Origin of the sequence: Arthrobacter sp. H20, assembly GCF_000520515.1 — a bacterium.
Lineage (GTDB): Bacteria > Actinomycetota > Actinomycetes > Actinomycetales > Micrococcaceae > Arthrobacter_D.
The window spans coordinates 25510-66078 of the sequence record NZ_KI914721.1; the positions used below are offsets into that span (position 1 = coordinate 25510).

Annotated in this window: 38 protein-coding genes, 1 tRNA gene and 2 pseudogenes; 27 read left to right on the plus strand and 14 right to left on the minus strand. The window is 61.9% G+C overall.

Annotation, left to right across the window (positions count from 1 at the left end):
• Window positions 1-164 precede the first annotated feature (164 nt).
• The 3 genes from rsfS to Y703_RS0106415 all read left to right on the plus strand — a co-directional run bounded on the left by rsfS (window position 165) and on the right by Y703_RS0106415 (window position 1426).
• Window positions 165-566 (plus strand): ribosome silencing factor, encoded by a 402-nt coding sequence (rsfS, locus tag Y703_RS0106405; protein WP_026552045.1) that lies wholly within the window; start codon window positions 165-167, stop codon window positions 564-566.
• The gene (locus tag Y703_RS0106410) at window positions 563-1243 is read left to right on the plus strand and encodes a histidine phosphatase family protein (RefSeq protein ID WP_026552046.1); all 681 of its coding nucleotides are present in this window, start codon (window positions 563-565) and stop codon (window positions 1241-1243) included. Before rsfS ends, Y703_RS0106410 begins: the two co-directional genes overlap by 4 nt.
• Window positions 1244-1350: 107 nt before the next feature.
• Window positions 1351-1426 (plus strand) — tRNA-Ala (locus Y703_RS0106415).
• 708 nt (window positions 1427-2134) lie between these two features.
• Here Y703_RS0106415 and Y703_RS22935 read toward each other — a convergent pair.
• The 4 genes from Y703_RS22935 to Y703_RS21970 form a co-directional block, all read right to left on the minus strand.
• Window positions 2135-2311, minus strand: coding sequence for a DUF805 domain-containing protein (locus Y703_RS22935; RefSeq protein WP_253907956.1), 177 nt, complete (start codon window positions 2309-2311; stop codon window positions 2135-2137).
• 44 nt (window positions 2312-2355) lie between these two features.
• Complete coding sequence (locus tag Y703_RS22940) at window positions 2356-2619, minus strand: DUF805 domain-containing protein (RefSeq protein ID WP_253907957.1); 264 nt, start codon at window positions 2617-2619, stop codon at window positions 2356-2358.
• 56 nt (window positions 2620-2675) lie between these two features.
• Entirely contained in the window at window positions 2676-3698 is a 1023-nt protein-coding gene (locus tag Y703_RS0106430; protein WP_026552048.1) for a DUF808 domain-containing protein, read from the minus strand.
• Window positions 3699-4184: 486 nt separating this feature from the next.
• On the minus strand, window positions 4185-4481 hold the full coding sequence (locus Y703_RS21970) for a hypothetical protein (protein WP_155849427.1): 297 nt from the start codon (window positions 4479-4481) through the stop codon (window positions 4185-4187).
• A gap of 180 nt (window positions 4482-4661) precedes the next feature.
• Here Y703_RS21970 and Y703_RS0106440 point away from each other — a divergent pair, with 180 nt between their 5' ends.
• Window positions 4662-5195 carry a hypothetical protein gene (locus Y703_RS0106440; protein WP_026552050.1) on the plus strand — a complete coding sequence of 178 codons (534 nt, stop codon included), beginning with the start codon at window positions 4662-4664 and terminating at the stop codon, window positions 5193-5195.
• A 19-nt stretch (window positions 5196-5214) separates the two neighbouring features.
• On the opposite strand, the gene Y703_RS22945 is transcribed toward Y703_RS0106440, so the two are convergent.
• Window positions 5215-7035, minus strand: a complete 1821-nt coding sequence (locus Y703_RS22945; protein WP_051427357.1) for a S8 family peptidase — start codon at window positions 7033-7035, stop codon at window positions 5215-5217.
• A gap of 144 nt (window positions 7036-7179) precedes the next feature.
• A complete protein-coding gene (locus Y703_RS0106450) occupies window positions 7180-8157 on the minus strand; it encodes a LacI family DNA-binding transcriptional regulator (protein ID WP_216698870.1) in 978 nt (325 codons plus the stop codon).
• 325 nt (window positions 8158-8482) lie between these two features.
• Between Y703_RS0106450 and Y703_RS0106455 the strand changes: the two genes are divergently transcribed.
• The 10 genes and pseudogenes from Y703_RS0106455 (at window position 8483) to Y703_RS18380 (ending at window position 18248) form a co-directional block, all read left to right on the plus strand.
• Complete coding sequence (locus Y703_RS0106455) at window positions 8483-9754, plus strand: M20 family metallo-hydrolase (RefSeq protein ID WP_026552052.1); 1272 nt, start codon at window positions 8483-8485, stop codon at window positions 9752-9754.
• A gap of 48 nt (window positions 9755-9802) precedes the next feature.
• Window positions 9803-10559 (plus strand): annotated as a pseudogene (locus tag Y703_RS18370) (DUF5058 family protein).
• 31 nt (window positions 10560-10590) lie between these two features.
• Window positions 10591-11322, plus strand: a complete 732-nt coding sequence (locus Y703_RS0106465) for a hypothetical protein (RefSeq protein ID WP_026552053.1) — start codon at window positions 10591-10593, stop codon at window positions 11320-11322.
• A gap of 38 nt (window positions 11323-11360) precedes the next feature.
• Window positions 11361-12590, plus strand: coding sequence for an amidohydrolase (locus tag Y703_RS0106470; RefSeq protein ID WP_026552054.1), 1230 nt, complete (start codon window positions 11361-11363; stop codon window positions 12588-12590).
• Entirely contained in the window at window positions 12587-14068 is a 1482-nt protein-coding gene (locus Y703_RS18375) for an amidase (protein ID WP_051427358.1), read from the plus strand. The genes Y703_RS0106470 and Y703_RS18375 overlap by 4 nt, the downstream gene beginning before the upstream one ends.
• A gap of 51 nt (window positions 14069-14119) precedes the next feature.
• Entirely contained in the window at window positions 14120-15466 is a 1347-nt protein-coding gene (locus Y703_RS0106480) for a sensor histidine kinase (RefSeq protein ID WP_051427359.1), read from the plus strand.
• A gap of 16 nt (window positions 15467-15482) precedes the next feature.
• Window positions 15483-16172, plus strand: coding sequence for a response regulator transcription factor (locus Y703_RS0106485; protein WP_026552056.1), 690 nt, complete (start codon window positions 15483-15485; stop codon window positions 16170-16172).
• 81 nt (window positions 16173-16253) lie between these two features.
• A complete protein-coding gene (locus Y703_RS0106490) occupies window positions 16254-17135 on the plus strand; it encodes an ABC transporter ATP-binding protein (RefSeq protein ID WP_026552057.1) in 882 nt (293 codons plus the stop codon).
• Window positions 17132-17401, plus strand: a complete 270-nt coding sequence (locus Y703_RS22950) for a hypothetical protein (RefSeq protein ID WP_051427360.1) — start codon at window positions 17132-17134, stop codon at window positions 17399-17401. The genes Y703_RS0106490 and Y703_RS22950 overlap by 4 nt, the downstream gene beginning before the upstream one ends.
• A 55-nt stretch (window positions 17402-17456) precedes the next feature.
• Complete coding sequence (locus Y703_RS18380; protein WP_051427361.1) at window positions 17457-18248, plus strand: ABC transporter permease; 792 nt, start codon at window positions 17457-17459, stop codon at window positions 18246-18248.
• 12 nt (window positions 18249-18260) lie between these two features.
• On the opposite strand, the gene Y703_RS20755 is transcribed toward Y703_RS18380, so the two are convergent.
• The 4 genes from Y703_RS20755 to Y703_RS0106515 all read right to left on the minus strand — a co-directional run bounded on the left by Y703_RS20755 (window position 18261) and on the right by Y703_RS0106515 (window position 20811).
• Window positions 18261-18932, minus strand: coding sequence for a hypothetical protein (locus Y703_RS20755; protein ID WP_026552058.1), 672 nt, complete (start codon window positions 18930-18932; stop codon window positions 18261-18263).
• 131 nt (window positions 18933-19063) lie between these two features.
• Window positions 19064-19363, minus strand: coding sequence for a VOC family protein (locus Y703_RS18390; RefSeq protein WP_051427362.1), 300 nt, complete (start codon window positions 19361-19363; stop codon window positions 19064-19066).
• Window positions 19364-19445: 82 nt separating this feature from the next.
• Window positions 19446-20369 carry a 5'-3' exonuclease gene (locus Y703_RS0106510; protein ID WP_035764098.1) on the minus strand — a complete coding sequence of 308 codons (924 nt, stop codon included), beginning with the start codon at window positions 20367-20369 and terminating at the stop codon, window positions 19446-19448.
• A 58-nt stretch (window positions 20370-20427) separates the two neighbouring features.
• A complete protein-coding gene (locus tag Y703_RS0106515; protein WP_155849428.1) occupies window positions 20428-20811 on the minus strand; it encodes a hypothetical protein in 384 nt (127 codons plus the stop codon).
• Window positions 20812-20900: 89 nt separating this feature from the next.
• On the opposite strand from Y703_RS0106515, the gene Y703_RS21975 reads away from it, so the two are divergent.
• A complete protein-coding gene (locus Y703_RS21975) occupies window positions 20901-21074 on the plus strand; it encodes a hypothetical protein (RefSeq protein WP_155849429.1) in 174 nt (57 codons plus the stop codon).
• A gap of 2 nt (window positions 21075-21076) precedes the next feature.
• Here the strand turns inward: Y703_RS21975 and Y703_RS20760 are convergent, their stop codons facing one another.
• Both Y703_RS20760 and Y703_RS0106530 read right to left on the minus strand, forming a co-directional pair.
• Window positions 21077-22657, minus strand: a complete 1581-nt coding sequence (locus tag Y703_RS20760) for a GGDEF domain-containing protein (RefSeq protein ID WP_026552061.1) — start codon at window positions 22655-22657, stop codon at window positions 21077-21079.
• 111 nt (window positions 22658-22768) lie between these two features.
• Window positions 22769-23506: a M50 family metallopeptidase gene (locus Y703_RS0106530; RefSeq protein WP_026552062.1), complete on the minus strand. Its 738-nt coding sequence runs from the start codon at window positions 23504-23506 to the stop codon at window positions 22769-22771.
• A 63-nt stretch (window positions 23507-23569) separates the two neighbouring features.
• Between Y703_RS0106530 and Y703_RS0106535 the strand changes: the two genes are divergently transcribed.
• Complete coding sequence (locus Y703_RS0106535; protein WP_026552063.1) at window positions 23570-24676, plus strand: App1 family protein; 1107 nt, start codon at window positions 23570-23572, stop codon at window positions 24674-24676.
• On the opposite strand, the gene Y703_RS18400 is transcribed toward Y703_RS0106535, so the two are convergent.
• A complete protein-coding gene (locus Y703_RS18400) occupies window positions 24642-25751 on the minus strand; it encodes an FUSC family protein (protein ID WP_051427363.1) in 1110 nt (369 codons plus the stop codon). The two genes, Y703_RS0106535 and Y703_RS18400, sit on opposite strands and share 35 nt — an antisense overlap.
• Before the next feature lie 272 nt (window positions 25752-26023).
• Here Y703_RS18400 and Y703_RS0106545 point away from each other — a divergent pair, with 272 nt between their 5' ends.
• Together Y703_RS0106545 and metE are read left to right on the plus strand one after the other, a co-directional pair.
• Window positions 26024-26941 carry a methylenetetrahydrofolate reductase gene (locus Y703_RS0106545; RefSeq protein ID WP_026552064.1) on the plus strand — a complete coding sequence of 306 codons (918 nt, stop codon included), beginning with the start codon at window positions 26024-26026 and terminating at the stop codon, window positions 26939-26941.
• A 27-nt stretch (window positions 26942-26968) separates the two neighbouring features.
• Entirely contained in the window at window positions 26969-29299 is a 2331-nt protein-coding gene (metE, locus tag Y703_RS0106550; protein WP_026552065.1) for a 5-methyltetrahydropteroyltriglutamate--homocysteine S-methyltransferase, read from the plus strand.
• Between the two features lie 12 nt (window positions 29300-29311).
• Here metE and Y703_RS0106555 read toward each other — a convergent pair whose 3' ends face one another.
• A complete protein-coding gene (locus tag Y703_RS0106555; RefSeq protein WP_026552066.1) occupies window positions 29312-30235 on the minus strand; it encodes a LysR family transcriptional regulator in 924 nt (307 codons plus the stop codon).
• Window positions 30236-30433: 198 nt separating this feature from the next.
• Between Y703_RS0106555 and Y703_RS0106560 the strand changes: the two genes are divergently transcribed.
• From Y703_RS0106560 to Y703_RS22610, 9 genes and pseudogenes are all read left to right on the plus strand, one after another.
• The gene (locus tag Y703_RS0106560; RefSeq protein ID WP_026552067.1) at window positions 30434-31819 is read left to right on the plus strand and encodes an NAD(P)/FAD-dependent oxidoreductase; all 1386 of its coding nucleotides are present in this window, start codon (window positions 30434-30436) and stop codon (window positions 31817-31819) included.
• A complete protein-coding gene (locus Y703_RS0106565) occupies window positions 31816-32541 on the plus strand; it encodes a DUF1365 domain-containing protein (protein WP_026552068.1) in 726 nt (241 codons plus the stop codon). The genes Y703_RS0106560 and Y703_RS0106565 overlap by 4 nt, the downstream gene beginning before the upstream one ends.
• The gene (locus Y703_RS0106570; RefSeq protein WP_026552069.1) at window positions 32538-33815 is read left to right on the plus strand and encodes an SAM-dependent methyltransferase; all 1278 of its coding nucleotides are present in this window, start codon (window positions 32538-32540) and stop codon (window positions 33813-33815) included. Before Y703_RS0106565 ends, Y703_RS0106570 begins: the two co-directional genes overlap by 4 nt.
• A 38-nt stretch (window positions 33816-33853) precedes the next feature.
• Window positions 33854-35107, plus strand: coding sequence for an SAM-dependent methyltransferase (locus tag Y703_RS0106575; protein ID WP_026552070.1), 1254 nt, complete (start codon window positions 33854-33856; stop codon window positions 35105-35107).
• A gap of 455 nt (window positions 35108-35562) precedes the next feature.
• Complete coding sequence (gene nrdH / locus Y703_RS0106580; RefSeq protein WP_026552071.1) at window positions 35563-35817, plus strand: glutaredoxin-like protein NrdH; 255 nt, start codon at window positions 35563-35565, stop codon at window positions 35815-35817.
• Between the two features lie 70 nt (window positions 35818-35887).
• Window positions 35888-36361, plus strand: a complete 474-nt coding sequence (nrdI, locus tag Y703_RS0106585) for a class Ib ribonucleoside-diphosphate reductase assembly flavoprotein NrdI (RefSeq protein WP_035764106.1) — start codon at window positions 35888-35890, stop codon at window positions 36359-36361.
• The gene (gene nrdE, locus Y703_RS0106590; RefSeq protein WP_173400613.1) at window positions 36358-38520 is read left to right on the plus strand and encodes a class 1b ribonucleoside-diphosphate reductase subunit alpha; all 2163 of its coding nucleotides are present in this window, start codon (window positions 36358-36360) and stop codon (window positions 38518-38520) included. Before nrdI ends, nrdE begins: the two co-directional genes overlap by 4 nt.
• A gap of 95 nt (window positions 38521-38615) precedes the next feature.
• On the plus strand, window positions 38616-39590 hold the full coding sequence (gene nrdF / locus Y703_RS0106595) for a class 1b ribonucleoside-diphosphate reductase subunit beta (RefSeq protein ID WP_019482488.1): 975 nt from the start codon (window positions 38616-38618) through the stop codon (window positions 39588-39590).
• A gap of 278 nt (window positions 39591-39868) precedes the next feature.
• Window positions 39869-40569, plus strand: a pseudogene (locus Y703_RS22610) (site-specific integrase); the annotation flags it as partial.

Below are 40569 nucleotides of genomic sequence, written 5' to 3' on the forward strand. Positions count from 1 at the left end.
GGAGCCGCTCGATGCGATGACGGCGGGGCTGGCGCGAGTCAAGCGCCTGCAATTTTTGCAATATTCGATTGTCAGTCTGGGCGCCCTGGCGCTGATCACCGGAATCATGATGATTGCTGGTGTATTCAATTGAACATGATGGCTGACCACACACAAGGAGATAAGTGAGCGCTAACGAAACGTCCATCGCGATTGCCCGAGCGGCTGCACATGCAGCATCGGAGAAAATCGGTCAGGACATTGTGGCTATCGACGTCAGCGAACGGCTGGCCATAACCGATGTATTCCTGGTTGCTTCGGCATCCAGCGAACGGCAGGTCAATTCGATCGTGGACGGCATTGAGGAAGAGCTGTCCAAACAGGGGCTGAAGCCTGTGCGTCGCGAGGGACGCAGTGAAGGCCGGTGGGTTCTCCTGGATTACCTCGATGTGGTGATTCACGTCCAGCACGAAGAAGACCGCGTCTTCTACGCCCTGGAGCGGCTCTGGGGAGATTGCCCGGTCATTGACCTGCAGCTCGACGCTACGCCGGCGGCCCCAGCTGACGCGGCTTCAGCTGCCGAGTGAGGTTCGTCGCCGCCGAACGAGGTGGCGCACGGAGGATCATCTTCTGGCGGCATGGGCGCACTGATTGGAACGCGCGTGGCCTTTTCCAGGGCCAGGAAGATATCCCGCTCGATGAACTGGGACGGCAGCAGGCTCGTGAGGCTGCCGCCGAGCTGGCTCATCTGGCGCCGGCACGCGTGGTGTCCTCTGACCTGGCTCGGGCCGCCGATACCGCGGCTGAGCTGGCGTCCCTGACCGGTCTGACAGTCAAGCTGGATTCTCGGATCCGTGAAACGTATGCGGGGCACTGGCAGGGCTTGGCTTTCGCAGACATCGCCTCCCGGTTCCCTCTTGATCAGGCGGCCTGGCACGGTGGCGACCCGCAGGTCCTTGCTGGTGGGGGAGAGAGTCGAGTCGACGTTGGCCGTCGGATGGCTGAGGCTACGCTGGAAGCCGTCGCCACCCTTGGGGCTGGTGAGACACTGGTGGTGGCCAGCCACGGCGGCTCCATTCGTGCCGGGCTGGCCGTGCTGATGGGGTTGCCCCCTGAGCTGTGGTCATCCCTGTCCGGTGTCTCGAACTGCCACTGGTCCGTTCTGGAGGAGTTGGATCGCGGTCTCAACGATCGGCAAATGTGGCAATTGACTGAGCACAATGTGGGTCTGTCGTCGATGCCGTCCACCCCGCTGGAGGGCTAGCCACCGCCGGAAACCGGCAGGGATCCGGCCGATTTTGCAGGGGGCGGATTTTTGACTAAACTAAATAAGTTGCTCCGGCCAGTTCGGTGGGGTGGCACCAAGGAATTGGGGCTATGGCGCAGCTGGTAGCGCACCTGCATGGCATGCAGGGGGTCAGGGGTTCGAATCCCCTTAGCTCCACCAAAGATCCGCTGGAACAAAGGCTTGTAGCCCGGTTCTAGCGGATTTCTTTTTGCCCGAGGAGGCCCTTCCCCCGCTTTCCGCCCCCGTTATAAGGATGTAAACACGGGGCAACGCGGGAAGTCACATGGTGGTTTTCCGTTTATCCGCCCGATACCACGACACTGCGAATACTCTCATCGGCAACATAGACACTCGGCTTCCGTGAGCCCTGGGGGAAGGTTCGGAAAGGTTGCACTGGAATACCTTCAGCTGTTCCTGATCGCCGTCGCCCTGCTACGTCAGCCAGTCACGCCACCTTCACGACGACACCATTCATGAGGAAACCGGAGTCGGAAGTTCAGCGCCGAGGACGGTGATCGCAGCATGTCTGCAGCAGTCGGGGGAGCGGGGCGATCGTTGAGCACCAGCCGTGTTCCGGCGAGGTCAGGGTGGCGCTTCTCGAAAAACCGAATGACCCGCCGGATCCGCTTCTCTGGCACCCGACAGTAGCGGGAGATCTGTTCAGTGGTCATCCCACGCAGGTACATGAGCTTCCACTTCGCCACGGAAGTACAAGGACCAGCTGTAGTCCGCTCAAGCCGATCTGCACACGGCCATCGTGACCAGAATCGAAAAAACCTGCCACCGGAACCGCCGGCTCGGGAGACTGACGCCTGTCGAATTTGAGATACTAAACACCGGCCGCTCCATCGGCGGATTTTCTGTCGCCTAGTTTTCCGGCCGGGGATGCGGCTGGTCGAATCGTTGACCTTCAGGGTTGGGTCCAGGGAGCATCAGGAAGATCAAGACCGGAGGGCCGGCTACGGGCACCCAAATGACCAGCAGAAGCCACCCGCTCTCGTTCGCATCATGGAGCCGCCTGATGGTCAGAGCGATGCTGGGCACAATAGTGGCCGCTATCCAGAGGCCAAACAGTATGTAGCCGGTTGCTATTGCTGGCCAGCAGTGACCTCGCCGGTCGAGGGGGAGATACCTCCGCCAGCGGTCATCAGGAGATGCAACCCACTAATCACCGCAACCGATACAAGCACCCACCACCAGTACTCGCTCCGGCTGGCCCGGCCCGAGGTCGTGGCGTATTTTCCGAAGAAGCGCTGCACGGCCGCCTTCGGGGAAGCACCGTAGTGCGGAGCCCAGTCCCGTGGTTTTGTGGCGGTGGATAGGCCGGTTGGTGGGTCGGGGTGTGCACTCATTCGTTCCCCCCGGAGGTGCTTTCTTGAGCCCGAGCCTCGGGCGGTCGTAGCCGTCCCTAGGAGGCAGTCTCGGAATTGCGTTTGGCCGGGCGATGTCCGGCGATTGCGGCGCGGATATCACCCTCTTCGTGCCCACCCTCTTTCTTGCCGAACGGCAACACCTTGAGCAGTGGGTGCAGCACAGCCATCACAAGGAGACCCCAGACGAGTCCCAGGACTGTCGAGCATAGGGTGTTCACGAGCCAGGCCAGGAAACCGCCAACCACTGCGATCCCGACGAACGGCGCCTCGAGGAGGTGGACCAGGTCATAAGGCGCGTGCCAGCCAAGGTCATACACACCCTGCAGCATGATGTGCCCACCAACCCACAGCATGGCGATTGTACCGATGAAGGTGATGGCAGCCAGCACAGAGGGCATCCCTTTGACGAGTAGCTCGCCGAAGCGCTTGGAGGTTGCGGAGTCTTTGGTTGTCAGGTGCAGGCCAATGTCGTCCATCTTGACAATCAGAGCGACGGCACCGTACACAATCACAGTGATTGCAATCGCCACGAGGATCAGGATGATTGCCCTCACCCAGATCGATTCATCAGCCACCTCGTTCATCGAAATGACCATGATCTCGCAGGACAGGATGAAGTCGGTGGTGATGGCACCTTTGGTAACTTTGGCCTCGGCCTCGGGCCCCCGGTCCACAGCCGGTGCCTTTTCCACGTCGTGATGCCCGCGGAGCTTGTGCCAGACCTTCTCGGCACCCTCATAGCAAAGGTAGGTGCCGCCCAGCATGAGGATGAACGGAATAATCCACGGGATGAAGGCGCTGATGAGCAGCAACGCTGGCAAAATTATCAGCAGCTTGTTCCGGAGCGAGCCCCAGAAGATTCGCTTGATCATCGGCAGTTCGCGGGACGGGTCCGCCCCAGACATGTACTGCGGGGTGACGGCGGCGTCGTCGATCACCACGCCTGCCGCTTTGGCGCCCGCCTTGGCGGCACCGGCAGCAACATCGTCCACCGAGGCGGCCGCAATGCGGGCGAGGGCGGCGACGTCGTCCAGCAGGGCGACGAGACCGCCGCTCACAGAGCAAGTCCGAACCGTTTAAGGGCGGACGACCGGGCGCGAAGGCCTCGGGTGAGGCGAGTGATCAGCATGCTTCAAGTATATGGTCCCGGGCGGGCATTCGACGGGGATGGCGACGCCCACTGGGCTCCCGGTTCAGGCGACCGCCCAGGCAACCTGGTTACGCCCGAGGTTCTTCGCCTGGTACAGGGCTGTACCCGCGGGGCCAAGAAGCATTGATACACTGTCGCCAGGCTCAGACAACGCAGCCCCGACCGAACACGTGGCGTTCAAGTCCAGGGCTGCTGCCCGGAGACGTTCAAGAATGCCGGCGGCCTCGGTCGCTGAACAACCGGGTGATAGACCCAAACTCGTCGCCCCCGATTCTCCCCAGAGTGTCACCGGATCGCAGTACTGCCTGCAAAGCGACCTCGAGTTCCTCTATCAGCCGGCCTCCTGCCGCGTGGTTCTGAAGATCGTTCACGCTCTTGAAATGATCGACGTCGATCAGCCCGCAGCCAGCATCCACGATAGAACCGCCAGCGGGGTCCGGCGCCGTAGCTTGTAAACGGATAGACCGATCACGATGAGAAGAGCACCTAGTCCGACTAGGAGGCGATCATTTAATGTGCTCGGGTGGGGGAAGGCCAGGACAAGAAGCATCGCCACGCCGCCCACCAGATAGAACAGGGCCATGGCGGTGACAGCAACCTCCCGCGAGTAGGGGAAGGGCCGTGTTCGGCGCAGCCAGTTTAGGAAGCTCGCGAAACCAGTCGGAGGGTTGGTGCGTGTGGGTGCGGACATTGCTGAGACCTTGCTGTTCAGTAGCCCGACTGTCGGAGGACCGCGCAGAGCAGCAAGGGGGCTTATGGCCAACCTACAGCAGGTGGACTCGTTGGATTCATCCGATGCCGGGGATGCGGCTACTTCTTTCTGGAAGAGTCATTGATAAACCGTTATGTATACCCTGGCTATGCTCGTTCCATGGGGGATATTGAACGTGCCGCGCTGGGAAAGTGGGAGCGGATCGGTTATCTGGCCCAATTTGGCGCTGTCATACCGACGCAGATCGTTTCGCAGGTGTTGGAAAGTGCGGGGTTCGGATGGTGGGAAGGAATTGGTTTAGCTCTGCTGATCTGTCTGGCTCTCGGCTATCTGGTGTCGCGGCCGCTAATAGCGGAGCGTTCACAGCGTGTCGCTCTGGACCTTAGCCGCGGCATTTTCGACTGCGCCATCCGGTACCCAAACTCGCACCCTGGATCTCTCTGCGATCGGTGGAATTCCGGTGTAGCCAAAGCCGAAGCCAATGAGTTACTTTTCCAACCGCAGCTTATTCAAGGTGATCCGAATCCGACGTCAATGGCTGTCCCGAGGGATCTCGGCATCTTGAGCACTGGGCAGGTGATTGACCAGGAGGGGAAGCGTCCAGCGGAAGTCGTTTCCGGCTGGAAATTCTTGAAGTACACACACAACAGGGCGCAATGCAGATCGCAGCAACTCAAGCAGCACTTGACCTAGTCGTGGCCCAGGCAGCTGCCTAGTAGTCGTGGGAGAACCGGTACATGAAGGCGGCCATCGCGTCGCGGTTCACCGGGGCGAGGGCACGGTAGGTTTTCGTGTTCTTGGGTCCGGCCCAGCCGGTGCTGATCCCGGTGGATGCCAGCCACGCCATCTCCTGGTAAAACTTTTGGCTCGTGGATACATCGGCAAACGGCGATCTTGCCGGCGGAGTGAACGTGGGACTGCCCGCCATTCGATACATGAAGGCGGCCATCGCGTCGCGGTTCACTGAGGTGAGAGGGCGGTAGGTTTTCGTGTTCTTGGGGCCGGCCCAGCCAGTGCTGATTCCACTGGCCGCCATCCACGACATTTCCCGATGGAAAAGCATAGTCGCCGGAACGTCACTGAATGGTTGAGGGTCGTCGTCGGGCAGAGCAGGCGCCACGGCTTTCACCGCTGCGGCAGCGTCAACCAGCCCGGTTCCGCAACCCCCGGTGTAACACACCCCAGGGAACGGGCGGGCGGTCGCCTTGAGCTGAGTCTCGACCTGTGCCGGGGTGAGCGACGGATCAGCTGACAACATCAGGGCCGCGGCACCCGACACGTGTGGCGCCGCCATGGAAGTTCCCTGCATATAGCCGTAGTCTTCCGCACCCGGCAGGTACCTGCCGCCGTTCAGAGTGGAGAGAATGGCACCGGAGCGTCCAGTGGAAGCGTCGCCTCCGGGAGCGCTCACGTCGACCTCCGGACCGTAGTTCGAGTAATTCGCCTTACTACCTTCACGTCCGGTGGCTCCGACCACGACGACGTTTTTACAGTTCGCCGGTGAGGTGGACTGTGCGGGCGAATTGTCGTTCCCCGCGGCTACCACGACGACGGCGTTTCGGCTGTTCGCGTAGTCGATTGAGGCCTGGAATGTTGGTCCACAGGATCCGTCGCCGCCAAGGCTAAGGTTGATGACCCTCGCCGGGGTGGGGTTTGGCGGGAGGCCTGGCACGCTGCCGCCTGCTGCCCAGAGGGTGGCGGCAGCGACGTCACTGGTGTACCCGCCGCAGGCTCCCAACGCGCGGATCGCCTGAACCGTGGCGTTGAATGCAACCCCGGCAATTCCCTTGGAGTTGTTGGCAAGTGCGCCGATCGTCCCAGCCACATGGGTTCCGTGCCAGGAGGACGGATCGGAATTGCACCAGTCGCCCTCATCTGCCGGGTCCGGATCGCGTCCATCATTGTCACCGGCGATCTCCGGATTGGAGATGAAGTCATAGCCGGGAACAACGTTCCCCGCCAGATCGCTGTGTGCGGTGATTCCACTGTCGATGACCGCAACTGTGATGCCCTGCCCGGTGGACCACTGCCACGCCGTGTCAACGCGCATCCCGCCAGCGGGTTCGAAGAGGCTCCACTGGGCCCCATACAGCGAATCGTTCGGGACGATGGCTGTGGGTCGCATGAACACATCGACTTCGGCGTACTCAACATCAGCGCGGGATTCCAAAGCGGCGACGACGTCGTCGGACTGCTCCTCGGTCAGGTCAGCTGCCGCTTGCAGCACTGTTGCACCGTCCACTGTGGCGCCGACCTCCGTCACCGGGATTCCGAGGCTGCGCTCGGTGTTTTGATACGCCTTGCCCCGCTCTGCTGCGCTGCTGCGGGCTCGGTCGGTGAACTTCACGATAAAGCGCTCGGCTGGCTGATCGGCGGAGCCAGTCTCGGCTACCAGCACGTCTCCAGCTACCACCGGCTCGACGGGCTGCGGTCCTGCAAGAGCCGGCAACGCTGTCAGTGACCCGATGAGCAGAGCTGCAACAGTTGCTGAGGCAATGGTTCGCGTGACCCGGGGGCGGGGGATGAATGTCACTGGAATTCCCTTGAGACGGAGTCAGGTTGCCGCAGGCAGGAACGCCCGTTGACCACTCCGACAGTACTGGCTGCATCCGCACCGTTGGTGCGGGGAAAGATTTTGGCATCCCCCAAGCGGCACTATACAGCTGATCCAGGTGCCCTACTCCCATCCCTCCACCGTCGTCGCACGGGGGATCAACACCGGTTTCAGGAGCACCGATTCGGCCTCTTCACCGTTGATCCGCCGTTGGAGAGCTTCGAAACTCAGCCGACCCATCTCGGTGAGCGCCGACCGGACCGATGTCAAGGGCACAGGGAGGTTGGCGGCAAGGTCGACGTCGTTGTAGCCGACTATCGCGACGTCCTCGCGGAGTCGCTTGCCCGCCGCGCGGATCGCGCCCATGGCGCCGACTGCCGTGAGGTCGTCGACGGCGAAGATCGCCGAGGGTGGGATGGACAGATTCATGAGTTGGTCTCCTGCGATCCGGCCTGCTCGCGCACCGAAGCCGGAGTTCACTACGTAGTGGTCCTCGACCGGATAGCCGGCCGCGTCGAAGGCGGCGCGGAAGCCCTGGCTGCGCTGCAGGCCGGTGCTGGCCAACAGATCACCGGCAATCACTCCCACGCGTCTGTGCCCCAACGAGAGAAGGTGCTCGGCGGCAAGCCGTCCGCCGAGCTGATCGTCAGTGGTCACCGACAAATGACCCTCGAGTTTGCGCATCACCAATACATAGGGGACGCCGCGCTGCTGCAACTCGAAAGCAGCAGTGTCACCGATGTGGGAATCGCCAATGATCACCCCATCCAACCGGCGCGACAGCAACGCATCAAGCCGGGCACGGCGTCGCAGCGGATCATCGAGGGTATTCGAAACGACTGTCGTGTAGCCGGCGGTGCCCGCCGCGGCATCGATGCTTTCGTAGATGGTGGCAAGGACGAGGTCTGTCAGCCGAGGGACCAGAACGCCGATGAGTCGTGAGTTGCCCGTCCGCAGGGCTGCCGCCCCCACATCCCGGTGATAGCCGAGCATGGTGGCCAGTTCGCGGACGCGCCGCACAGTTTCCGTCCCCACCCCCACGGGATCCTCGCTGAGCGCCCGCGACACGGTTGAGACATGCACCTGGGCGTGCCGGGCCACGGTGGCGAGTGTGACTGGCTTTTGCCGTTCCCAGTCCAAGCGTTCAGCGATAGCGCTGCATCCTTCCCATTAGAAGCTCCGTCCTCCAGCCAATCGCTTGAACCCAAGCTTTAGCGCAGTCTATGGCCGCTACCCCCTTCGAGCGCAATGGTTTGCGTAAATATGGGTGGACTAGAAGTTAATTCACCCGAAACCTTGACGAAACGCGGCATCAGTAGTGTGATGTACACCATATTCAAGCAACCGTTATTACCTTGTCCACGAACGCAAACGATTGCGTGATGTGGCTTTAGCGCCAGTGCTAGGACCCTAATGGAAGGCCACCGTGCTTACCCCAAGCCAGACAACCGAAGCAGCCGAGCGGCTGGGATCCGGCATCGGCGAGATCTCCGACTACCGCGAAGCGTCGCGCCCCGGGTGGACGCGCGATGTGTTCAGCGAGGCGTACCGGGAGTCCCGGCAGTGGACCCTGCAGCGCATGAGCGATGCCGGGTTGGAGGTGCACACCGACGACGCAGGGAACATCGTTGGACGCCTCCCCGGGATGAACCCCAATGCGCCAGCGCTCGTCACCGGTTCCCATACGGACACGGTCGACGGGGGCGGCCGCTTCGATGGGATCGTCGGCGTGCTCGGCGGTATCGAAGCCGGACGGCAGCTCCGGGAGAGCGGCACCTCCCTCGGCCGCGATCTGCTGGTGGTCGACTTCTTCGGGGAAGAATCCAACCCCTACGGGCTGAGTTGCCTCGGCAGCCGCGCCGCCGCCGGGGAGCTCAGCACCGGGGACCTGGACCGGGCCGACTACCGCGGGGTCAGCCTGGGGGAGAGCTACTCACGCTTCGGTCTCGACCCCGCCGCCACTCTCGGCTCGCACTGGGCCCGCAGCATTCCGCTGCATGCGTTCCTCGAGCTCCACATTGAGCAGGGCCCCACCCTCGAACAGCGTGAACTGCCTCTCGGCATCGTCACCGGCATCGCAGGCATCCAGCGGCTCCTTGCTGTCTTCACCGGATCACCGGACCACGCAGGTACCCGTCCCATGACCGACCGTGCTGACGCTATGGTTGCTGCCGCTGAGGCGGTCCTCGCCGTCCGACGGGAAGGCTGCGGTGCGCCCAACCACGGCGTCGCCACCACTACGCGACTCGAATCCGAGTCCAGGTCACCCAACGTGGTGCCCTCGCTGGTGAGGATGACCAGTGAAGTCCGCAGCGTCGACGCCGACTGGCTCTCGGGAGCAAAGGGCCGGCTCGCCGAGGAGATCCGGGATCAGGCACGCCAGCACGGCGTCGACGTGGACTTCACCTGGTCAACCGACAACGAGGTGGTGCAGACGCACACCGGCGTCCACGACACCGCTGCGCGGGTTGCCGACACGCTTGGCATCCCGTGGATGCCGATCCCGAGCGGCGCCACTCACGACGCCGTCCACATGGCAACGCTCGCGCCGATGGGGATGATCTTCATCCCCTCCAAAGCCGGGAAAAGCCACTGTCCGGAGGAATGGACAGACTTCACCGATGTCGCCACCGGCGTCACCGCCCTCACCCAGACCCTCATCGCACTCGATCACACAGAACTCCCGCGCCATGTCTAAAGCCGACCCATATTCAATGACCAGTCACTCATTCCCCCTGGAGCAGCTATGAAAACCGCAGTCATGCCCGGAGGATCCACCGACATCCTCGCTATCGCCAACATTCCCATCCTGTGGGTCCTGGCCATCGGCGTTTTCGGAGCGATCATCCTTCAATCAGTGATCTACATGCGTGCAGCCCAAAAAGCGGGACCCTCCGCGGGTATCTCGCAGGCTGAACTGAAGACGTCCTTCCGGGCCGGCGCAGTAGCGGCTATCGGCCCGTCGCTAGCGGTGGTCCTCGTCAGCGTTGCACTGCTGACCCTGTTCGGCACGCCGGCGGTGCTGGTGCGGATCGGCCTGGTCGGTTCTGCGGCAACCGAGTCGGCGTCGGCCTCCCTCGCCGCAGCCACGATGGATGCCACCCTGGGTGGTCCCGACTACACGCAGGCGGTGTTCGTCGTCGCGTTCATGGCGATGAGCATGTCGGGCGCGATGTGGATGATCGCCACCCTCGCCCTCACCCCCTTGCTCAAGCGCGGAGACTCCAAACTTCGCCACGTCAACCCGGCGCTGATGGCAATCGTTCCGGCCGCAGCACTAATCGGTGCCTTCGCCTAGCCTGGGCATCGCCGAGCTAGGAAAAACCCCTGTACATATCATCACCGTGATCGTCTCTGCCCTGGTGATGGGCGTCTGCCTCTTCGTCGCCAAGGCACTCTCTGCCGCTTGGCTCCGGGAGTGGGGCCTCGGCATTGCCATCCTGGTGGGCCTCGCGGTCGCCTACTTCGCCCACACCGCCGGCCTCGCTCCCGCAGCGGCCTGAGCAGCATCCCTCACCCGAAAGGATTCATGCCATGACCTTCACAGCCACTGCTGAACAGACCGCCGTCGTCGACCAGTTTGATCGCACTACCTCCCGCTGGGGACGCATCACCATGATCATCGCGCTGGTATTCTCCCTCTCCGCCCCCATTTACCTAGTTCTCTTCACCGATCTGGGCATCACTTCAGGGATGATCTGGACGGCTTTCTTCGCCGTCGCGGCCGCCTTCTTTGTGCTCTGGTTCGTCGAACCCATCACCTATTACCCGGTACTCGGTCCGGCAGCCATGTATCAGGCGTTCATGATCGGCAATATCGCCAACAAGCTGCTTCCCTCCGCTCTGGTGGCCCAGGCCGCCGTGGGGGCAAAAGCGGGAACCAAGCGCGGCGAGTTCTCAGCGCTGATGGCTATCTGTGGAGCCGCTATGGTCCACGTGTTCTCGATGGTCCTCTTCGTGGGGGTGCTCGGCACCTGGCTGGTGAGCATCATTCCCACCGATATCGTCGACGTGGCCCGCCTGTACATCTTCCCCAGCATTATCGGTGCCGTTTTAGTGCAGCTCGTTGTCACCATGAAGCAGCCCCGGGTGACGATCATCGCCGTTGTGGTCGCCGTCGTCGTCCTTTTTGTCCTGGTGCCAGCGGTGCCAACCCTCGCCAAGCCGGCCACCGGCATTGTGGTGCTGCTGACCGCTGTGCTTGCCTGGTTCCTGCGGTCCAAGAGCTCCAACGCCCCCGCACCCCAGGAACACCCCGGAATCTGATCCGCCGTCTTCACCATCACCTTAACGATAGGAATCCCATGACTACCGAGACCACCTCGCTCGAGCTGTCCGCAGATCACCGCACCGCAATGCACGAGCTGTACCGGCACTTGCACGCCAACCCTGAACTGTCCATGCAGGAAACCAAGACCGCTGACTTCATCCTGCGGGAGCTTACCGATCTCGGGATCGAGGCGTACCTCTGCGGCGGGACCGGCGTCGTCGGCGTGCTGCGCAACGGGGAGGGCCCAGTGGTCGGCTTCCGCGCCGATACTGATGGCCTCCCCATGCAGGAGGACACCGGGTTGGAGTTCGCCAGCCAGGCACGGGGCACGCTCGCCGACGGCACCGACGTACCAGTGATGCACGGCTGCGGTCACGACACCCACATCACTGCCGCCCTCACCGCCGCCCGGCTGCTCAGTGAAGGCACCGAAACCTGGGCTGGCACAGTGGTCTTCATCTTCCAGCCGGGAGAGGAAACGGCAGCAGGAGCCAAGGCGATGATCGAGGACGGCATCTGGGACAAGGCTCCCAGGCCTGAAGTAATTTATGGCCAGCATGTGTGGCCCGGGCGTGCGGGTACGGTGAACATCAGCCGTGGGACGGCGATGGCCATGGCTGACTCCTGGAAAATCACTGTGCAGGGACTACAGGCGCACGGCTCCCAGCCGGACCAGTCGATCGATCCCATTGTGCTCGGCGCCCATATGGTGGTGCGAATCCAGACGATTGTGTCCCGTGAGGTACACCCGATGAAATCGGCGGTCGTCACCATCGGTACATTCCATGCGGGTTTGAAAGAGAACATCATCCCCGATACCGCCGAGTTCTCAGTCAACGTTCGCACGTTCGACCCCGAGGTGCGTGAGCGGGTGCTCGATTCCCTCCGCCGCATCATCAAAGCGGAGGCAGACGCATCCGGAGCCCCTGCCGCGTTGATCGAGGAGATCTCCAGTTTTCCCCAGTGCTATAACGATCCCGACACTACCGATGCCTTGATCAGGGAGTTCCAGCTGACGCTCGGAAAGGACTCAGTCAACGAGGTGCCGCCAGTCATGGGGAGCGAGGACTTCGGCCTCTTTGCGACGGCCATTGGTGTTCCTTCCGTGTACTGGATGTTCGGCGCCTACAGTCAGGAACGGCTCGACGCCGAGACGCCCCTTCCGGGCAACCACTCGCCAGGTTTTGCACCGGACATGGAACCAACCCTCACCACGGGTGTTCGCGCAGCCATGACCTCCATCCTGTCGAAAGTTGCGCGATGACCGGCGGTCTCATGGACCTGTCGGCGACTGCACTGACCGCTGCGATCCGGCGGCGTGAGGTTTCGGCCCGCGAGGCACTTGATGAGCATTTAGCCCGGATTGATGCGGTGAATGGAGCAATCAACGCGGTGGTGACCCAGGACCGGGAGGGCGCACAGCAGCTGGCAGCCGATGCCGACATGCTGACGTCGTCGGGTGCTGACCTGCCGCCGTTGCACGGCCTACCGATGGCGCACAAGGACACGAATAACACCAAGGGGCTGCGTACCACCCAGGGGTCGGTCATTTTCAAGGACCACGTGCCGACCTTTGACGACCTGGTGATTGATCGGCTCAAGACTGCCGGAGTGGTGACGACGGGTAAAACCAATGTGCCCGAGTTCGCTGCCGGGTCCCACACCTTCAACGAGGTCTTCGGCACCACCACCAACCCCTACGACACCACGGTGAGCGCCGGCGGAAGCAGCGGGGGAGCGGCGGCGGCGATTGCCTCCCGGATCCAGCCGCTCAGCGACGGCAGCGACATGGGCGGGTCCCTCCGCATACCGGCGTCGTTCTGCAACATCGTTGGCTTCAGGCCGTCGGCCGGAGTGCTGCCCATGGCACCCACCCGCAACGCCTGGGCCTGGCTAGGGCGGACGGGAGTGATGGCGCGCGATGTCGAAGACGTGGCGTTGGGCATGAGCGCCGTGGCCGGAGCGCATCCGGCGGTGCCGTACCCGTTTCCGCTTGGTACCAAACGGTTCAGCGACCCGCTGCAGCGGGATCTCACTGGGCTACGGATTGCCTGGTCACCCGATTTTGGGCTGGGCGTTCCGGTGGAGAAAGAAATACTCCGTGTGCTTGAGTCCCAGCTGCAGGTCTTCGTGGATCTGGGCGCGGTGATCGAGGAGGCGGCACCGGACCTGCGTGACGCCGATCAGGTCTTCGATACCACCCGGGCATTCGATTTCCTCCTTGCCTACGGCACATTGCTTGAGAAGCACGGTGACGTGATCAAACCCGAAGTGCAGTGGAACGTGACACAGGGCAAAGCGCTGACCGGCCGCAACCTGGTTGACGCTGCACTGGCCAGAACCCGGCTGGCCGGTAAAGTCGATGACTTCTTCGAAAGGTTCGACGTCTTCGCCAGCCCCACGGCGCAGGTGCTGCCCTTCGACGCGTCGCTGCGCTACCCCACCTCGGTGGAGGGGGTCGAGTTTGAGACCTACCTCGACTGGATGCGCTCCGCCTGCCTCATCTCCGCGACCGGGATCCCAGCCGTTTCGGTGCCGGCCGGATTCAGCTCGGGCGGTCTGCCGGTGGGACTGCAACTGTCCATGGCGCACGGCATGGACGTTGACCTGTTGCAGGTAGCCTACGGCTTTGAGCAGGCCACGGGATACGCGAACCGCGCCCCCCGACTCGATCCGGGGGTGGGGCCTCATCCGATCGGCCTAGGTCATGCGGGGGAGCCGGACCGCGGGCCCGCTGACTAAACTGGCTCCCATGATGGATTCAGTGTGCGCTGCTCCCCGAAGGTTGGACCGGTGAGCCTCATCGCTCGACTGAGATTTCACACGGTCGACGCCGACGACAACAACTGGGAGCGCCCCGCCCCGACCGGGGATGAACTACGCAGGGACGTCAGCGGTGTCGGAGTTTTCCTGCTGGTCAGTGCCTTGGCCCTGGAACTATCCCGGGGTTTCGGGATGGTGGCCGCTGACGATCACCCGGTCTGGGTTCAACACGCGGTGTTGGCACTGTTGATTCTCCCGCTGGTCCTGCGCCGGAGGTTCCCGGTGGCGGTCATGGCGGTGATGTCAGCCCTGTTCATTGGTCTCAGCCTGTTCTCGCCGCTTGTCTCCCTCCAGCTGTCCTACCAGGTCGCGTATTTCGCCTCCCTCTACTCGGCGGTTGCGTGGGCACGGGACAGGCGAATGCTGTGGCTCGGAACCACAGTTGTGGTGGCGGCAATGACCCTCTGGCTGATCCTGGCTTTGACGGTGGCCAACACCTACGACGGCATTCTGGCCCAGGCCGAGGACAACGTGGATTTCTCCGGCGGAATCCTTGACCCGTTGGCGTCAGTGGCGATCTACAACTTCCTGGTGAACTTCGCGTACTTCGGCGGCGCTATCCTCGCCGGTATGAACTCCTGGCGTAACGCGCTGCAACGGACCCAGTTGGCTGAGCAGTCCGAGCAGATCGCTCACCAGGCGGATGAGTTAGCCCGGCGCGCCGTAGTCGAGGAACGCCTCCGCATTGCCCGCGAACTGCACGACGTCGTCGCGCACCATGTCTCTGTGATCGGGGTGCAGGCGGGTGCTGCCCGACGGGTGATCGAGAAGAGACCCGATGTTGCTGTCGAATCGCTGCGCACAATTGAGCAGGCCAGCCGCCAAGCGGTGACCGACATGCGCAATCTCCTGGGTGTGCTCCGCTCCGAGAGCAGCGACCCCGGTGACCTGGAGGGGGGCCGCCGGCGGCCTGAGCCTGGGCTCGACGATCTTGAGGAACTGACGCGCCAGCACAGGGAACTTGGCCTCGCAGTGAGCGTCGGTCGGGTGGAAGATGTGCCCGGCGCTTTGGCCGAGATTTCAGCGCCGCTGGCTTTGTCACTCTTCCGGACGGCCCAGGAATCGCTGACCAATGTTCGGCGGCACTCGACTGCTGGATCCGCAGTCATGACCCTGCGCACGGGGCTTGCTGGCGAGCAACGCTGGGTGGAGCTTGAGACAGTGGACAATGGGATGCCGCGCCCCACCCCGGAGTCCGGCTCAGGGTTTGGTCTGCGGGGTATCCGCGAGCGTGTTGCGCTGCACCGGGGAACCGCCGAGATCGGCCCACGCTCCGAGGGCGGCTGGCGTGTGCGCGCCCGATTCCTGCTTCACTAATTCTGAAGGGTACCTGATGGATTCCATCCGCGTTCTGCTTGCCGACGACCAGGCGTTGGTCCGCGCGGGCTTTGCCACAATGCTTTCCATTGAGGACGATATAGAAGTGGTCGGCCAGGTCACCAACGGCCAGGAGGCTGTGAGTTTCGCCAACCAGCACGACGTCGATGTCATTCTCATGGACGTCCAGATGCCGGTCATGGACGGCATTCTGGCGACCGAACTGATTGCCGGCGCCCGGCGAGGGAAAGTCATCATCCTCACCACTTTTGAGCGCGAAGACTATCTCTTTGACGCGATCCGCAGCGGCGCCAGTGGTTTCCTCCTGAAGAACGCTGACCCGGATGACCTGATCGCCGCGGTCCATGCGGTCGCGGGAGGGTATGCGTTGTTGGCCCCCGAAGTCACTGTCCGCGTGATCGAGCGCTTCGCGAAGTCTTTGGATGCTGAAGGGAAAGCGACTCAGGGAGTTCAACCGAGCGGCGAGCTGCGTAAGCGCCTTGAGTCCCTCACGCAGCGGGAGAAGGAGGTCCTCACCAGTATGGCCACCGGGCTGAGCAACGCTGAGCTCGCCACCAAGTTTTTCCTCGCCGAGGCAACTGTCAAGTCGCATGTGTCATCCCTTCTGGCGAAGGTCCAGGTGCGGGACAGGGTGCAGGCAGTGGTGTTCGCCTACGAGAGCGGACTCGTCAGTCCGGGGGAGTAGAAGGTTCAGCCTTTTGACTCATCCGCAGCGCGGCAACTCTGCCTAGGCTTGACGCCAGGAAGACATACAGGAGGCAACAAAATGCTGCAGGTCCAGAATCTCACCCGGCGGTTTGGTGAGAACACCGCCGTCGACAACGTGAGCTTCACTATCCCGGCTGGGAAGATGACCGGGTTCGTCGGCGCAAACGGTGCCGGGAAGACCACCACCATGCGCATGATCATGGGTGTGCTCACCTCGCACGGCGGTGAGGTATTGGTGAACGGGCGGCCCATCACAGCCAATGACCGGTCAACCTTCGGATACATGCCGGAGGAACGCGGCCTGTACCCCAAGCAGCCGATCCTTGACCAGCTGGTCTACCTCGGTCAGCTACACCGAATGACGCCCAACGATGCACGGTCGCGGGCGCAGGACCTGTTGGAGCGTTTCCAACTCGGTGGCCGCGGGAAGGACAAGCTCGAATCCCTCTCCCTCGGAAATCAGCAGCGCGTCCAGATCGCTGCTTCGCTGCTCCACCGGCCATCTGTTCTCATTCTCGACGAGCCATTTTCAGGCCTGGACCCAGTGGCCGTCGACTCAATGGTTGAACTCCTGCGCGACCGGACGGCTGAGGGTGTTCCAGTGCTCTTCTCCAGTCACCAACTCGACCTGGTAGACCGCTTGTGTGACAACCTTGTAGTCCTTCAGGAGGGTCGCCTCGTGGCGTCCGGATCTGGCGACGAACTGAGGTCACGGGCGCCCCGCCGTCACCGGTTGTCAGTGGCTCCCGACGCTGGGTGGGTTCGAGAGGAAACCGGGGTGCGGGTTATTGACGTTGCAGGGCAGGACGCAGTGGTGGAACTTGACGACGACGCCGCCGCGCAGCGCCTGCTTGCCACAACGATGAAACGCGGCAGTGTTCATGAATTCAGCCGGATCCGGCCCAGCCTGAGCGAAATCTACCGAGAGGTATCCCAGTGAGCACTGAAACGCCCATCAAGGACAGAGACGGAAGTGCGCTGTCGCCGGCACCAGCCCTACCGGAGCGCGGGACCCAGCCACCGTGGCTGATCGTGACCCTGCGGGAGGTCATGATCAAGGCCAAGGACCGCAGCTATGCCATCAGTACGATCATCACTCTGGTACTCATTGTTGCCGGAGTGGTGTTCAACGCCTTCATGATGAACCGGGGCGATGATTTTACGGTGGCTGTGCAGTCCGATACTGCCGCAGCTGCAAGGTTCTGACGGTTCGTGGGAGCTTACAGGAAAGAGTGAGGTCCCCGCCGGTATCAGCGCTCAGGTGGGTGAGTCGTTGAACGCCTACGTGCTGGAGCAGAATGCGGCCGCCGCTGGAACGACGGCTGATCAGCTGTTGTCCGGAGCCGACCTGGAGCAGTCGCTGCTGGAGGGCAGCGAGGAGAATCAGCTGCTCGCCACCATTGCCGGGTTTGTCTTCAGCTTCCTGTTCTATATGGCGTCGATCATCTTCGGTATGGCAATTGCCAACTCGGTAGTCGAGGAGAAGCAGAACCGCGTGGTGGAGATCCTGGCCACCGCAATACCTATCCGCCAACTCCTCTATGGGAAGGTGCTGGGAAACACGATCCTGGCGATGGTTCAGCTGGCGCTCTACGGCGGCGCCGCATTACTTGCCCTCAACCTCACGGGGACCGCTGACCTGGTGGGCAGCATCATCCCGGCCTCCGGCTGGTTCCTCGTTTTCTTCCTCTTCGGGTTCCTGATCCTCGCCGCAATCTGGGCTGTCCTCGGCTCTTTGGCGAGCAGGCCTGAGGATCTGAGCCACAACTCCACCCCCGTGATGGCCCTGATCTTCGCGGCACTCTTTGTCGGTTTGTTTGCCTCAGGTCAGCTTCTGGTGGTTGCTTCCTATGTCCCAGTGGTGTCATCGGTTGCGATGCCTATCAGGGTGTTGAATTCGCCCGTGGCATTGTGGGAGCCGCTGCTGTCCCTGGTGATCGCTTTGGCGGCCGCGGTCGCGCTGCTGCACCTTGGCGAGAAGATCTACCGTCGGGCAGTCATGCAGGGCGGGGGAGCGCTGAGCCTCCGCAAAGCGATCAAACTCGAGCAGTAGGCGCACGGTAGGTCACCAGGTGGAAACGACCTCAATCTGCGCGAACCGTTTGGCGGCTTCCGTCTCGTCAGGGGTCAGCCCAGCAATGGGGACAGCCAGGATGCCGTAGTCGCCAGGTGCAAGATCTGGTGGAAGGCTAATCTGGAACGTGTAGTTGCCGTTGGCGTCCGCTGCGACAGATGGGTACCCGATCAGCGACGAATCGGTCTGGGCAGGGCCAAAACTCACCTGGATCTCTGTACCCGGCGCATAACCGGATCCGACGATGTTCCAGGAAGTTCCGACGTGGCGGACCACACGGATCCCGTCCCAGGTGGAGACCAGTTCCAGGTCGTCGTAGGTGCCAGACAGTCCTGGAATCGGGGGCTCTGAGGTTTCAGTGATTGGCGCCTCCGTCGGCTCAGCCACGTTGGTCTCCTCCACAGCCGGTTCCGCGGCTGGCTCTTCAGAGACTTCAGAGACTTCAGGGCTCGGTTCTGGGCTGGCGGTAACCGGCTCGTCGGCGGCCTCAGCAGGCGATGGCGAGTCCTCAGGGGTTGAGGCCGGGCTGGGGGACGATGTTGGGGAGGGCGAGGTGGTCGACTCTGTATCTGTTACGTCCGCCGCGGGCTCGGCGTTGGAGACGCAGCCGGTGAGAAGGAGGGCAGAGATGGACAGGGCAAGAAGGGGCGAGGACTTCTTCACAGGCTGTGCTTTCGTAAGGGGTCAGTAGATAGGTTGGACACTACCAATGCGGTGCAGTAACTGACAGCACAACTTGGTTACGTGAGCTAACCGTTATAGGAGCGCTTGGCCTTCGAGACCAGCGACCTCACTCAACGCACAGGCACAACGGGTGACCCGCCGAGACCGAGCACCACCTCCTCGCCGTCGTCGAGATTTTCAACCATCAAATCGAAGTGCATCTGCTGCGGATTGACCGGGCCAGGCCAGCTTGGCGGCCGGTAGTCCGCTACCTGCTGGAAGGAAATGCAATTACTGCTGTCGTCCGGCCGGATATCGGCCCAATCGGCGTCAGCTTCCACCTTCCAACCGAGCAGTTCTCCGTAGAAGGTGGCGAATGACTCTGGGTCAGGACAGTCGATGACAACACTGGGAAAGCGTGCAATAGTCATGCCGGAAGCCTACTGCCGTCGTTCACCATAGAGAAGGGATCTGGCAATTACTGAGGTGGATTGCGCTAGTGGTCCCGGACCCTCAGCCGGTGGTTGTCCCGTTTCCCAGGGCCTTCAGTGCCCGCCCAGTGGACCCACCGAGGTTCCACTCCGAGGTGAACTGATCGATCCGCGCCAGCTGCTCTGCGCTGAGGGGCTGGAGGGTGGCTTCGAACTCACCGAGGTGAAGGTCACTGACCACATTGACCACTGTGGGGGCGACCGCCAGGTAATCGGCTGCTTTGGTGATCCGGGCTCGCATCGAGGCAGACATCGACGAGGCTGAGTCCTTCGCAGCCGCGATAACACCGTCCAGGTCAACAAATTCCTGCAGCAGGCTGGCGGCAGTCTTGTCCCCGATCCCAGGGACTCCCGGTAGCCCATCAGAGCTGTCCCCTCGCAGAGCAGCGAAATCAGCATACTGGCCGGGTAGAACGCTGTACTTGCTGACCACCGTCGCGTCAGTGAGAACCTCGAGTCGGCTCATGCCACGAGCGGTGTAAATCACCCGAACGTCCCGGTCGTCGTTGATCAGCTGAAACAGGTCGCGATCGCCAGTCACTATGTCGACGGCGGAATCCGCCTGGGCCGCAAGGCTGCCAATGACGTCGTCGGCCTCATGCTGGGCGGCTCCGATCACCGTGATGCCGAAGGCGGCCAGCGCCTCACGAATCATCGGTACCTGGGCAACCAGGCCCGGGGGCACCTCTTCGACGTCGACTCCGCCATCGATCGCCTTGACCATCCGATGCGCTTTATAACTCGGGATGAGGTTGACTCGCCAGGCCGGTCGCCAGTCGTCGTCCCAGCAAGCGATCAGGTGCGTGGGCTGATAATCGGTCACCAGGCGCGCGATCATATCGAGCAGGCCACGCACGGCATTCACTGGTGTGCCGTCGGGAGCCCTGAGGGAATCAGGCAGCCCGTAGAACGCCCGGAAGTACAGTGAAGCGGTGTCGAGGAGCATCAGTCGGTTGGCCACCCCGTGATCCTCTCATGAGCGGACTATACGAGGCGCACTTCCGTTAGGCCTCGTCGGTCTTCGGGTCCTCAGCGGACCGGTTCTTCCCGCCCCCGGAGGAGTAGCGGCGCATCATTCGCCGTGCGGGTCCTGCCCAGGACAAAAGCAGGAGGAGAGTAAAGAAGTTATTCATCACTCCGCCCAGCAGGTTGCCGGGTAATACCTGGGTCAGGAGAAGGAAAATCATCCCGGCTCCCAGAACCGTTTTGACTATCCGTAGGGCCCTGTTATTGACGGCAAATGGCCACGGATGCAGGTCGACGGCGGGAGCGTCGTCGCGATTTGTCCTTGCCACCTGTGAGCCACCCCTTTCGTCAGCATTAAGGATACCCTGCCAGTCGAGGCTGCGTCCCGGCGTCATGCCTTGTTGACGCCGGTCATTACGCACTTTATTAGCGTATTCTCACGAGTGGCTATTGCCGGAATTGTTGGTCTCATGCAGAAGGAACTCGAATCGTATGGCAGCACATTCCGCCCGTGTCAGGCTACGTGTCGGGTTCGCGCAGGCGGTGGTGCCCGAAGAAGTCGGTCACCTGTGTGGGCTCCGACTGGACCAAAAGCCTGCGCAAGGGCCAGACGGCGACTATCGGTCTGCAGGTGAATGCGGCGAAGCCGCCGGTCAAGCCGGCCGTCACGGTGACGGCCAACTAGTCTCAGGCTGGCGCGGAGTCCACGTGGAAGCTGTTGCCTTCGGCGCCTGGATTGGCTGGGGTGCCGGACTCGTCTCTGATGGCGGTTCGGCGCAACGCGAGCCAGAACAGATCTGCCGCGGCCGAACGCTCAGCTTTGACAATCGAGTCAGCACGAAGCGTGTCAGCCCAGTGCTGCACCAAGTCGTGATGGAACACGAATTCCTCGAGGGCGTTGCGCTCGGGCAGGACCAGGCCAGCCGTTTGCTGGCCCTGCGGCAGTTGATGTATTGCAGCGATAATCGATTCAAGGGTGCGTCGCACCGTTTCCGGGCCGCGGGACTGTTCAGGTATCCTTCCCAGATCTTTTGCTGACGCAATCTCGGTGCGAAGGTGTTGGGTGTACTGGGCCCATGCGCGCGCGTGGTCGGGGTGGACCGCCATCGTGCCGAGAGCACCGGCCGCGAGGGACGTGTCAAAGATGACGTATCCACCACGGCCGTTGTGCTTGGCTGAATACATGGCCTGATCTGCTTCGTGAAGCAGCACTTCCCGGTGGCTGCCGGGCGAGCTGACTGAGATACCAATGCTGACGCGGATTTCCAGCTCCACCCCGAGTAGGTGAACCGGCGGACTCACTGCTTTCAGGATGCGCTCGGCCATTGCTGGTGCCTCGTCAAGAGCCGTTCCGGGCAGCAGCAGGGTGAACTCATCGCCCCCATTGCGTGCCGCGGTGTCGCCACCCCTGATACACGATTCAAGGCGGCGCGCCAGTTCAATGAGGAGCGTATCCCCGGCAGCATGACCGTAGGAATCATTGACAGGTTTGAAGCCGTCAATATCGACAGCAATAACCATCACTGGCGCTTTGCTGCGCTGGCTGAGGCTGAGCGCCTGCGTCAGTCGGTCATGCAGAAGGGTGCGATTGGCCAGGCCCGTGAGGGGATCGTGGAGGGCCTGGGTTGCGAGGCGATCATGAAGGATGATTTCTTCTCGTCTCGCCCGCTCATGAATTGTCCAATGCACAATGCTGGTGGCGCACATCACCAGGAAGAGGGCGCTGTGAATGAGTGACCACTTGATTGGGTGATCCAGCGCATCCTCGTGGTTGTAGACATGCGCTGGGGCAAGCACGCCGAACAGCGCATGGTGTCCCAACACCAACAGCGAAGCCGTCGCTAGCGGGGCCCAGTCCTCATACAGTGCAACGACCGGAACCAGAACAAAGAACAGAAAGTGCGCCTCGATTGTCCCGCTGATGTGGACGATCATCGCCGCGATCGCCATGAGCGCGGCCGAACTCAGGGAAGAGCTGAACCGCCGACCGAATGGCGCTTTCCACGCAACCAGGACCATAGCAGCGGGAATCGCGCCCTGCACCAGGGCCTCCACCAGCGGAGTCTGCTGAAAAAGTGAGAAGCCAGTGACTGCTCCCGCGGAAACTAGCGCGAAGAGCAGGATCAGCCGGTGGCGGAAATTCCAGGCGGGGTCGGGAAGCCGTGCACCACGGGGAAAAGCACTGAGCGCAGGTCCAATCCGCTGAAGAACCACGTCGATGCCCCCGAACTCGTCCAACGGCGCCCAGCGCGCCCACGCCACGATCATTGTGGCACACCCACGGTAGCGCCTTTTCGGCAACTGTATGTAGACCTCTGCAGATCCAGCGCGAATATTGTGTCCGCAGCATGATGCAGCAGCCGAACCTGCGAGTGAGCGCTAGGCGAGTCCCGCTTCCACCACAGCGGACAGTGACGACCACGCCGCCACCAGCGAGCCAGCTACGACGACGGCAAACAACAGGAGCCAGACTGGCGAGGGAATCCCTGTGCTGCGGTACAGCAGGTAGGCGTCCGACGACTGCAGCTCCCGACGACGCCGCAAGTGCACCGACACCACCTTGCCCAGGTCCCGCACCGACCCCACGAGTAACGCGAGGCCGAGCGCCACCACCACATGCCCAGTGAACTGGCCCGGCACTGCCAGGACGAACACTGCTGAGATTCCCACTGCCACCAGCAGGATCAACAGACCCCCACCATTGCGGATGAAAAGGAGCGCGGCCAGCAGGATCAGCGCCCCGGCTGAGAGGGCAGCTGGACCCCACCCGTTGACGCCAGACCACGCCAGCGCCGCTCCAACTGCCGCGGGCGCCGGATACCCCCAGAAACCCGCCCAGGCGGAACGCCATCCGGGTTGCCCTCTGGTTGTTGTTGTCCCCGCATGGTCCATCGTGAGGGTGATCCCCTTGAGGACCCGACCCGTCATCAGGGCAGCGAAAGCATGCCCCAGTTCGTGGACAACCGTGGTAAACAACCCGAAGTACCGCCAGCTTGCTCTGGGCAGGGAGAGCGTCGCAGCGGCAAGCAGCACGATGGCCAGTTCGATAAGTGTGATGTCTGGCGGCGTCGCCCGGGCAAAACCGCCCAGGACCTGGCTCCACCACGTCTCAATCATCCCCCTACACTACTGAACCAGTACGAGACTGATACGAAGCCCTCGACGTGAAAGACTGGTGCCATGTCATCGAGCACCCAGCCAAGCCGACCCGAGCCGGACAACGACGGCGTCAACGAGCCTACTCACCTTGGACTGCGCATCGACGATGCATGGCATTCCCTCCAGACCAACGTTGCTCTCAAGCGCGGCCATGTGGAAACGATCATCCCCTACACCGGCTATGGTTCGGGCTCCTGGATCCGCGTCCTCGCCCGCGTAGTCCTGGCTGATCCGGAAGAGATGGCGCCGATTAGCGGCGGCGAGGTGCTGAAGACCATCAAGGAGGGCATCCGTGGCTGGCGCAATTTCACCAGCGCCCCGGTGCGCTACGCGAAGGTCACTGTTGAAGTCGACGGCGAAACACACCACGTGACCGCCGATCGCGGCGGGATTGTCGACGCGCGGATTGACGCGCACCTCGCGCCGGGGTGGCATACCATCAGGTTGCGATCGGCCGATGACATTCTTGCCGAGTCGCCAGTCCGCATTGTTGAGTCAGGCATCACCTTTGGTGTGGTTTCGGATATTGACGACACAGTTATGGTGACCGCCCTGCCGCGGCCCTTTCTCGCAGCCTGGAACACCTTTGTCCTCGACGAGCATGCGCGCGCGGCTACCCCGGGCATGGCGGTGCTGCTGGAGCGGATTACCCAGGAGGCCCCCGGCGCTCCAGTCCTTTACCTGTCCACCGGCGCCTGGAACGTTGCACCTGCGCTTACCCGGTTCCTTTCCAGGAACCTGTACCCGGCAGGACCGAAACTGCTCACCGATTGGGGTCCCACCCCTGACCGATGGTTCCGCAGCGGCCCGGAGCACAAACGCAACTCACTGAAACGTCTCGCCGCCGAGTTTCCCGAGATCAAATGGCTGCTGATCGGCGACAACGGTCAGCATGATGAAGAGATCTATGCTGATTTTGCTGAACAGTATCCGCAGAACGTGCGCGCCATCGCCATCCGTCAACTCACCATGGGCGAGGCGGTCCTGGCTGGAGGCCGGTCGAAAGCCAAGCCGTCCTCGCGCACTCCCAACGTTGAGTGGATCTATGCCCCCGACGGTGCAGGAATGTCGGCGCAGCTAGCTGACCTGGGAATTATTGATCAGTCGTTTCAGAATCCGGCAGGGTAGGGTTCTTTCGGGCCGCGTCCCCACGGACCGTCAACAGGATCCGGCGGAGCCCCATGCCCAGGGAGGCTGTCGCCCCGATTCGATCATCTGATCCTGAACTGTTGACCGCTGTCATGAGGCGTTCGACTGCGGCTTCTGCCTCCTGCAGCAGTTCCGACTCCGCATCCCAGGCCTCCACGGCGTCTGCTGCCAGCGCTGTCGCTTCAGCAAGTGGCAAACCAAGGGACTGCGGCATTGGAGTATTGTCGGGTGAGTGCCAGATGGCGCTGGCGAGCAGCTCAGTCATATCCTCCACATAGAAGGTAATGCGCTCCATTGAATGCAGTGAGTGAAAATCCACCCCCAGGTCTCGCTTATGCCTCCGCTGGCGAATGTTGCCGTGACGGCTCGAGTCCGCGAGATGGACTGCAGTGCGGACCTCCCGGCTGAACTGAGTGAGCTGGTTCTGCCGACCGGCCCAGTCTTCGTGTCGTGGCGGCCATTCCTCTCGCACAGCCGCGGCCATGTCCCGTAGCTGCAGCGCGAGCGCTGACCTGAGACTGTCCAGACCCTTCACGACGCCGCTCAGGTGCAAGGGCGGGAAAATTAGCATGTTCACTCCCAGTCCTACGCTCACGCCAACCAGCATCTGGACCATATAACCGTATGAGTACCCATCAGGATCGTCGCCGCCCAACAGCAAGACGAACAGGGCAGCAATCGGGATCCAATCACGCCCTGCCCCTAGCCGGGGCAGTCCCGCCACCAGGACGCCGAGACCCACCACTAGCGACACTGAGATGATCGATCGGCCGGCAAGGAAGATGACGGGGAAGGCGAGCATGAGGCCGATTGCGAGCCCGGCAAGGGTCTGGATGCCCTGTCGGGCGGAGCCAGCAATCGTAGGATACATGCAGGCGACGGCGCCCAACGGTGCGTAGTAGGGGTACTCGGATGCCACACCCGGAATCTGAAGGGCCAGCAGCCAGGCGATCGACGCCGCTACTGACGCCTTAAACGCAAGCAACAACCGTTCATGTCGGACCAGCCCGCCCACGCGGGTGAGCAGGCGCGCGCCAGAAAGGTTTTTCAGCATGCTTGCTATTGTCCCAGCATTGGAGCTGATTGCGCACCCGACACTTGATCCCGCGTAGCCGACGGCGTAGCGTAGCGCTCAAGTTACTTCAGTAACGGGTCAGCGACTCTCCAATGGAGAGTGTGGGTGCCCCCATGTGGGCCTGACATTTGTTCGCAGGAGTTCCGTGTTCGCACGGCCGCACGACGCCTCGACTCAACCCTGCGTTCCTTCTGCTTAATTCACTCCGGTTGCTCCAAAGCCCCCGCGGTGACCTAACGACGAGGACACAAATGTCTGTTCCCTATCCGCCCCCGCCGAGCTACCCGGCCTTGTCCTACGAGCTTTTCCCGCCACGATCCACCAGCGCAGAAGTCGGTCTGTGGAAGACCATCAGGGCGCTGGAGGACACCCGCCCCGATTTCGTATCAGTGACCTATGGCGCGTCCGGGTCCAATCGGGATACCGCCGTCGGCCTCCTCGAGCGACTGCTCGACGAGACCACACTGAAACCCCTGGCCCATCTGACCTGTGTAGGGAACTCGCTGGCGTACCTTTCGGAACTGGTCGACGAGCTCATCTCACGAGGGGTGCGGGGCATCCTTGCGCTGCGTGGCGACCAACCCCAGGATCGGTCGCTTCCCGAGGGGGATCTGCAGTTCGCCAGCGAGCTGGTGGAGCTGATCCGGCGGGTTGAACGGTCTCGGACAGCTCACCTGTGTGCGGGGAAGGTGGCGGTGGGAGTCGCAGCCTACACCACCAGACACCCGGAATCCCCAAGCTTTGAGCATGACATCGAGGTGCTACTTGCCAAGCAGGCGGCTGGTGCCGATTTCGCGATCACCCAGGTCTTCTTCGCGCCCACACACTACAGCAGGCTTCTGCGAACCGCCCGCCGGGCGGGCGTCGATATCCCCATCATTCCCGGTGTCATCCCCTTTACCAGCGTGCGTCGGCTGGAGCGTCTCAGCGAACTCGCTGGTATTGACATCGACACGCAGTTGAGGGAGCGCCTGATGAACGCTGGCAACGACGCGCAGCGGCGGCGCATCGGCATCCAGGCAACAGTGGACCTGGCCCATGCGGCACTGGACGACGGCGCCCCAGGCATTCACATCTACACCTTCAACGAACACGCTGCCGCACTGGATGTGCTGGACCGACTGGATCTCAGCCGCCCGCCAGCACCAGGCCTCAGCCAGTCCGCCTGATCCCCCCACTTTCGAAGGACCTCCATTATGAGCTGTGAATTTCCCGCAGCAACGATCATCGGTTACCCCCGCATTGGCCCCCGCCGGGAACTGAAAAAGGCGCTCGAGTCCTACTGGGCTGGCACAAGCACTGCCGCCGAGCTGGAGAGCACCACCAGGCAACTGCGTCTTGACGGCTATACCCGCCTCGCCGAGCTGGGCCTGGGGGAGAACACCTCAGCGATCCCCGCATCGTTTTCCCTCTATGACCAGGTCCTTGACACCGCTGTAACTTTCGGTGCTGTACCCGCCCGGTTCCAGGACCTGTACGACGACGACGGCCAGCTCAGCCTCGACGCCTACTTCACCCTGGCCCGCGGTGACTCGCTGCGCCAGCCGCTGGAAATGACCAAGTGGTTCGACACCAATTACCACTACCTGGTACCCGAGATCGATCAAGCGACGGAGTTCACGCTGGCCAACGACTCGACGCTCAGACGTGTCATTGAAGCTGCGGAAGTGGGCTTGACCATTCGTCCGACCCTGATCGGCCCAGTTACCTTCCTTTTGTTGAGCAAGGCTGCCGCCGGGTCGCCCGCAGGGTTCAATCCACTGAGCCGCCTTGATGATTTGTTGCCGCTCTACGCGCAGTTCCTGGGCCAGCTGGCCACCGCTGGGGCACAGTGGGTCCAGTTGGAGGAGCCAGCCCTGGTAGCGGATCAGGCGGTCCCGGAAGAAGAGTTGGCAGCTGCCGTAGACCGCGCGTACCGGTTCCTCACAGCGGCGACGGCAAGACCAGCGGTGCTGGTGACTACTCAATACGGGTCACTCGGGCGGCTGTTGCCGGTTCTCGGGGCCACTGCCATCGATGCCCTGCACCTCGACGTCTTCAAAGGGGAACTGCCTGATTCCGAAGATCTCGTCGCGCTGGGAGACACCACCCTCGTCGCGGGCGTCGTGGATGGTCACAACATTTGGAAAGCCGACCTGGTCGTCGCAGCCGGCACGCTCACCGCCCTCGGCGGGTCGGCCCCGCGACTGAGCGTTGCAACCTCAACGTCGCTCCAGCATGTACCCCATGACGTCGAGGACGAGCCACAGCTCGATCCCGAACTACGGTCCTGGCTGGCATTCGCCGACCAGAAGGTGGCCGAGGTTCTCACCCTCTCACGGCTGGTGGACGGCAGTCCGTCCGGATCGATCGACGAAGCAATTGCTGAAGCGTCGGCGATTCTTGCGGCCCGCGCCGCGGCGAGCGGTGTGAACCGGCCGGAGGTGAGGGAGCGCCTGAGGGCCCTGACGCCGTCGGACTTCGGCCGTATCTCCTACCAGGAGCGAGCTGCAGCGCAGAAAACGGCGCTGCAGCTGCCGTTGCTCCCCACCACCACCATCGGGTCGTTTCCGCAGACGGCTGACGTGCGATCAACCCGCGCCCGGTTCCACCGGGGAAACCTCGCTGCCGAGCAGTACACGCGGCTGATGCGTGAGGAGATCAAGCGGGTGATCGCTCTGCAGGAGGATCTGGGGTTCGACGTCCTGGTGCACGGCGAGCCGGAGCGCAACGACATGGTGCAGTACTTCGCAGAGAACCTCGACGGGTTCGATGTGACAGTGAATGGGTGGGTGCAGTCCTACGGCTCACGCTGCACGCGGCCGTCGATCCTCTGGGGAGACGTCAGTCGCCCGCAGCCCATTACAGTGCAGTGGTCCAAGTACGCTCAATCCCTCACTGAGAAACCGGTCAAGGGCATGCTCACCGGTCCCGTCACCATTCTGGCCTGGTCGTTCGTCCGGGAGGATCAGCCGCTGGGGGAGACAGCCAACCAGGTGGCCCTCGCACTCCGGGACGAGGTAAGCGACCTGGAGCGCGCCGGAATCCGCGTCATTCAGGTCGATGAACCAGCTCTGCGTGAGCTGCTGCCTCTCAGGAATGGACTGCAGCGGGACTACCTGACCTGGTCGGTGAGCTCCTTCCGCCTCGCGACGTCGGGGGCAGCCCCATCGACGCAGATTCACACCCACCTGTGCTACTCCGAATTCGGTGCCATCATCGAGGCCATCGACGGGCTGGATGCCGACGTCACGTCCATCGAGGCTGCCCGCTCGCGGATGGAGGTAGTCCACGATCTGCAGGAGCAGGGCTTCGCGCGGGGTGTTGGCCCAGGGGTATATGACATCCATTCGCCCAGGGTCCCCGACGAGAACGAGGTTGCTGAACTTGTGCAGAAGGCGATCCGGCACGTTCCAGCCCGCCAACTCTGGGTGAACCCCGACTGTGGGTTGAAGACCCGCGGCTACACCGAGACCGTTGAGTCGCTGCGCAACCTGGTTAACGCGGCCGCGCGGGTAAGGGCGGACCTGGACACGCCAGTGTCCTAGGTGGGCCCGGTCTCACTGCCGGATCGGCTCAATACTCTGTGCCTTAAGGATCCCTGCCAACTGGTCCATGAAGAGCCGCACCCTAGTGCTCTGCTTGTCGCCGATCCGCAGCGCGAAGATGCTGCGGGCCAAACGAATCTCGGGGACATCAAGAGCCACTACACCTGACGGGCCATGAATCATGGCCAACTCCGGGACCAGCGCTGCGCCCAGCCCCGACGCAGTCATCGCCAGACTGGCATTGAAGTCGTCACAGAACGCCACCACGCGGGGGTGCAGGTTGCAGCTGGCAAACAGACGCTCAATCACTGTGGCATCAGCGGTCCCAGGGTGGTGCATGATCCATGGCATGTCGGATAGCTGATCCGCGCTGACTGCTGCTCCAGGACGGATGCCCCAGGCGGCGGGGAGTACTACCCGGAAATTGTCGTCGCCGATCCATTGGCGGCTGACCGATGATGGCCAGGCAAGCCCACCCTGCCCTACCTGAAACACCAGAGCCAGATCGAGTTCACCGCCAGTCCGCAGGCCCTGGATAGTCTGGGCGGGCTCCGCCACAAAGACTTTGAGGCTGATCCCCAATCGGCGCCACTCGGGAGTGCCGAGTAACCGCGGCAGGGCATACGTCGCCAGGCTCGGGAAGATTCCCAACCGCAACTCCTGGGTAGACTCTGCCTCGGCCCGCGCAGTGGAGGCCAGCAGCGCGTCGATATCGGTGAGAACTTTCGCTGCGTGACGTCCCATGACCACCGCCGCTTCAGTGGGTATTGCGCTGCGGGCCGACCGTTCAAACAGTGTGGCTCCGGTGTCGCGCTCCAAGGCCGACATCTGTTGGGATACCGCAGACGCCGTATACCCCAGCCGTGACGCGGCAGCGGTGAAGGAACCCACGCGGATGACTTCAAGGAGGGTGCGCAAATGCACTGGGTTGACCACCGGCAATCCTTTCGTCAGCTGGAGCGCACTTGATGCCTTTGGCGTAGCCAGCAGTACCAATCCGAGAATCGTCCGTCTCCGAACACTTACCAAACTATATTTACAGCAGGCGTTTTCCTTCTAGGAGGCCTGCAGTGATAATCGAGCCGGTTAAGTCGACTGGCGGCGGCGTCACACTATTCACGCGGAGGAGCGCAGATGACCGACCATCAGCATGACACAACCGGATCGGTCCCTGGCGCGCCAACACGTCGACGCCGGATTGCCGTCGTTGGGAGCGGCGTCGCAGGGCTGACCGCAGCCTACGTGCTGAGTCGTCACCATTCAGTGACGCTGTATGAGGCAGACCACCGCGCCGGCGGCCACGCCCACACCCACCAGATGCCGATGTCCGATGGGACCACCTCGGGGGTCGATACCGGTTTCATTGTCCACAATGACAGGACCTACCCCACACTGCTGCGACTTTTCGGCGAATTGGGGGTGCCCACCCAGGACTCGGACATGACCATGTCAGTTCGGTGCGACGGCTGCGGCCTCGAATATGCCGGCGCCAAAGGCCGGCGTGGGGTCTTTGCGCAGCCGGGAGTGCTCCGCCGCGGTAAATACCTCAAAATGCTGATCGAGGTGCTCCGCTTTCAGCGCGACGCACGGGCGCTGCTCAAGGAGACTGGCGGCCAGGCGGCCACAGCCACCGACGGCGACGGCGACGGCATGACCCTGGGCGAGTTCCTTGGCAAGGGACAATTCAGCGAATACTTCACCTCCCACTTCATGACCCCTGTGGTCTCTGCCGTCTGGTCCTGCGATCCTGCGACGGCGCTGGCTTACCCTGCCCGTTACCTCTTTTCCTTCATGTCACATCACGGGATGCTGACCATCAAGGGCTCACCGCAGTGGCGCACGGTTACGGGCGGTTCCGGTGAATACGTCCGCCGGGTGCTTGACCACATCGACGACGTCCGGCTCGGCTCGCCCGTGAGCGAGGTACGCGCGGTGGGAGACGGCGTCGTCGTCACAGTCGACGGTGACTCAACAACCTACGATGCAGTAGTGATTGCTACCCATCCGCACCAGGCGCTCGCCATGCTTGGCGACGCCGGGCCGATCGAGACCCAGGTCCTCGGCGACATGCCGTACACCACCAACCACACCCTGTTCCATACCGACGAATCGGTGCTGCCGCGCGCTGATGCCGCGCGGTCCTCATGGAACTATCGGTTGCCATCCTGCGAGGCGAGCCCCGACCGGGTCCTGGTGACGTATGACCTTACCCGGCTGCAACGGCTGGAGAGGCGCACCGACCATCGCTTCCTTGTCAGTCTGGGCGAGGGGGACGAGATAGCTCCTGCAGCAGTCCTGCGCTCAATGACCTATGAGCACCCGCAGTACACACCGTCGTCGCTCGCAGCGCAACGCCGCTTGGCCGAGCTTGGCGACTCCCGCATCGCGTTCGCTGGGGCCTATCACGGCTGGGGGTTCCACGAGGACGGCGCACTGTCTGGTCTGCGCGCTGCAGAGCGCTTGGGTGGTTCCTGGGACGCTGAGCCACTCGACGCCGCGATGGCGGATGCTCCGTCATGACCGCAGCCCTCTACCCGACGACGATCCGGCATGTGCGCCGGTCGCCGTTGCACAACGAGTTCACCTACCGCAGCTACAGCTGGCTAGTGGACCTGAATGATCTGCCGGAGCTCCCGCGGCCGCTGCGGCCATTCGCCGTATTCTCTGCGGCCGATCACCTGGGCGACCCTGCTCGCACCATCCGTTCCAACGTCGCCACCTACCTGGCCACCCGGGGCATCAACGACGCCGACGGCCGCGTGACGATGCTCGCCAGCGGACGCGTCCTGGGGCACGTGTTCAATCCGCTGAGTCTCTTCTGGTGCCACCGCGTCGACGGGTCGCTTGCAGCAGTGATCGCCGAGGTGCATAACACCTACGGCGAGCGTCACTGCTACCTGCTGGACCCCGATCAGGCGGGCCGGGCGGTGACCGACAAGGCGTTCTATGTGTCGCCGTTTAACGACGTTTCAGGACAATATGAGATGCGTGTGCCCGAGCCGGACGAACGCCTCAGGATCGCTATCACTCTCCACCGGGAGGGCCATTCCCCCTTTATTGCAACGATGGCGGGGCATCGTCTCCCGGCTACCACCCGAAATGTTGTTCGCATGATCACCGCCATTCCTGTAGCACCGCTCCGCGCAGCTGCCCAGATTCGGTGGCAGGGAGTTAAACTCTGGATGCGTAGGTTGCCCGTACGCACCAGGCCACACCATGAATCACAGGAGGCAGTTCGATGAGTACCCTTGTCCGTTCCGAGGAAGATGTTGATCCGGAGTATTGGCCCGGTATCGCCAACGTTCCGTCGGGCCCGAGGAACAAGGTTGCCGCGGCCCTCGCGGAGAAGATCTTCGCCGCTGCTGTGAACCGCCTGCAGCTGCGGGTGGTGTACGACGACGGCACAGTGCTCGGCGCGCCCGGCGGCGGGCTTCGCCCCGAGATGCGTATCCACCGACCCGCCGACTTTTTTGCGCGCCTGGGCGACAACGGTTTGATCGGTCTAGGGGAGGCCTACATGGCGCAGGACTGGACGGCGTCGGACCTCACCGAAGTTATGCAGGTGTTCGCTGCGCAGGCAGCGCACCTGGTGCCGGTGCCGCTGCAGAAACTGCGCGGCCTGTACCTCCCCAAACCTCCCCGCAAAGAACGCAACACCAAGATCAACACCCGGTCGAATATCTCCCGGCACTATGACCTCTCGAATGATCTGTTCAACCTGTTTCTGGACGAAACAATGTCCTATTCCAGCGCGCTATTCGACGCCAACGGGCCGCAACTATTGGATGCCCGCTGGGACGACCTTCCCGAGGCCCAGCGCTGCAAGGTCGACCGCCTACTTGACCAGGCCGACGTGGGCAAGGGGACACGGGTGCTGGAGATTGGTACCGGCTGGGGTGAACTGGCCATCCGGGCCGCGCGCCGCGGTGCCACGGTTCTCTCAGTGACCCTCTCGAGCGAGCAGAAGGAACTGGCTGAGCAGCGGATTGCCGACGCCGGCCTGACCCACCTGGTAACCGTCGAGCTGAAGGACTACCGGGCGGTTGAGGGAGAGTATGACGCGATCGTTTCGGTGGAGATGATCGAGGCAGTCGGGTACGAGTACTGGGGAGTGTACTTCCAGACCATCGACCGCCTGCTGGCACCTGACGGACGCGTCGCCATCCAGGCGATCACCATGCCGCATGAGCGGATGATGGTCACTCGCCGGTCCTACACCTGGATCCACAAGTACATTTTCCCTGGCGGGTTCATCCCGTCCGTGCGGGCGATTGAGGACATCACTGACCGGTACACCGGCCTCAGGGTCCGCGAACGGCTATCCATGGGCGACCACTACGCGCAGACCCTGCGCCTCTGGGAAGAACGGTTCCTCGCGCACACAGACGACGTCACAGCGCTTGGCTTCGACCAGGTCTTTCAGCGGATGTGGCAGTTCTACCTGTGCTACTCGAGGGCCGGCTTTCAGTCCGGGTATCTCGATGTCCAGCAGCTAATCTTTGACCGCCGGCCGTAACCATCAGGAGCATTCAGTTGACCCACCCAGAATCCACAATGCAGGCCGTCAGTATCGACAAAGATATTGCCGGCAAGCTCTCGCGCATCCTTGAACCCATTGTGGGGGGCGAACTTCCCGTGTACCTGCGCGCCTGGGACGGAAGTACGGCCGGCCCGAAGGATCAGCCGGAGGTGCAGCTCAACAGTGCCAACGCGCTGCGCCGGCTGCTGTGGAGCCCGGGGGAACTGGGTGCGGCCCAGGCCTATGTGACCGGGGAGATTGATGTTCCCGGGTCATTGGAGGCGGCGCTGACCCACCTGTGGACCGTTGTGGCGTCGCGGGGTTTGTCGATGCCCAGACTGACTCCCGCGCTGGTGCTGCAGTTGACGAAACTGGCGCGCGAGCTGGGGGTCTTCGGGCCTCCGCTGCCTGCTCCGGCGTCGCAGGCGAAAATCAAGGGACGCTTGCACAGCCTGCTCCGTGATCGGGAGGCGATCAGCCACCACTATGACCTCTCCAACAGCTTCTACGAGCTGATCCTCGATGAGAACATGGCATACTCGTGCGGCTACTGGCTCTCCGACGATCCGGACTACACCCTGGAAGATGCCCAGCGGGACAAGCTGGATCAGGTCTGCCGCAAGATCGGTCTGGACACGATGCCCGGCCAGCGTTTCCTTGACGTCGGCTGTGGCTGGGGGTCACTGAGCCTCTTCGCCGCCGAGCACTTTGGCGCGAAGGTCACCGGCGTGACCATCTCCAGGGAGCAGAAGGCGTTTATCGACGCACGCATCAAGGAGCGCGGACTGCAGGACCGGGTAGAGATCCGGTTGCAGGACTACCGCGATGTCCGGGACGGACCCTACGATGCTGTCGCTTCCCTGGAGATGGGGGAGCATGTGGGGGACGAGAACTACGGAACCTACACCTCCACACTGTTCCGCAACGTGCGGCCCGGCGGCAAGGTGCTGATCCAGCAGATGTCACGGCATGGGAAGCATCCGGGTGGCGGACCGTTCATCGAATCCTTCATTGCCCCCGACATGCATATGCGGGCTGTCGGCGACACGGTCAACCTGATCGAGAACGCCGGGTTCGAGATTCTCGGCGTCGAGGCGATGCGCGAGCATTACGTCCGCACCATCGATGCCTGGCATGACCGATTCGACGCCAACTGGGACAAGGCGGTGGACATGATGGGCGAGGAAGTGGCCCGTGTCTGGCGCCTGTATCTCGTAGGCGCAATGATGACTTTCCGCGATGGACGTATGGGAGTGGACCAGGTCTTGTCCCAGAGGCCAGCCGGCTAAGGTTTCTCTTTCGCTGCCGAAACAAGGGCAGTTGTGGTGGGTGCGGCAGGTCGACGCACCCACCACAGCTGTTTTTTTGTGTGGCAGGGCTTCCAGACCACGGCGCAGGAGCGACACGCCGACAACTTACGACACAGAAGTATTTTGCCTGTGTGCAAGTACTCCACAGGGGTGTGGACGACACCGAAAGATTGCCGGTTTTCCGCGCATTCTCAGGGGCCCTGATTGTGGATTGTCTGTGGACGAATCAGCCGACGAATGACATACTTGTAATACATCATCTTGGGGTCGCTCCCGGAGGTATCCACTAGATGTAGTATTTAGATATCGAACTGCTGGCAAGGCAGACACAAGCGACACGCCCCGGAACACCACCGGAAAGTCCCTCGTTCACCGCTCGCCAATTCCTGAATATGCGTCGATAACAAGCTAAGACTTACAAGGGGAGAGGGACTATGACCGTCACGGTTTACACCAAGCCAGCATGCGTACAGTGCAATGCCACGTACCGGGCCTTGGACAAGAAGGGCATCACCTACCAGAGCGTGGATATCTCACAGGATCCGGCCGCTTTGGAGCGTGTGCGTGCACTGGGTTACATGCAGGCTCCAGTAGTCATCACCGAGCAGGATCACTGGTCGGGTTTCCGTCCGGACAAGATCAACGAGCTGGCAGAACTTAGCCAGGTATCGGTCAGCTCGGTCGCCTGAGCAGACAGGAAATGGTTACTTCGTAGAACGGGCGGCCAGGGTGCCGTCGTTGGGAAGTATCCAACTGGCCATGACTCTCACCGCAGTGGACACTTCAGCAAACGCACCGGCTCCGAGTGAGCCGGGCGGAGTGACCAATGCCCGGCTCATCTATTTCTCCTCGTCCTCGGATAACACTCATCGGTTCGTGCAGAAACTGGAGAAAGCAATGGACATGGAGGCGGCACGGATGCCGCTGCTGACACGGGATCCAACGCTCAGGGCGTTACAGCCATACGTGTTGGTTCTCCCCACCTACGGGGGAATCTCCGGGCGGGGGGCAGTACCTAAACAGGTGATCAAGTTCCTCAACGACGAGGAAAACCGATCGCTGATCCGCGGCGTCATCGGCGCCGGAAACACAAACTTCGGGGAAACCTACTGCCTGGCGGCGGACATCATCGCCGCAAAGTGCAGTGTTCCCGTTTTATACAGATTTGAACTAATGGGAACGTCCGAGGACGTTGACCGAGTAGCCCAAGGATTGGAAGCGTTTTGGATATGACTGTTGCAGAGACAATGAGAGCAGGCGGAACCGCACCCGCGCTAGAGCGGTACCACGGCATGGGCTACCACGAGCTCAATGCGATGCTGAACCTCTACGGACCCAACGGAGAGATCCAGTTTGAAGCCGATCGCGAGGCCGCACACCAGTACTTCCTGCAGCACGTCAACAACAACACGGTGTTCTTTCACGACCTCGAGGAGAAGCTCGACTACCTCGTGAAAAACGAGTACTACGAGCGCGAAACCCTCGACCAGTATTCGATGAACTTCATCCGCGACCTCTACAAGCGCGCGTACAACAAGAAGTTCCGCTTCGAGACCTTCCTCGGCGCCTTCAAGTTCTACACGTCCTACACACTGAAGACGTTCGACGGAAAGCGTTTCCTTGAGCGTTATGAAGACCGCGTCTGCATGGTGGCACTGCACCTCGCCCGCGGTGACCAGCAGCTTGCACTCCAGATGGTCGACGAGATCATCGAGGGCCGCTTCCAGCCGGCCACCCCCACCTTCCTCAACGCTGGCAAGCGCCAGCGCGGCGAGCTGGTTTCCTGCTTCCTGCTTCGCATCGAAGACAACATGGAGTCGATTGGCCGGTCCATCAACTCCGCGCTGCAGCTGTCCAAGCGTGGCGGCGGCGTGGCGTTCGCGTTGACCAACATCCGCGAAGTCGGCGCGCCGATCAAGCAGATCGAAAACCAGTCGTCGGGCGTCATCCCCGTGATGAAGCTTCTTGAGGACAGCTTCTCCTACGCCAACCAGCTCGGGGCCCGCCAGGGTGCAGGTGCTGTGTACCTGCACGCGCACCACCCGGATATCTACCGTTTCCTCGACACCAAGCGCGAGAACGCTGACGAGAAGATCCGGATCAAGACCCTGTCGCTCGGCGTCGTGATCCCTGATATCACCTTTGAGCTGGCCAAGAAGGACGAGGACATGTACCTGTTCTCGCCGTACGACGTCGAGAAGGTGTACGGCATGCCGTTCTCCGACGTGTCGGTCACCGAGAAGTACTACGAGATGGTTGACGACGCCCGGATCAAGAAGACCAAGATCAAGGCTCGCGATTTCTTCCAGACTCTTGCGGAGATACAGTTCGAGTCCGGCTACCCGTACATCATGTTTGAGGACACGGTGAACCGGGCCAACCCGATCGACGGCAAGATCATCATGTCGAACCTGTGCTCCGAGATCCTTCAGGTCTCGCAGCCCACCACATACCACGATGATCTGTCCTACGATCAGACCGGCAAGGACATTTCGTGCAACCTGGGTTCGCTGAACATCGCGAAGACCATGGACTCGCCGGACTTTGGCCTGACCATCGAGACGGCTATCAGGTCGCTCTCGGCGGTCTCTGACATGTCCAACATCACCTCGGTGCCCTCCATTGCCCGCGGCAATGACCAGAGCCACGCCATCGGCCTGGGCCAGATGAACCTGCACGGTTACCTGGCTCGGGAGCGGGTCCACTACGGTTCCGAAGAGGGCCTGGACTTCACTAACATCTACTTCTACTCGGTGGTCTACCACGCGGTGCGCGCCTCCAACTTGTTGGCGATCCAGACGGGCACCACCTTTGGTGGCTTCGAGAAGTCCAAGTACGCCTCCGGCGAGTTCTTCGACAAGTACACCAACCAGGCTTGGGTTCCGCAGACGGAGAAGGTTGCCGAGCTGTTCAAGGACATCCACATTCCTACCCAGGACGACTGGAGCGCGCTGAAAGCTTCGGTGATGGAGCATGGCATCTACAACCAGAACCTGCAGGCTGTTCCGCCGACCGGTTCGATCAGCTACATCAACAACTCCACCTCATCGATCCACCCGGTGGCGTCGAAGATCGAGATCCGAAAGGAAGGCAAGCTGGGCCGCGTGTACTACCCGGCTCCCTACCTGACGAACGAGAACCTCGAGTACTACCAGGACGCGTACGAGATTGGCTTCGAGAAGGTTATTGACACCTACGCAGCCGCAACGCAGCACGTGGACCAGGGTTTGTCGCTGACGCTGTTCTTCAAGGACACCGCCACCACGCGCGATATCAACAGGGCCCAGATCTACGCCTGGAAAAAAGGCATCAAGACCATCTACTACATCCGTCTCCGCCAGCTCGCGCTGGAAGGGACTGAGGTAGAAGGCTGCGTCAGCTGCATGTTGTAACCGATATCGGTTGATATTTGCTTTAGTACGACGGCAGGTCCTCGCCCGTCGTCGTACGCTTTAACTAAGAACTAGCCCACCATCTAGGGGATGACATGACCGAGAAGGTCAAGCTGCTTAGCCACGTTGAGGCAATCAACTGGAACCGCATCCAGGACGACAAAGACGTGGATGTCTGGAATCGCCTGGTCAACAACTTCTGGCTGCCGGAGAAGGTGCCGCTGTCGAACGACGTTCAGTCGTGGGCGACGCTGACTCCTGACGAGCAGCAGCTCACCATGCGGGTTTTCACCGGTCTGACTCTGTTGGACACCATCCAGGGCACTGTTGGCGCCGTCAGCCTTATTCCTGATGCGATCACTCCTCACGAAGAAGCCGTGTACACGAACATTGCGTTCATGGAGTCGGTGCACGCCAAGAGCTATTCGTCGATCTTCTCCACGCTGGCTTCCACCAAGGAGATTGACGAGGCGTTCCGTTGGTCGACTGAGAATGAGAATCTGCAGCGAAAGGCTGAGATTGTCATGAACTACTACCGTGGTGACGATCCGCTGAAGCGGAAGGTGGCGTCGACGCTGCTGGAGAGCTTCCTGTTCTACTCAGGTTTCTACCTGCCGATGTACTGGTCATCGCGGGCGAAGCTGACCAACACGGCTGACCTGATCCGTCTGATCATCCGGGATGAAGCTGTTCACGGCTACTACATCGGCTACAAGTTCCAGAAGGGTCTTGAGAAAGAGTCTGCTGAGCGGAAGCAGGAGATCAAGGACTACACGTTCGAGCTGTTATTCGAGCTGTACGAGAACGAAGTTCAGTACACCCACGATCTCTATGACTCCGTCGGCCTGGCCGAGGACGTCAAGAAGTTCCTGCACTACAACGCCAACAAGGCGCTGATGAACCTCGGCTACGAAGCGATGTTCCCGGCGTCGGTCACCGATGTGAATCCTGCGATCCTGTCGGCGCTGTCACCGAATGCTGATGAAAACCACGACTTCTTCTCAGGTTCGGGTTCGTCATACGTCATCGGTAAGGCAGTGAACACCGAGGACGACGACTGGGACTTCTAAGGCTTCTCTTCTGAGGCTCCAGCCAAATACCTGATCAAGCCCCGGATCTCCGAATTTTCGCAGGTCCGGGGCGTTTTTCGTGCCTCCAGTCAAACGACAGAGGAGGACGCAAATGAACAGGTATATCCATTCAGAGGGGCACGCTGGGGGCACGCGCTCACCTTGGAGATGGGAGCGGAGGTGCTCACAGGCCCGAATTCCGGGTCTTCGTGCCCTCCAGGTCAAACCCCAGCGAAGCGCGAGGCTTGGGGGAGACTGCGGAAGCTTCCCTCCGGCCGTTGGCAGGTCCGTTACCCGGGACCTACGGTACGACCTACACCGCTAGAACTGACGAGGACAAGCCGCTCACGTTCCTCACTAATACGGATGCCCGCACCTGGCTTGCCGGACTGCAGTCGAAAATGGCACGGGGGTTGTGGGAGCCGCCAGAGGAGACCGCAGCTCGGCTTCGAGCGGAGCTTGCCGCGAAGAAAGCGCAGTCGATGGCCTTCGAGAAGTATTCGTGGCGCTGGCTGGAAATGATTCGCAGCGAACCCAACCGGAGCGGAAAGAAGCGGGCCGTCGGCGCCGTGCGCTCGTACACGGGTAAGGTCACCGGGTACCTCATCCCGGAGTTTGGGAACACGCCACTGCGCGATATCGACGCAGACCGTATCAAGGTGATGACTGATCGGCTCGATCAGATACCTGCGCCGCTCAACCCGAAGTCCAAGTACAACGGCATCACTAGGCCGGTGCTCGTCGTACTCATGATGATCCTGCGGCAGGCTGCCCGAGAGTACGCGGCGATGCCTGAGCAATGGGCTATTGCGGTGCTGCTCGCGGCATGGTGTCAGCTGCGCCGAGGTGAGTGCCTCGGCCTGCAGCGTCGCGACATCGAGTGGCATGACGATGGGAGTGCGACGCTGCACGTTCGGCGTCAGCTCAACGCCAACACGGGTGGCTATACCGACCTGACTGAGCGGCCTAGGGATTTCGG

Bases quoted from the DNA above. Each gene is read 5' to 3' on its own strand.
- Y703_RS22940 (WP_253907957.1), bottom strand. From the start codon at position 2,619: ATGAGTGCACACCCCGACCCACCAACCGGCCTATCCACCGCCACAAAA.
- Y703_RS21970 (WP_155849427.1), bottom strand. From the start codon at position 4,481: ATGTCCGCACCCACACGCACCAACCCTCCGACTGGTTTCGCGAGCTTC.
- Y703_RS0106440 (WP_026552050.1), top strand. From the start codon at position 4,662: ATGGGGGATATTGAACGTGCCGCGCTGGGAAAGTGGGAGCGGATCGGT.
- Y703_RS0106465 (WP_026552053.1), top strand. From the start codon at position 10,591: ATGACCTTCACAGCCACTGCTGAACAGACCGCCGTCGTCGACCAGTTT.
- Y703_RS0106470 (WP_026552054.1), top strand. From the start codon at position 11,361: ATGACTACCGAGACCACCTCGCTCGAGCTGTCCGCAGATCACCGCACC.
- Y703_RS18375 (WP_051427358.1), top strand. From the start codon at position 12,587: ATGACCGGCGGTCTCATGGACCTGTCGGCGACTGCACTGACCGCTGCG.
- Y703_RS0106485 (WP_026552056.1), top strand. From the start codon at position 15,483: ATGGATTCCATCCGCGTTCTGCTTGCCGACGACCAGGCGTTGGTCCGC.
- Y703_RS0106490 (WP_026552057.1), top strand. From the start codon at position 16,254: ATGCTGCAGGTCCAGAATCTCACCCGGCGGTTTGGTGAGAACACCGCC.
- Y703_RS18390 (WP_051427362.1), bottom strand. From the start codon at position 19,363: ATGACTATTGCACGCTTTCCCAGTGTTGTCATCGACTGTCCTGACCCA.
- Y703_RS0106510 (WP_035764098.1), bottom strand. From the start codon at position 20,369: ATGCTCCTCGACACCGCTTCACTGTACTTCCGGGCGTTCTACGGGCTG.
- Y703_RS20760 (WP_026552061.1), bottom strand. From the start codon at position 22,657: ATGATCGTGGCGTGGGCGCGCTGGGCGCCGTTGGACGAGTTCGGGGGC.
- Y703_RS0106530 (WP_026552062.1), bottom strand. From the start codon at position 23,506: ATGATTGAGACGTGGTGGAGCCAGGTCCTGGGCGGTTTTGCCCGGGCG.
- Y703_RS0106535 (WP_026552063.1), top strand. From the start codon at position 23,570: ATGTCATCGAGCACCCAGCCAAGCCGACCCGAGCCGGACAACGACGGC.
- Y703_RS18400 (WP_051427363.1), bottom strand. From the start codon at position 25,751: ATGCTGAAAAACCTTTCTGGCGCGCGCCTGCTCACCCGCGTGGGCGGG.
- Y703_RS0106545 (WP_026552064.1), top strand. From the start codon at position 26,024: ATGTCTGTTCCCTATCCGCCCCCGCCGAGCTACCCGGCCTTGTCCTAC.
- metE (WP_026552065.1), top strand. From the start codon at position 26,969: ATGAGCTGTGAATTTCCCGCAGCAACGATCATCGGTTACCCCCGCATT.
- Y703_RS0106560 (WP_026552067.1), top strand. From the start codon at position 30,434: ATGACCGACCATCAGCATGACACAACCGGATCGGTCCCTGGCGCGCCA.
- Y703_RS0106565 (WP_026552068.1), top strand. From the start codon at position 31,816: ATGACCGCAGCCCTCTACCCGACGACGATCCGGCATGTGCGCCGGTCG.
- Y703_RS0106570 (WP_026552069.1), top strand. From the start codon at position 32,538: ATGAGTACCCTTGTCCGTTCCGAGGAAGATGTTGATCCGGAGTATTGG.
- Y703_RS0106575 (WP_026552070.1), top strand. From the start codon at position 33,854: ATGCAGGCCGTCAGTATCGACAAAGATATTGCCGGCAAGCTCTCGCGC.
- nrdH (WP_026552071.1), top strand. From the start codon at position 35,563: ATGACCGTCACGGTTTACACCAAGCCAGCATGCGTACAGTGCAATGCC.
- nrdI (WP_035764106.1), top strand. From the start codon at position 35,888: ATGACTCTCACCGCAGTGGACACTTCAGCAAACGCACCGGCTCCGAGT.
- nrdE (WP_173400613.1), top strand. From the start codon at position 36,358: ATGACTGTTGCAGAGACAATGAGAGCAGGCGGAACCGCACCCGCGCTA.
- nrdF (WP_019482488.1), top strand. From the start codon at position 38,616: ATGACCGAGAAGGTCAAGCTGCTTAGCCACGTTGAGGCAATCAACTGG.